Source organism: Chryseobacterium sp. POE27 (assembly GCF_039727685.1).
Lineage (GTDB): Bacteria > Bacteroidota > Bacteroidia > Flavobacteriales > Weeksellaceae > Chryseobacterium.
In genome coordinates this window covers 2291373-2349043 of record NZ_CP152475.1, presented here as the reverse complement: position 1 = coordinate 2349043, position 57671 = coordinate 2291373, and the positions used below count along the sequence as shown (strand labels likewise).

The following is a 57671-nucleotide window of genomic DNA, read 5'->3' as shown; positions in this document are numbered from 1 at the left end:
TACGCCCATGAAATTGACGATTCAGAATTTTGAAAGAAAATTTGATCCGGAAGATCCGAATATAAGGGAAAAAGTAAAACAGATGAGCAAAACGGTGGTCGATCAGATTGATCTTATTGCCACTGTCGCTTCGGCTTTTTCCGAGTTTGCCAAACTACCTGAGAAGAATAATGAAATCATCAATCTGAATAACGAAGTCGAGGATATTCTCCGTGTATTCAATGATGAAAGTGTTTTCATGCATTCCAACAAAAGCAATATTATGATTAATATGGACAAAATTTATCTGTCCAGAATTATCACAAATCTTGTTACCAATGCAAAACAGGCGGAAAGTGAGGAAAGAAAACTGATTGTCAATGTAGATGTAGAGCAGCATCAGAGAAGGGTAATGATTTCCGTTCAGGATAACGGGGTAGGTATTCCTGAAAACATTTACGAGAGAATTTTTGAGCCTAATTTTACTTCTAAAAACAGCGGGATGGGACTTGGCTTATCAATGGTAAGAAAAATGGTAGAAGATTATAAAGGAGAAATCAACGTAAAATCTGAAGTCGGAAAAGGATCAACATTTACGATTACGTTACCGACAAATTTATAGTGAAGCCTTTTACATTTAAACAGTTTAACATTCAGCAGTCGAAAGATGTTTTTCGGGTGGGAACTGATGGGGTCCTTTTGGGCGCTTTGGCCAATGTTGATCATGCTCTTAATGTTCTGGAAATAGGAACGGGAACGGGTTTGATATCCTTGATGCTGGCTCAGAGAAATGATAATGCCTGTTTTTTGGGAATTGATATCAATGAAGAAGCTGTAAGGCTTACAAGAATTAATTTTGATCACTCTTCATTCAGGTCAAGATTAGAAAACACACAATCCGATTTTAAAGATTTTGTAACAGAAAAAAGGTTTGATCTCATTGTATCTAATCCTCCTTATTTCGAGGTGTCAGATTCTGAAAAAGATAAGATCGCAAGACAGAATGTAGAGCTGAATTTCCAGCAGTTGATTTCAAAATCCTCACAACTTCTTTCTGAAAAAGGACTTTTCTCTGTCATAATTCCTGCTGAAGCCGGCAATGATTTTGTTAAAATTGCCGATGAAAATAATCTGTCTCTTATCCGGAAAATTAACATTAAAGGCATTGAAAATTCAAAAGTAAGAAGGCTTATCCTGGAATTTTCTTTAACTGAAAGCTTTCTGGAAGAATCTGAATTTATCATAGAAAAAAGTCCGAGACAATACTCGGACCAATATCTTGAACTCACCAAAGAGTTTCATGTTTTTCGTAAAGAAAACATTTATTTGAAAAATTAAGAATGTAGAAATATTGAGTTAAATCAGCCTAATTAAAATCCTGTTTATCTTAAAGTAGCTCTTAACTTCTTAAATGTTCTTAATGGTTAAAATTTACTCAAATAATTCAGCAGTATCCAAAACGGAAACTTTTCCGTCTTCACATCTGATCGCTTCTCCCGGAAAGTTCTGAATCATATGATAATCATGAGTTGCCATTACTACGGCTGCTCCGTTTTCTAAAGCAACCTGTTTTAATAAAGTCATAATTTCATTGGATGTTTCAGGATCGAGATTTCCTGTAGGCTCATCTGCTAAAATTAAGTCAGGATGATTAAGCAAAGCTCTTGCAATAGCAATACGCTGTTGCTCTCCACCGGAAAGTTCATGAGGCATTTTATGTTTCTTGCTTTTCATGTTTACACTTCCCAAAACTTCATTGATGCGGTCTTCCATTTTTGCCTTGTCATTCCATCCTGTTGCTTCAAGTACGAATTTCAGATTTTTTTCAACTGTTCTGTCGGAAAGCAGCTGGAAATCCTGGAAAACAATTCCTAATTTTCTTCTCAGGTTCGGAACGTCGGAAGCTCTCAATTTGTCAAGTTCAAAGCCGACAACAGCTCCATGCCCTGATGCTAAAGGAATATGCCCGTACAAGGTTTTCAGTAATGAACTTTTTCCGGAACCTGTTTTTCCGATAAGATAGCAGAATCTTCCTTTCTTGATATTTAGATTTACATCAGAAAGTACAGTGAAGTTTTTCTGTGCAATCTTGGCATGCTGCAGGCTGATGATGTTGTCTCCGGCAATATTTGTATGTGGCATAATTCGGTTTTAAAGTACTTTTTCTAAAAAATATTTCAGATTTTAAAAATAGGAAAAAGAAGAGTAAAGAACCTAAATTTTAGGAAATTTTAACAACAAAAAATGCCTGAAAAACTTCTTTTCAAGCATGATTCGTATATGATAATAAAAAGATTATCTCTTAGCGCGTGATGCACTTACAGTTAAACTCTTTCTGCCTTTAGCTCTTCTCGCAGCCAAAACTCTTCTTCCATTTGGCGTAGACATTCTTTCTCTGAAACCGTGTTTGTTTCTTCTTTTTCTTTCTGATGGCTGGAATGTTCTTTTACTCATTACTATATGTTTAAATCGTAATTATCTATTAATTTTCAGGTTGCAAAGATATGCAATTTTTTAAAAGCTACAAACTTTAGTGCTTTTTTTTTGATTTTTTTACGTGCTTTTTTGATGGATAATAGTAAAGCCTGATCGCATCAGAGTTTATCCGGATACAAAAATAATACTTAATGATTTATTTAAAAGCTCTATCTTTGGAAACTTAATTTTAAAGAAAAAAATAAACATCTCATGTTTACATCAGCGGAACTTTTAGAAATCAATACATTACTGTCTCCAGAAAACAAAATCGTAATACTTACCCATTACAATCCCGATGGAGATGCTATTGGTTCCAGCTTAGGTTTAAAACATTATTTAAAAGCCAGAGGTATTTTCGCTGAAGTCATCGTGCCGAACGATTTTCCCAAGTTCCTTAAGTGGATGCCGGAAGCGAAAAAAGTTTTGATTGCTGAATATAAAAGAAAAGTTGCTTTTGATCTGATCAACGAAGCAGATGTTATTTTCTGTCTTGATTTCAATGCGCCTTCAAGAATAGGTTTATTAGGCGACTGGCTTACGAAAGCTACTGCTAAAAAAATTCTTATTGATCATCACCAACAACCGGAGGACTTTGATTTCGTATATTCAGAAACGGTTATTCCTGCAACATGCCAGATGGTTTATCATTTCATTGAAGCACTTGGAGATGAAAAGCTTGTTGATAAAGACGTTGCAGAATGTCTTTACACGGGAATTATGACGGATACAGGAGGTTTCCGTTTCCGGTCTACGAGTGCAACAACGCATAGAATCATTGCTAATCTTATCGAGCAGGGAGCGGATCCTGCTATGATCACTTCGAATACCTGGGACACCAATACGGTTTCACGTCTTCACTTGTTAGCTTTGATTCTGGGAAGGATAGAAGTGGTGAAGGACGGTAAAGTTGCTGTGCTTTATCTGACAAGGGAAGAGCTGAAGGAATATGGCTTCCAGAAAGGTGATACGGAAGGTTTTGTAAACTACGGACTAAGTATTCTGGGAGTGAAGATGGCAGCTTTCTTTATGGAAGATTTATATGAAAATTTCATTAAAATTTCTTTCAGAAGCAAAGATGATATGGATGTAAATCAATTTTCAAGAAAATATTTCAATGGAGGAGGTCACATCAATGCAGCAGGAGGAAAATCCGATGAATCCCTTCACGAAACGATTGAAACTTTTAAAAATAGAATAGAAGCGGAAGAAAGTTTGTAATTAAATAAAATACTCTCAAATTCGCGAATATCCCTTTTCCTCAAGCTCTTTGCAGGTGTATTCATAAACTTCCTGAAACATGATGTCTAGAAATTTTTTGTTGAATAAACTAAACTTTGTCATTTTGGGCGGATCTAAGAAAATATCACAGGATTTTGCTTTAGAATAGACTGATTTTGCAATAGCAAGGTGAAGGATTCGGTCAAATTCTTTCATTAAGCTCATTTTCTCAAGACTGTCATAGCTGATGGAATTGACGTGAGAAGCAATTAAAAAATCACATTTGTCAATAATTGGCTCAATCGGAAGATTGTCTAAAACGCCGCCATCCACATATATTTTTTCGCCGATTTTCACAGGGGGCAAAACAAAAGGAACGCTCGATGAAGCGAGCAACGGACCAAAAAGTTCTCCTTCCGAAAAGAAATCTACAATGCCGTGCGTCATTTCGGTTGCGGCAACATACACCGGAATTTTTAAGACTTTAAAATCATCTTCCGGAAAGTGATCCATGAATAATTTCAAGATAAATTTTGAACTGAAAATTCCGTTTTTGGAGAGTTTCAGGTATGATCTTGAAAAAAAAGTGGTCTGTCTTACGATTTCCATCATTTCTTCCGGCGATTTTCCTAGAGAATAAAAAGCGCCTACGATAGATCCGGCGCTCGTTCCTGAAATGATATCGGGTTTAAGGTTATATTCTTCCAAAGCTTTCAGAACTGCTATATGTGCAATTCCGCGCATTCCTCCACCAGAAAGTGTCAAGCCGATGACCGGTTTCTTTTTTTTAACAAGAAATCCAGCATATCAGAAAACTAAATGTTTCGGTAAATTATGAAGAAGCTCCATATTGATGATCTCTGCGCAGATAGACGGCTTTTCCCAATGTCCGTTGTGTCCGCAGTCGAGAATATACGATTTGATGTTTGTGCAATCCGGAAGATGCTTAATCATTGTTTCAGTTTTTACAGCATTGTCGTGCTTACCGGCCAAAACTAAAATTTTGACATCAAGATTTTCAAGAACGTGTTTTTTATCAGTTCTTTCTACCATACCTTTTACCGAGGCAAGTGCACCCATATTGTTGGTAGATAATGCTACTTCAAGGGCAGTTTCTATCTTGCCTTCCAGGATATCTCTTTCGTTCGGATTAAAAAGATTCGGAATTCCGGCTCTGACATAATGCGGAAAAGCATCTTTAATGATTCTGTAGCTTTTAATGCGCTGTTCTTTTTTTTCTGTATCATCTGCAAGGTAAGATGAGAAAAATAATGTTAAACTTTTCAGGTATTCCGGATATTTTTCGGCAAAACCTAGAGAAATATAGCCGCCCATAGAATGTCCTAGGAGATGAACTTTTTGAAGGTTTTGATGGTCGAGTACCTTTTTTACTTCTTCTGCCATTAATTCCATCGTCTGAACTTCAGCAATAATATCTGATTGTCCGTGTCCCGGAAGATCGATTTTTAATAATGAAAAATTTTCAGAAAGATGGGGTTCCATGTCGCTCCAGATGGAAAGGTTTTCCATAAAGCCGTGCAGCAGAACCAGCGTTTCTTTTCCGTTTCCTTTGATTTGGTAATTCAACATAATTTCAATGATTAAAAATGGATGTCAATATAATCAACAAATCCCGAACCATTTACCATATCCTGAAGCCTGTATGTTTTTCCGCCGTCTTTAGACATGAAGGTTTTCGGTTTATTCCGTACATAAGGTTTGCCATTATCATTTTCAGAAATACTTTGCGTTAAGGTTCCCGAAAAATTCACGTGCTTATCCGAAACAACATTTGCGGTACCGTCAATAGTAACATAGTCTTTTCCGGATCTTATTTCTCCCGAAACTTTATAACGGTCTCTTTCTCCTTCAACTTTTGTGAAATTGATAGAGCCTTTATTGTTAATTAAATTATGAGTAAATATATGTTTTCCGCTAAAATCTCTGAAACGGTTTTGAGACTTTATGCTGTCATTAATTTTTGTTCTTGCGGCATTAATGGAATCTACAATTTTTGTGCTGTCTGTTTTGGTGGAAGTAGGAGCTGCCTCTTTTTTTAGAACATGAAATAAATAATGCTGTAATAGCTATTGCGGCTAGAAAGTTTTTCATTGAATAAAATTATACTCAAAAGTAAATAAAAAAAGAGCATTCTGAAAATGCCCTTTAATGTTTATTTGGTTAATTCATCATAAACTTTCTTTTCCCACGGTTTGATGTCGGTCACTCCGTATCGTTCTTTTTTGGAAATTGCAATGTTGTCTAATATATCTACAAAATTCTTGTAGTTGGCATCATCTGTAGGCTCAATGATGATGGTGAAATTTTCTTTTTTGGGAGCCTTATTATAAGCTTCGGAAATGATTTTGGTGATATTAATTCCACTGAAATCAGTTTCTTCTAAATTACTTTTATTTAAATCTTCCTTGCTCTTTTGATGGTAAAATACCCGGTTGTCTTTACCTAAAATAAATGTTACCTGATTATTAACATCAATTGGAGGCGTAGGTTTTGGAATTGGGTTCGGATCTTTCGCCGGCAATCCCAAATCCATTACATTAGGTTTTGTGAAATTTGTGGTAAACATAAAGAATGTGATCAATAGAAATCCTAAATCCACCATTGGAGTCATGTCAACGCGGATCATTTTTTTTCTTTGTTTGCTTCCTCCTTGCTTCTCTTGTGCAATTACTTCAGCCATAATTAATAGTTTTTAAATGTTAAACAATTTTTAAATAAGAGTATTAATTTTGTAATTATTATTAAAATTCAATACAAATTATATACCTATTGATGAATTTGTATGATGAATTTGTATTATTTGAATAATATTTGAGATATTTCTCTGTGGGTCAGTAGAATAAAAAAAACCTTTCCAGATTTCTGAAAAGGTTTTTAGTTATATGGGATATGTGTTTATTTATTCTTTTTTGTAATAATTCACTCCACATTCGAGGAATTTTTTGAAATCTTCTTTAGGCATATATCCTGAAACCGGCGTGTTAATGACTTTTCCGTCGGGAGTTATTAATACATAATGTGGCTGAGAATTATTATTAAAATTCACCTGCTGGAATAAGCTCCACCTGTCGCCGATGGTTTTTACTTTTTTTACCTGTCCGTCGCCCAGATCGATTTTTGTTTTCTGATCTTCAGGGAGTTCTTCTTTGTCGTCTACATAAAGAGAGGCTAAAACAACATCATTCTGAAGAATAGGCAGGATATCGTTTTCGCTCCATACAAATTCTTCCATTTTTTCGACAATTTTCACAGCCGTACCCTGTGAAGTCAATTAAGATCGGTTTGTCTTCTTTTTTAGCGAGTTCCACTGCTTTAAAGAAATCATGTTCGGGATGCATTCCTAGAATTCCGTCTTTTTCATCGTGGAAATAACTAACGTTCAGCGGAGGTAAAATCCCGCTTAGCAACTGCAGTTTCGGACGCTCTGAAGGAATTAAACCCTGAACAAGATAAATTACAAATCCAAATCCTAAAGCTCCAAGAATTTTTCGGGTAATAGAAATTTTAGGCTTTTTATCATCGTGCGGGAATCTGATTAATCCAAATAGATATAATGCTAAACCGAGTGCAACAAGGATCCAGATGACAATGAAAAGTTCTCTTTTCAATAAGAATGTTTTGGAAACCAAGTCTGCCTTTGATAAGAATTTTAATGCTAAAGCCAATTCTACGAAACCTAAAACAACTTTTACGGTATTCATCCAGCCTCCTGATTTAGGAAGACTTTGTAATGCCTGCGGGAATAAAGCCAACAATCCGAAGATGATCGCCCAGGCCAGTCCGAAACCTGCCAAAGCAAATGTCAGCAGCATAGGAACATTCGCAGAACCAGTTACGGCGCTTCCTAATAAACTTCCTAAAATAGGACCTGTACAGGAAAATGAAACAATTACCAACGTCAAAGCCATGAAGAAAATTCCTATAATTCCGCCGGCTTCTTCTGCTTTTGAAGATTTGTTCGCAATTGAACTTGGTAAAGTGATATCATAGTATCCGAAGAAACTTCCTGCAAAGAAAATAAATATGATAAAGAAGGCGATATTCAACCATACACTCGTAGATATTTCGTTGAAAATATTACCCGCAATTCCGTCAATAATATGGAAAGGAACACTTAGCAAAACAAAAATCAGCAGGATAAAAAATCCGTAGATAAAAGCATCTCTTTTTCCTTTCGCTTTATTCATGCTGCCTTTTGTAAAGAACGAAACCGTAAGCGGAATCATCGGAAATACACAAGGCGTAAGCAAAGCAATAAGCCCTCCGATAAATCCTAGGAATAAATACGTCCAGTAATTTTCAGCTACTTTTGTGGTAGCGGTTCCGCAATCCGTCAGTGGCTTTTGAAAGTCAATAGATTCTATTTTTAGCTGTTTGGGATCCAGCTTGGATATTTCTGTAACCGTAACTGTACCTTTTACCGGATTTTCTACTACCGTTTCAACCTTTGCAGAGTCTTTTGCCGGTTCATTCGTTGCAGTTGCAATTTCTTCCGGTGCGCCTTTTGGCGTTATCTGCTTGTTGAATTCCAACGTGTTGGGTGCCAAGCAAACTCTGTCATCACAAGTCTGGTAAGTAATTTCTGCAACCACATCTCCAGGTTTTGTAGCATCTTTTAATTTGAATTTTTGCTTAAAGCCTGCCGAATTAGAATAAAAAATAATTTTTCCTCCAAAAGCTTCAGAAAATTCTTCATGCTTTTTACCAACTTCAGTGAATTTGCCGATCAGTTCAATGTTCTTCCCCGAAACTTTATAATCAGTCGGAATTCCTGTGTCTTCCGGAATGTCTTTGGAATAAATGTGCCAGCCGCTTTCCATGGTCGCATTCAGTACGGCTTCGTATTGATTATCTCCTAACTCGTTGATTGTAAATTTAAATTTTACAGGATTTTTGATTTGTGCATTAATTCCTGTTGCTAAAAACAGCAGAACTAATAAAAACCAGTTTCTAAATTTCATTTTTACTTCTTATTAAAAATTTTGAGAACGTATCCGGACTTCTCATTTCCTGCATTTCTCCGGTCTTGTCTGTAAGGAATCACTCCGAGTACGGAATTTTTACTGTCGGTAAGAAGCCAGATTTTTTGCCTTGCTAAAATAGATATTTTTTCGTCCCTAAAAAACTTAGAAACTTTCTTTTTTCCTGAAAATCCTATGGGATAAAACTCGTCTCCTTCTTTTTGCCTTCTCAGTCGTAGTGGAAATCTTAGTTTTTCGGCGTCAAACTCCCATTCGAATTCATTATTGATTCCCTCAATTCCTCTTATATTTTCGAGATTAAGTGTGATTTGTTTTTTGGAAAAGTCAAATTTTTCAATTAAAAGAATCTCTTCGGGATCGTTTGTTTCAGATTTTCCAGCTTCCGTCTTTATTTCCGTAAAAACCAATTCGTCATAATTTACCATCAACTGATATTCTTTGGAAAAAAATGAACTGCCGTTTTCAGCTTTAAAAATTTTCGGAATTTCCTCTTCCTGATTAAAGCCGTATTTTTTCAATATTTCAAATTTCACGAAATCACTTTCCAAACCAAGCTGCTCTTTTGATAAAATTTTGTGGTAGGGGTTAAATATGGTAAGGCGGTTTTCAATTTCCTGAATCTGTTGCTGTACAAAATCTTTTGTCTGGTTTAAATACAATGAGCTTTTTTTTGAAGTTTTCAAGGAAATGGTCATTCGTCTCTAATAATTTAGGAACGATCTCATGGCGTATTTTATTCCTTAAATAATCATTTTTTTGATTGGAAAGATCTTCGCGGTATTCAATATGATTTTCCTTCGCAAAAGTATAAATCTCCTCTTTTGTATAAGGTAATAGCGGGCGTAGAATATTGTTTTCGTTAGCTGGAATTCCGCTTAAACCGTTTATTCCGGCTGCTTTTGAAAGATTGATGATAAAAGTTTCCAGCTGATCGTTCAGATGATGAGCGGTAACTAAAAAATCCAGATTTTCCTTTTCCTGAATTTGGCTAAAAAAATGATACCTCAATTCCCTTGCCCACAGCTGGATGGAATTTTCAGGTTTTTTGTCCTTACCGGAAACTTCATATAAATGAAATTTAATATTGTTTTTTTTACAAAAATCCTGTACAACTTTCTGATCCAGATCAGAGTCTTTTCCACGCAGTTTATAATTAATGTGGGCTACCTGAAATTGTAATCTCAAATCATTAAAACAATGCGCTAAAACCATAGAATCTACACCACCACTTACCGCCAGAAGGTAAGTCTTCATCGCAGAATACCGAACGAGGTTCTCTAATTGATTTTTAAAGTCGGAGGCTTTCAACATGTATGCTGAGAATTTCTTTGTGCAAAGATAATCGATATAATTAAAATGAATTTTGCTACCTTTGGTCGTCTAAAAATGATTATTTATGAAAATTTTTAAAATCTTAGCAGTATCTGCAATGGTGTTGGGAATGACATCTTGTATCAGCAAAAAACAGTATGATGCACTGAGTTCAAATTACAAGCAATGTATTGAAAACGTGGGTGAAAGACAGAGGGAAATTCAGGATCTGAAATCTCAGAACTCTGCTTTGGCAAGCGAAAATGGCTTATTAAAAAGCCAGCATGATGCTTTGAAATCTTCATTGGATGCATGTCTTTCCAATACAGGAAAAAGCTCTGCCAATATTGATAAGCTGGTTGGCGAGATCAATTCTTCAAACTCTTACATCAAGCAATTGATTTCAAATAATGCTAAAAATGACAGCTTGAATTTAGCTTTATCGAACAAGCTTAAAAGATCTTTGGATAACGTAGCAGACAGCGATGTTCAGGTGAAAGTTTTGAAGGGCGTGGTAATGATATCGCTTTCCGACAAAATGTTATACAAAACCGGTGACTATAATGTATTGCCTGCGGCACAGGAAGTACTAGGAAAGGTTGCTAAAGTAATCAATGACTACGATAAATATTCTGTATTGATCGAAGGGAATACGGATAATGCGCCTTTAAATTCTCCAAACCTTCCTAAAGACAACTGGGATCTTTCTGCCTTGAGAGGTACTGCTGTTGCTAAGGTTTTACAGAGTCAATTCGGGGTTGATCCTGCAAGAATCACCGCCGGAGGACGTTCTGAATACAATCCTAAAGCAACCAATATGAGTGTTTCCGGAAGAGCTGAAAACAGAAGAACGGAAATCATCATCATGCCTAAACTTGATGAATTCATGAAGCTAATGGACATCGCGCCTAAGAAATAATTACAACAACATTCAATCAATAAAAATCCCGAAGCAACTTCGGGATTTTTTTTTCAATCAAATTAATTCTTCTTTTTTCAATAATGAAATAATTCGCTGCAAAAATGAATTGGATGTTTCCGGTTTAGTTTTTTTTACAGAATCGGTCTTACTCTTTGGCAATTCTTTTCTGATGCTCTCTTGGTTAATTTGTTTTGCTCCTGCATCCATTTTAGTTAGTGTTTTTACCCTGATCCAAATGTACAGCTAATTCAAAAGGTACAACATCCGTGTTTTCACGGTAATTTTCCGGGGATATTTACGATGCCGAATGTTTAAAGATTCTTTATACTTTTTGTTTATATTTAAGTAAATTTGAATCAACAAAATTTGTAGAATGAGCTTTTTTGAAGAAAAGAATCCCGAAATGGACCGATACCTGGAAACGCACGCTTCCTCGGAGCCTGAAATCCTGAAAAAATTAAGAAGGGAAACTTACCAGAAAACAACGCAGCCTCATATGATTTCCGGCTACCAGCAAGGAAGATTATTAACGATCATCTCAAAAATGTTACAGCCAAAAAACATCCTTGAAATCGGAACTTTTACAGGATATGCAACGCTTTGTCTGGCTTCCGGTCTGGGTGAAAACGGTAAAATTACTACTCTTGATGTCAATGAAGATCTCGCATATCTTCCAAGAAAATATTTTTCGGAAAGCGGATTTTCTTCTCAGATAAATTTCAAACTGCAGGACGCTAAAGAATTTTTAAAAGAAACCGACGAATTCTTTGATCTTATCTTTATTGATGCTGACAAAGAGAATTACGCAGAATATTTCAGACTGATTAAGCCACGGACGAAATCCGGATCTGTCGTTATGTTTGATAATGTACTCTGGTATGGTAAAGTATTGGAAGAAAACCCGAAGCAGAAGTCTACACAGGTGATCAAGGAATTAAATGATTTAATTGCAAAGGACGATGATTTTGAAAATCTTATTTTACCTTTGCGGGACGGAGTTAATTTTCTGAGAAGAAAATAAAATTAAAAGATTTAAAAATTAAATTCTTAAAGGATTAAGCAGTCTCTAATTTTTTAATCTTTAAATCATTCAATCTTTTAATGAAAACAAATGAATAAAGGAATTTGTATTGTTACGGTAGCACCCGTTCGTGCAGAAAGTTTTGACAAAGCGGAAATTGTCACGGAAATACTTTTTGGTGAAAGCGCTGATATTCTTGAAGTGAATAAAAACTGGACCAGAATAAAAATGCACTACGACGGCTATGAAGGATGGATGGATACAAAACAGCTGAAACCTGTGACAGATGAAGAACTGGCTAATCGTAAAGTAACGGTGGTGACTGAAGATTTTTCTTCCGTTCTGATGCATGACGGAAAAACTTTACTTTCCATGGGCTCCGAAGTTGAGTTTCCTGTGGTGGCGTCGAGAAGAAGTCATGATGTGCGGGAAAGTATCGCTTTAACAGCCAAAGAATTTCTGAATGTTCCCTATTTATGGGGTGGCAAAAGCTTTTTTTGCGGTAGACTGTTCCGGATTTACCCAGCTTGTGTACAAAGTTCACAATATAAAATTACCACGGGATACTTCGCAGCAGGTTGAGGTAGGAGAATCATTAACATTTGTCGAAGAAAGTCAACCCGGTGATCTTGCATTTTTCGAAAATCCTGAAGGGAAAATCATTCATGTCGGGATTATGCTGGACAACCAGAAAATCATTCACGCTTCCGGGAAAGTACGAATCGATACGCTGGATTCTACCGGAATTTTTAACAAAGAAATCAATAAGCATACTCATAAACTGAGAGTTATAAAAAGTATTATTTAAATTAAAATGATATGAAATGGAAAATATCTTTCTACTGATTTTTGATTTTTTTTAATTTTGGATTGCTGTTGTTTTTATGGTGGTTTACTGTAAAACATTATAAGACTTTACCCGACACAATTCCTGTTCATTTTGATTTTGAGGGCAAAGCAGATAGCTTCGGAAGTAAGAAATATGCATTTTTAATGCCTGTCGTTTTATCGGCTTTATATTTTTTATTTGCATTTATTATCAGAAGTCCTGAATCTGCCAATTTTCCGGTACAAATTACCGAAGAAAATGAACACGCTCAATTTCTAATTATGGAAACTTTTTTAAGATGGCTGTTTCTTTTAATCTCATTGATTTTTTTGAATAGTCAGGATTATATGTTCAGATATTCCTTCGATGAAAGTGCAAAGCCGAAAGTTGCACTGTCGACATCTCTTTTTTCTGTCATTGGAAGTTTAGTTGTTTTATTCATTTTTGTGGGTATTTTTAAATGATATAATTAATTATTACATCTTCAGTTAAATGGCTTTTTTTCTACAATATATTTATCAATCTGCTGATCTTCGGGATGAAGGTTTTTTCTTTATTTAATGATAAAGCAAAAATGGGAATTCAGGGGAGAAAAGAATCTTTACAAAAAATAAAATCCGGATTTTCAAAATCTGATAAAGTGATCTGGATGCACGCAGCAAGTCTTGGTGAATATGAACAGGGATTACCGGTTCTGGAACAGTTAAAGGGAAGATTATCAGACCATAAAATCCTTATAACCTTCTTTTCGCCATCAGGATATGAAAACGTGATCAGAAAAAAAATATTGCGGATGTCATCTGCTATCTTCCTTTCGACAAAAAATCTCATGTAAAAGAATTTGTGTCTGAAATTAATGTTGATCTATTTTTTACGGTAAAATATGATTACTGGTATAATCTTTTGGAAGTTCTGAAACAAAAAGGAACAAAAACATATGTGATTTCTGCGCTTTTTTATGAAGCACAGTCATTCTTTACCTCATACGGCAAATGGTTTGTAGCGGAATTGCAGAAAAATATCGATTGGTTTTTTCATCAGACGGATATGTCGTATGCGCTGGCAAAAAGCGTAGGTCTTACAAAATCTTCCGTGACCGGAGATACAAGGTTTGACCGTGTAAAACAGCTTCAGAATCAGGATAATCATATTGAATTTATCACAGATTTTATTGGTCGTGATAAAGCGGTAGTTTTTGGAAGTTCCTGGCAGGCAGAAGAAAAAATTGCTGAAGAAATTTTTCAGGTAAGTCCTTACGCAAAACTCATTCTGGCTCCGCATGATCTAAAAAGAGTTCAGCATTTAAAGCAGATTTTTCCTGATGCCATTTTATACAGTAAAATTAAAGAGTCGATGCCGGATTTCCGGTCAAGGGTTTTAATTATAGACAGTATCGGCTTGCTTTCGAAATTATATTCTTATGCAGATATTGCTGTTGTAGGGGGCGGATTTCACGATGCCGGGCTACATAATATTCTGGAGGCAGCTACTTTTGGTGTTCCCGTAATTTTTGGAAATCATTACCGTAAAAATCCCGAAGCCGATGAGCTGATCTCCGCCGATGGAGGGAAGTCTTTTGAAAACACCGGTTTGGCCGCAGATTTTGTAATGTTTCTTATTAATAACGAAGAAACGCTTCGCGTGATGTCAGCAAATGCAAAGAAATTTGTCGCTGAAAAACCCAACTCAACAGCTTTGATTATCAACAAAATCTTATCTTAAAAATCCCTGACTTTTTATTTCTTTAATAATAAGATCAAAGTTCTCCGGAATTTTATCACTCGTAAGCCAGTTGAAATCTATTCCGTTATTGATGAAAAGTTTTGATAGATAATTGTTTTGGAGAATTTTTCCATGCAATTCGTCGAGATGTTCATCAATTTCCATCCAGTAATCTGCGTCCAGTTTTTTAGTCAGGAGCAAAGATTTTACAGTTTTATTGATGATATAAAGATAAAGTTTGTAAACATTATCAAATCTTAACCGGCTGAGGTCTTCATTATAGTCAAGAATTTTGTTAATAAGCAGAAGATTCAGCGAAACCTCTCCGAATTTATCGGTCGTGATTTTCACGTGTTCCGTGATTTCAGCGCTAATTTTTCTTATGATGCTCAGGAAATACTTTTGATTGCTGATGTACTTTGAGGCAAGTAAAACTTTTTCGGCGACGATTTCTTCCATCGCATCGCGTTTATTGTCAGTAGTCTCAGGATCAATGAGTTCGAAGTATAATTTTTTGGATAAAAGCTTATCTTTTTTTAATAATCTGAAAATCAGACGATCTTTTTCTACGGAAGAAAAATTACTGATAGCAGCCTTAAAATCTTTTGAATATTCCATTTTTTAAAATTAATTAAAAAATTTCGAATATTTTAAAAATCCGTTGACTGCCCAGTTTGCTGTATAATACAAAGATTTGATTGTAGAAAATCCCATGAAATCTTTATAGACTAAATATTGATCTTTAATGATATTCTTTTTCTTCCTCGAAACACTGTTTTCACGCATTCTGTATTTGGCGAGAGTTTGTTGCAGAGGATATCCTTTCGGGATTTCTTTTAAAAGATTCAGCCACATGACGTGGTCTTCACGTTTGCTTTTTACCGGGAAGAAAAATTTGCCGGTTCTTTTCGTATCATACATCGTGGAAACCGGAGCTAGTCTGCATGTTTTCAGTAAATTTGAAAAAGTAACGATGGTATCTGCTTCAAAATCTTTAAGAACGGGTTCCATGGTGTATTCGCTGCATCTTGAATAATTGCAATAAACAAGTTCTGCATTATTCTCCTTCATATAATTAATCATGGTTTCAAGATATTCAGGATGCCACAGATCATCGGAATCAAGAAAGGCAATGTATCGTCCTTTGGCTCTTTCGAGACTTTTATTTCGTGCGTTTCCGGCACCACCGTTCTGTTCCAGAACCTGAAGTTTTATTCTCGGATCCGTATATTTCTGTAGGATCTCAACGGTATTATCCTTGGAAAGATCATCTGTAATCAGCCATTCCCAGTTTTCGTAAGTCTGGCTAAAGACAGAATGTATGGTTTCCTCAATGAATTCTGCGGAATTGTATGAGGGGGTAATAATGGAAACAAGTTCTTTCATTTGTACTGATGTTATAAAAATTTTTTCTCATAAAAATGCCATGAACATATCCCTACCGATACGACAATAATCATACATATAAAGGCCATTAAGTAAGGATTATAATCCCGGAAAAGGCCCAATGTGGTAAAAACCCGGATGATAGGAAAATGAAAAATATAAATCCCATAAGTGAAATCTCCGTATTTTCCGAAATTATTTAAAAACTTAAAAGAATAAGCGATATACAGAACGATAATGCCGATCATAACAGGCGAGAATAATGTGATGTTACATATCATATCTATCCAGACAGTCGTCACGGCAATGATAAAAAGTGTGTTTTTGTTCTTAATAAATTGATCAAAATTAAAGTAAATCAGCATTCCCGGAATAAAATAAGATAAAGTCCCGGGAAGCTGTTTGGCTGCTGAAATCTTATCTGCTGATTCAAAATAATTAAGATAAGTAAGAGAAAGAAAATAAAGTATGACAAGACTGATGTTCCGGTATTTATTATTTTTCCCGAACAATAAAAAAAGCAATGGAAGACAGAAATAATAAGATATTTCTATTTTCAGGGTCCATAACGCGCCATTCACTGCCTGATTTCCAAAAACTCCAGGAAGCCAGGGTGCTTTAAAATTCAAAAATAAAGAATTCCAGAAAAGATATTTATAAACCTGCGAATTGCTGAAATATTCTGTGAAAGAATAAGTGCTTACAAGACTCAATAAGATTGCACAAAGAAATATAACCAACAAATAGGCGGGAACAATTCTTCTGATTCTTTTGCTTAAATAACTTTTCAGGCTGGACGATCTTTCATAGCTTCTTGCGATGAGAAAACCGCTTATCACAAAGAAGCCAAAAACTGCGATTTCTATGGGACTATATTTTAAGATTTTAAGCTCATCGGAGGCGCTTAAAGTTCCCAGATGACCTAAAAATACAATAAAGGCAAGGAGAACACGGAGGAAATCAAAATTATTTTTCGTTATGTCACACATTTGTATTTGTTTTGTACAAAAATAGTTTTTTTCGAAGAATATATATGAATCTCAACCTTAATATTTTGCTAAAAACTATTATTATACTGCTCAAACAGCTTGATATTATTGAAAATATGCAAGTTTATAATAATTTCTTGCAAAAAATTATTAAATAATTCAAAAAAATTATAATTTTAGCCCTTGAAAAATTTGATACATGAAGAAATTAGCATTACTCTTTGCAGGTCTATCATTATTCGTAGCGACAGGATGTAATAACGACGACGATAATACAATAGAATATCCTATTGTAGGAACATGGCAACCCATAAAAAAAGTTGTTACCACTGTTGCGATAGGAGAAGATCCTGTTTCGGACGGAATTTCTTTTGATACCGACTGTCAGAAAACATCAAGATGGGTGTTTGTAGCAGGAGGTTCAGGAAAAAGAACGGATAACGGCGATGGGACGTCACCAGGAACATGCCAGCCGACTTTCGACAGAAACTTTACCTTTACGTATGACAAAGATAGTAAGGCTATTCAGATAAAATATCAGGGAATCGTTGAAGCAGACAAGGGAAGTGTTGTTACTCTTAATGACACAACTTTAAACATTAAAATTGAAGATACTTCAGACCCTACTGAATACCAATCTACAACTTATACTCTAAGAAGAATCCCTCAATAATAGAGAGCTTTTCCTCATTAAAAATTTAAGATCTCATCTCCGGATGGGATTTTTGTTTTGATATATTTAATTTTAAATTAAATTCTATTTCTATTAAAATCATTATTTTTGTGAATCTTGATTTTTTAGAGTTAAAAGAAATTTAATCTAAATATATCGAAGTCTAACATCTAATATCTAAATATAAAAAGTGTTTTACGATCATCAGCAGATAGAAAAAAAGTGGCAGAAATACTGGGAAGACAATCAAACCTATAAAACTTCCGACAGCACAGACAAACCTAAATTTTATGTTCTCGACATGTTTCCGTATCCATCGGGAGCCGGGCTTCACGTAGGGCATCCTCTGGGATATATTGCATCAGATATTTATGCAAGATACAAAAGACATCAGGGCTTCAATGTGCTTCATCCGGTAGGCTACGACAGCTTCGGGCTTCCTGCTGAGCAATATGCGATCCAGACAGGTCAGCATCCTGCCGTTACCACAGAGCAGAATATTACAAGATATGAAGAGCAGCTTAGAAAAATAGGTTTCTCTTTCGACTGGAGTCGTGAAGTAAGAACTTCTGATCCTTCTTATTATAAATGGACCCAATGGATTTTCATTGAATTGTTCCATTCGTGGTATAATAAAGATACAGACAAAGCGGAATCTATTTCCACTTTGATCAGGCATTTTGAAACGAAAGGCACAAAAGATTTAAATGCCAATCAAAATGACGAATTACATTTCACAGCAGAAGAATGGAAAGAAGCTTCTGAAATTGATAAAGAAGATATTCTTCTAAACTATCGATTGGCCTACAGAGCGGAAACTACCGTAAACTGGTGTCCTGCTTTGGGAACCGTATTGGCAAACGATGAGGTTAAGGACGGCAAATCCGAAAGAGGAGGTTTTCCTGTTTTTCAAAAGAAAATGATGCAGTGGAGCATGAGGATTTCCGCGTATTCAGAAAGATTACTTCAGGGATTAAAAACTCTTGACTGGCCGCAGCCATTGAAAGATTCCCAGGAATACTGGATCGGGAAATCTCAGGGCGCTCAGGTGAGTTTTGAAATCCTCACCCCAACCCTCTCCAAAGGAGAGGGAGCTGACAGCTTGGAAAATAAAAAACCGGGTTATTTGACAGGAGGTCAAAATTCTAAAGTCTTGTTACAGCATGCCAAAAATATGCGCCATGAAGCAACGGAGGGAGAAGATACGCTTTGGCAAATGCTTAGGAATAGAAAGCTCGAAAGTAAATTTAGAAGGCAACATTTAATAAAAGACTACATTGTTGATTTTGTTAGTCTTGAAAATAAATTGGTAATTGAAGTAGACGGAGGTTATCATTCTGAAAAAGAACAGGTTGAATACGATAATTTAAGAACGCAATATCTTAACTCCTTTGGCTATGACGTTTTGCGATTCTCTAATGAAGAAGTTCTTAATAATATAGAGGGTGTTTTAGAAGAAATAAAGCGAAAATTAGAAGAAAATAAACAACAATTTTCAGAATCTGAAAAGTCCCTCTCCTCGGGAGAGGGATTTAGGGAGAGGATTGAAGTTTTCACCACAAGACCTGATACGATTTTCGGAGCAACGTTCATGGTATTGGCACCGGAAAATCCTTTAGTGGAAACAATTACCACTCCGGAACAGAAAGCTGAGGTAGACAGTTACATCGAAGAAACCTCCAAAAAAACGGAGAGAGACCGTATGGCGGATGTGAAAAATGTTTCGGGAGCTTTTACGGGAAGTTATGCGATTAATCCGTTCAGCAATGAAAAAATGCCAGTCTATATTTCAGATTATGTGTTGATGGGATATGGAACAGGCGCTGTTATGGCCGTTCCTGCTCATGATGAACGTGACCACAGATTTGCAAAGAAATTTAATTTAGAAATAAAAAAGGTTGTAGAAACCGACGAAGATATCCAGGAAAAATCTTTTGATTCTAAAGATTCCGTTTGTGTAAACTCAGATTTTTTAAACGGTTTGAAATATGATGAAGCAAAAGCGCTGATTATTTCTGCGATCGAAAAAAGAGGAATTGGTCATGGAACGACCAATTACAGACAACGTGATGCGATTTTCTCCAGACAGAGATACTGGGGCGAGCCGGTTCCTATATATTATAAGGATGGAATGCCTTACACCTTGCCAACTTCGGCATTACCTCTGGAACTTCCTGAAGTTGAAAAATATTTACCTACAGAAGACGGAGATCCACCATTAGGAAATGCCAAGACTTTTGCCTGGGATGAAGTAAATCAAAAAGTAGTTGATACCAATTTGATTGATGAAAAAACAATTTTCCCTTTAGAATTATCCACGATGCCGGGCTGGGCGGGAAGTTCATGGTATTTCTTACGATACATGGATCCGCATGACGAGAATGTTTTTGTTAAAAAAGATCTGGCAGATTATTGGGGACAAGTTGACCTTTATATCGGAGGAAGCGAGCACGCGACAGGTCACTTATTGTATTCCCGTTTCTGGAATATGTTTTTAAAGGATAGAGGATATATCAGTCATAATGAACCTTTCCAGAAGTTGATCAACCAGGGGATGATTTTGGGGATGAGTGCTTTTGTTCATTTTGTCTTTTTCTCATTGATCGAAAAAGAAACTAAGGATGTAATTATTGATAGAAAAATAATTTTGATTCCTAAAAATACTTACCTGAAAGCAATTTCTGGGGATGAGAGTGAATTAATAAATATTTCCAAAAGTTACTTATCTATAGAACAAAATAGGGATTTAAATGAGGAGAAATTATTATTAATAACTCCTGTTCAAAAAGTTCCGGTAGATATATCTTTGTTAAAAGGAACTTCCGATGAATTAGATACAGAAGCTTTCAAATCATGGAGGCCGGACTATGCAGATGCAGAATTTATTTTGGAAGACGGAAAATACATCACCGATCGTGAAGTAGAAAAAATGTCCAAATCAAAATACAATGTCGTAAACCCAGACGATATCTGTAATGAATACGGAGCAGACGGATTGAGATTGTATGAAATGTTCCTCGGGCCACTGGAACAATCCAAGCCTTGGAATACACAAGGACTGAGCGGAGTTTATGGTTTCCTTAAAAAATTCTGGAATTTATATTTCAATGGCGAAGTTTTTGAAGTGTCAGATGAAGAGCCGACAAAAGCAGAATATAAAGTATTACATACCTTAATAAAGAAGGTCGTTTATGATATTGAAAATTTCTCTTTCAATACGTCTGTATCATCATTTATGATCGCGGTAAACGAATTGCAAAAAATAAAATGCAACAAACGCAATATTTTGGAACCATTGGCCGTTATCATTTCTCCTTATGCGCCACACATCTGTGAAGAGCTTTGGAGTCTGCTTGGTCATACAGCTTCTATTGAGTTTGAAAAGTTCCCGGTTCTGAACGAAGATTATCTGGTAGAGGACGAGATTGAATATCCTATCAGCATCAACGGAAAAACAAAACATAAGTTGGCATTATCGGCACAGCTTTCAGCAAAAGAAGTAGAAGATATGGTACTTCAGGACGAAAAAGTGCAGCATTTTCTGGAAGGTAAAACACCGAAAAAAATCATTGTGGTGCCTCACAGAATAGTGAACATAGTAATTTAAATAAAAATTAACATTGGCAAATTAAAAAAAATGGAGGCTTATATTTTTTAACTTTTTAACGTAAACGTTAAAATTAGGGATTATTGCCAAAAAAAGAGAAAATAATTATAATATCGAAATCGTATTAAAATTTCGTTGTCAAAAAAAACAGAAATGTTTATTTGAGACTCTTGCATTTTAATTAATTTTGCCTTTAATTTACAAACTGTAAAATTTTTAAAACAATATAATTTAGTTAAATATGGAAATGAATGTTTCAAAAAATGATGAGCAAGTAGTTGCTAGAAAGGCAGGAGGTCTTAACCCGGCTTTAATTATTCCTATTCTTTTCGTAATAGGAGTTTGTATTTATTTATTCGTTCTTGGTAACCCAGGAAACTTCAAAGACGCAGAAAAACTAGGAGGTGGGTCTGTTGCTTTCTCAAGTGTTGAAGGAAAAGACATTCACCCAGAATCGTTTTTGGGAATTATCTACAAAGGAGGGGTAATCGTACCTATCTTGATCACTTTCATGATCACGGTAATCGTTTTCTCTTTCGAAAGATATTTCGTTCTTAGCAAAGCTGCAGGAAAGGGAAACTTAGACAACTTCGTTGTACAGGTGAGAAGTTTGCTAAACCAAAACAAAATTGATGAGGCTTTAGAAGAGTGCGACAGACAACAAGGTTCTGTTGGTAACGTAGTAAAAGAAGGTCTTACTACTTACAAAGCTTTATCTCATGATACTACGCTTAACAAAGAGCAGAAAATGGTAGCGCTTAACAAAGCAATCGAAGAAGCGACTACTCTTGAAATGCCAATGCTTGAGAAAAACATGATGATCCTTTCTACTTTAGGTACTGTTGCAACGTTAGTAGCACTTTTAGGTACGGTAATCGGGATGATCAAGGCGTTCTTCGCATTAGGTTCAGGAGGTGGTACTCCGGATGCAGCTGCACTATCTACAGGTATTTCTGAAGCATTGATTAATACGGCTTTAGGTATCGGTACTTCAGCTATCGCTATCATCCTTTATAACTTCTTTACTTCTAAAATTGACGGATTAACTTATAAGATCGACGAGATCGCAATGAGTATCCAACAGTCTTTCGCTGAATTCAACTAAGAATTTTTTAGCAAAGAATTTGCAGTAAGTAAAAAGAAGTCTAATTAAAAATCATTAATAATAATGGCGAGAGTCAAACCAAAAAGACATGGAGTAGTGACGGATATGACGGCAATGTGTGACGTTGCATTCCTACTACTTACATTCTTTATCTTGACCACTCAGTTTAAAAAACCTGACGTGGAGCAGATCAAACCGCCATCTTCAATATCAGAGAAGTTACTTCCTGATGCAAGTTTGATGACTATCAACGCTACTCCGGACGGAAAGTTTTATTTCCAACCTGTAGAAAATGCATCAGAAAGATTACAGCTTTTAGACAATATGGGTAAAAAGTACGGTGTTACTTTTGACAATAATGAAAAAGCTGCATTCCAAAAAAGTACAGGCTATCGGCGTTCCTATGAACCAGCTGAAAAGCTATCTTGATTTGCCAGATGACGAGCAGAAGAATTTCAAGAGTCCTACAGGGATTCCTATGGATAGTACAAATAAGCAATTAGTAGACTGGGTAAAAGAAAGTCTTAACGTAAATCCTGAATACAAATTAGCGATTAAAGGAGACGTTACCACTGAATATCCGAAAGTTAAAAGCTTATTTGAAGGTTTAAGAGATATCGATTTTCTTAAATTTTGGTTGATTACATCACAAGAAGGTAAACCTAACGAATAATATCGATTAGAAATGGCAGAAGTACAAGTACAGGAAAAAGGCGCCAAAGGCGGCAAGGTACGTTCCAAGAAACAGAGTACCAGAGTCGATATGACTCCGATGGTGGACTTGGGTTTTCTATTGATTACCTTCTTTATGTTCACAACCACATTCTCTAAACCGAATGTAATGGATTTGGGTCTTCCGGCAAAACCGAAAGATGATACACAAAAACCACCTCCAACAGAAATTAAACTTTCTAACTCTATTTCTTTGTTATTAGGAAAAGACAATAAGATTTTCTGGCATCAACAGGATAATACATCCTTAACAGATCAGAATCTTAATGAAACTACTTTCGACAGAGAAGGAATCAGAAAAGTAATTGAGCAGGCAAAAGCAAATGCGGCTGATAAATCTAAGTTTACTGTAATTATCAAACCGACTGACGATGCTGTATATAAAAACTTTGTAGATATTCTTGATGAAATGGCCATCACTAAAAGCGAGCAGTACGGGGTTACTGATCTTAAGCCTTGGGAAAAAGCTATTTATGACAGAAAGGTTGGAAACTCTGGGGCTGCAGCAGCACCGGCTACAAAGTAAGTTAACCATAAAATTGTATATCTATGGCAAATGAAAATGTGTACGATCCGAATCTTACTTTAGATGAGATTGTATTTGAAAATAGAAACAAGGAATATGGTGCATACGATTTAAGACATCAGTACCCAAAACTTCTGACAAAATCTTTCATCGTTGGAACAGCATTATTCCTTATTGCGGCCCTGTCTCCTTTTATTTATCTTACTATTAAGAGATTAACAGAACCTCCTAAACAAGAAGTGAAGGCAGATTTGGTTGAAATTCTTCAGGAAGATAAAATTATTGAGCAACCGAAAGAAGAAGAACCACCGCCACCTCCACCTCCAAAAGAGGAAGAGAAAATTGAAATTATTCAGAACGTGGTTCCTGAGCCTGTAAAAGCTCCGAAAATTGAAACTCCACCACCGCCGATTTCTAAGCAGTTGGAAACAACTACAGGTCTTAATAATCAGGAAGGGGTGAAAGCTCCGGCTTATACGCCACCGCCACCGCCACCATCAACTGGTACAAGAACTTCTACAGCTGAAGTTAAGCCTCAGGTTAATGAAAACCAAGTGTACACTGAAGTAGAGCAGACAGCGGAATTCCCTGGAGGTATTAACGCTTTCAGAAATAAAGTATCAAGTAATTTTGACGGTTCTGCAATGAACGGAGATGAAGGTACGGTAAAAGCTGAAGTGACTTTCGTGGTTGAAAGAGATGGAAGTATAACTGATGTTAAAGCAAGTGGAGGAAATTCAGACTTCAATGCTGAAGCAATCAGAACAGTTAAGTCTATTAAAAATAAATGGACTCCTGCTAAAATCAACGGGCAATCTGTACGTTACAGATTCAGATTACCTCTGACGATGAATTTTGAGTGATAATTTATCTTTAAATAATAATTAAAAAAGAGAAGCATATGCTTCTCTTTTTATTTTTTTTGTATTTTTGTTATATGATGTTCAATTGGTTATCCCTTGTGACGGGATTGTTCTATATCGTTTTGGGAATTGTCGTGATTCTTTACAAATTCTTTTTCACAATTCTGGAACCGGGAGTTGCTTATGCATTAGGAGCTTTGCTTATCCTATACGGTATTTTCAGAATTTACAGAGCAATTTCAAAAATTAAAAATTCAGACAATGAAAAGTAGTATTAAAATCATAATGCTATTTTTTATTAGTATTATAGCTGTTAACTGTAAAAAGGAAGAGAAATCTCCATCTTATCACAAAGGAGAAATGACCATTCTTACCGATGAATCTTTTAAAAGTGTTACGGAAGCTTTAGCAGAAGGGTATATGATTAATTATCCCGATACCAAAATAAATGTTGTCACCAAAAAAGAAGACCTTGGCTTTCTTGATCTTTTGCATGATAAGGCAAGAATTATTGTAATGTCCAGAGATTTATCACCTGAAGAAGTTAAAACTTATGAAGAACAGGTAGATCTTAAGTTCTTGCCGGCAAGATTTGCTGCCGATGCGGTAGTTTTTGTTGTTCCGAAAGATTCTCCAAAAGAAAGCATTTCAATGGAAGAAATAACTCAGGGAATGCAGTCGGACGATAAAAAATTTATTTTTGACGGAGCCAACTCAAGTAATCTGAATTTTGTTGCTCAAAAACTTAAAAAACAGCCTAAAGATTTAAAATATTCTATTATTCCCGGTGACAAAAATATTATTGAGGAATTAAAAAAATATCCTGACAAAATTGGCGTTATAGGTCTTAATACTTTCAGTCGTCCTTACGATAAAGAATCTGAAAACTTAAGAAATATGGTGAAAATACTTCCCGTGGAAAACAAAGGAGTACAATATAATACAGATTTTGAAAATCTGCGCAAAATGAATTATCCGTTCACCAGAGTTTTGTATTTTTTAACAAATGAAGGGAACTTTAATATTGCCAACGGCTTTATCAGATATTCCTGTACCCAGCTGGGACAGATGATTGTTCAGAAAGAAGGTTTGCAGCCCTATAATCTGTACAGAAGAGAAGTGCAGATGCGTTAAAATATATTAAATTAACACTTTACCACAAAATAAATCATTATTTTGGTCTGAAAATTGTCTACAATATAAATCGAATTTAGATTAGAAAATAAAAAATGAGAGATATAATGAATATGAATGTAAAGAAGATTGCTTTTGGAGCAGCAGTGGTATTTTTTACCAATTTTGCGTTTGCGCAAACTGTACAGGATGGTATCAACAGTATGGACAGCGACAAATTTGCTCAGGCAAAAACTAATTTTACCAATATGATTGCATCGGCACCCACTGCCGAGAATTATTTCTACCTTGGAAATACATATTTAAAACAAGGTGAACCTGATTTTGCAGCGGCAACAGAAAATTTTAACAAAGGTCTTGCTGCAGATAAAAAAAGTTATTTAAACAAACTAGGCTTGGCTACAGTGAAGCTTGGAAAAGGAGATAAAAGTGCTGTTGCTGAAATTCAAAGCATTGTATCTGATTCAAGAGAGAAAGATGCTGAAGTATTATTCAGGGCTGCGGAAGCTTTAACATTATTTGAAAAAAACAATTCTCCTGATCTTGCGATCCAATTCCTGAATAAAGCAATTGAAAGAGCCTCAAGAAAAGAAGTTCCTGCACACTATTATTATACTTTAGGTGATGCGTACAGACTGAAAAGAATGCCGGGAGATGCTATGAGTGCTTATGACAAAGCTCTTCCATTAGCTAAAAATAAAGCATCTGTTTATACTAGAATCGGAACATTATGGATGGCGGCACAACAGTGGCAGCAGGCTAAAACAAGTATAGATAAAGCTATCACTACCGATCCTACTTATGCTCCTGCCTATAAAGCGTTGGCGGCTTATGATATCAGATATCAACAGAATGCTAAAGCAACACAAGATCTGATTAACTATACAAAATACGCAGATGAAGATCCATATACTCAGCTTGAAATTGCTAAACTTTATTTTACTAATGAAGATTATGCTAATTCTAAGCAGGTTTTAGATAAAATTTTTGATAAAATTAACGATCCGATCAAGTTTAAGCTAAGAGCTTATCAATTGTACGCTGATGGGAAATATCCGGAAGCAAAACAAAATATGGATAATTTTGTTTCACAGGCAGATAAATCGAGAGTACAACCTGCCGATCAGGGCTTACAAGGTCTTATTGCTGCCGGTTTAGCTAAAACAGAGACAGATCCTGCTAAGAAAACGGCATTGACTACAGAAGCACAGCAAAAGATTGCTATTGCCAAAGCTGCTAAAGATGAAACGTTGAAATGGGATATGGAATTGGCAAAAATCGCAGGAGGAGGAGCTTCTCAGGCAAGTGTTGATGCTGGTCCTACAAATCCTGTAATTGAAGGTTTAAAACAAAAAGTAGCAGCTAACGCTCAGGATACGGATTCTTTATTTAAATTGGCAACAGCTTATCAGGAAGCAAAAAACTGGAATGGAGCAATACAGACATGGCAGAAAATGAATACACTTCTTCCGGACTGGGCACCTGGTTACTATAGTTTAGGATATTCTTACCAGCAGGCAGGGAACAATGAAGCCGCTAAAATTGCTTACGAAAAATTCATTACAACCGTGAAACCTGCAGAACAGGAGGCAAACAAGCAAACTCTTGCTTATGCATATTTCGCAGTAGCATATATGAGCAAAGATTCTGATATGGCTAAGGCTAAAGATTATGTAGCTAAATCTGTACAGTTGGATCCTAATTATCAGGATGCAGTAAAACTGAATGCTGAAATCAATAAATAATTTAAACTTTAAATTATAGATATATAGCTTCCCATTCGTAATGTTTGGGAAGTTTTTCTTTTAATAGTATCTTTGAAGGTATGAAAACAGATATATTAGCTTTTGGGGCTCATCCCGACGATGTAGAGCTTGGTTGCGGAGGAACGATCATTAAAATGGTTGCTGAAGGAAAAATATGTGCTATTGTAGATCTTACAAAAGGAGAGCTTGGTACGAGAGGGACTGAAGAGACCAGAAAGGCAGAAGCTACAGATTCAGCAAAAATATTAGGTGTTATTGCCAGAGAAAATCTTGGAATGAAAGATGGTTTTCTGGAGAATACTGAAGAGTATCAGATGAGAATTGTAAAAATGATTCGTAAATACCGTCCGGAAATCGTTTTGGCCAATGCGATTGATGACCGGCATCCGGATCATGCAAAAGGAGCGAAATTAGTATCAGATGCGTGTTTTTTGGCAGGATTGAGAAAGATCGAAACTGTTTTGAACGGAGAGAATCAGGAAATATGGAGACCAAAGCATATTTTTCATTATATCCAGTGGAAAAACATCGAGCCTGAATTTGTAATTGATATTTCTGAGCATCTGGATAAAAAAATTGAAGCGTGTATGGCTTTTAAAACCCAGTTTTATGATCCCACTTCCAAAGAACCCGAAACACCAATTACCTCTAAAGACTTTTATCAGAGTTTAACCTACCGCGCTCAGGATTTAGGAAGGTTATCGGGAGTCACTTATGCTGAGGGATTTACGTCTGAGAAGCTGATTGCGATGAAAAATTTTGACGGAATTGTTTGGTAGTTAAAAAATCTTTCCTATATTTGCACTCACAAAACGGTGATTGTAGCTCAGTTGGTTAGAGCGTCGGATTGTGGTTCCGAAGGTCGTGGGTTCGAGACCCATCATTCACCCAAAATACTTATCCCGCTTATTTATTAAGCGGGATTTTTTATTCCTTATTTACTTCTGTAAATAATTAAGAGTTATAACTATTTTCAATTCGTATAATCTTAATTTGTTCTGAAATTTAGTACTTTAGCAATATCTTTTGTATATAATTTCTTTATTTTTGTAGTTTCAAATGGTTTTATAATGCCATTACCGGAAGGATCAGAGACATATTTATTGAAAATTAAAGTGTATTTTTTTTCTGTCCACGGTTTGTCAGGTACAAAATACCATTCCGTGTCATCCGATCCGGAGATAAATTTTCCTTGAATATTAATATCCGTATTGTAGATGTTGATAGAAATTCCGCCTAGAATAGTATAGAGATCCATAGGTTTATCAAAGGCTATTTTTAATTTTTCTTTACTGTTTCTCCGTGGAATACTCAGTTTGTTTTGTAACACTTTTGGACAGCTTGCTGTCGGCTCAACAATTTCAAATTCTTTTATAAAAGGTTTTACTTTTGAATTTTTATGTAATGGTTTTAATTTGTCGGTAATCTCCAAATGATATTTTTTCCCAACATAAAAAACGTCGCCTAAATTGTCATAATATTTAATCCCGCTTTTTACTCTTCCGGGATGGATCATAAGCATTAATATCCTATCGCTGATCCACCTGCTTTTGTTAAGCCAGACATGAGGTACGACTTCTTTATTTTCATTATATAAATTCACATATCTGAAAGCGGATTCATCCTCCAGCATCGGTTCTGAAAATTCAACGTAAAAAGTCAGTATATTCTTTGGAATTTTATTATTTCGGGGATATATTTCCCTTACTGCAATTTCTTTATTGATATTAAAATCAATGGGTTGAGTTTTGTATAAAACTTTTACCGTATCATTTTTATAATAAAAGTGAGCATTAAATGAAAGTCCATCTCCCAATTCAAACTGAGGCTCAAAGAAGATTGTATCTTCCGCTTTGGAATAAGTACCCAAGAGCGGTGTCTGAGATTCCTTTCCTTCCTGGATCATGAAAACCTTCAATAAGTCTGAGGGTTGTTTATCATTTTCGTGAGCAGGGAAAGCTTTAAATAAAGGCTTATTGGATCTTTTTACATCAACTTGTATTTCCTGTGAATAACTGAAATTATACGAAAAGATAAAAAAAAGCATAAACAGATGCTTTAGATTAACTGTTGTTTTTCCTTTCATAATTAAAATTTTATAGTAAAGAATAATGTGCGAACTTTTGATCCGCACATTTATTTAGAAGATTCTTTATTAGTTATTTTTTAATGAAAGATTTAGAATCCAGATCTATCCCTTTATTGCTGATTTTTAACAGATAATTTCCTGTCTGTAAATCTGAAATTGAGATTTTTTTGTTGTTTGAATCAATTGTCTGCTTTTTGATTAGCTTTCCATCGTAGCTGTAAACTGAGGCTTCTATATTTTTATAAAGCCTATCATCGTAGAAAATATGCAAAACATCGGATGCCGGATTTGGAGAGATCTCAAATTTTATATGTTTAGCATTTTGTTCTTCAACATTCAATGCTGCTGTACAAACAGTTAGCTTTCCTAATGTTTGATAATCTGATGATAATGTAAGAAGTTCACAAGGCGAGTAGTAGGCCATTGAAGAGAAACTGCCGGGGAAACTTGTCATTTCTTCTGTAGTAAGACCTGGATTGACGTTGCCACTATAATCTCTCAGCTCAACAGCATTGCTATTATAAGTATTATTGGTAAAAGGGGTTCCGTCAAGAAACTTTTTCCCTATTCTGTAAATTGTATTATAGCTCCAGTTATTATGCAAGTCTAATAGATATGCTTCGGTCCCGTTATTGATGGGTATTGTTTTCACGGAATAATCAAAAACAACATCAAATGATTCTCGTACCGTAAACAGACCTGTGTTATCGACTAATGAAGATACGGTTTCCGAAAAGCCCGGTGCACAGGTTGTTGTGCCACATAAGTACTCGGTATTATTAATTTTTATATAATTCAATTTTTCTAACGGAGCACTTGTATAATATGTATTCCCCAAATTTGATTTAAACATTGTGGTGGCTCTTTTCGTAATTGTCGCATTATGAGTAAATGGAGCTGATATATAGCCCAGCTCTCCTTTTAAAGTGCTGTGATTACTTGATACATAAAGTTTATTACCGCCCCATGCAATATCCTGAAAAGCGCAGTTCGCATTCGTGAAGTTTAACGTACAATAGGGCATTGTGTTAAAGTTCAGCGCTGTAATTGTATTCCCTGAATTTGTAAGCTTAACAAAATATGGCGTTGTATTTACCATAGCCATGATATAAACAGAATTTGTGATAGGATTTACTTCAATATTTTTAATAGAAGTAATAGTTTGTCCGATTGCGGCTTCTATTCTTGTTTTTACATTGTTAGAAGTGGTTGCGATAGTATTTGCTGCCTTGTCTGCGGGATTATTGTCATTGACGTCAACGGTGAATACTTTACCGGTAGCATTATTGGTAGCAACCAACGCAACACTGTTCCCGTCACTAATAAGTTTAAAATTTGTAATTGTTCCCGAAGTAATCATCGTTCCTGTTTGAGGAGATACCATTAGGGAATTTTGGGCAAAGCAGAATGCAGATGCCAGAATAAAAAGGAATAAATTTTTTTTCATGTATTTATATTTAAAAGGTTAAAATTATTTCATAGATAATCGTTTTTGGTTTATTTTGTTAATGGATTTCATATTATAAAGTTTGTGTTTTACTGTTTTTTGCTTACTTTAATAAGAATTATTTAATGATTAAATTATAATATTAAATAATTAATAACAATTTTACTTATTATTTTTCAATATTGTATAAGTGTAATAACTAAAAAATATGCATAGCATTGTATTTTTACGATTTAATAGCAAGTGAAAATGTTAAATTTCAGAAATAAAAAAAAGCATCTTTTTCCAGATGCTTGTGTTTTTAAATGTTTAGATATTTTAAACTTCTTCGTCAGAATCAATTGTGTATGATCTGCTTTTGAAGTCTTTATCATGCTTTTCTGATATTACATCCTCACCTTTTTCGTTAATGATGAAATCTGTGGATTCATTAAACATCTCCTGAAAACTTTTGAAATCTTCTTTATAAAGATAGATTTTGTGCTTCTCAAATGTTGCTTCTCCGTTCTCTCCGAAATTTTTTTTACTTTCCGTAATTGTAAGATAATAATCTCCTGCTTTCGTCTCGCGCACATCAAAGAAATAAGTTCTTCTCCCTGCTTTTAACACCTTAGTGAAAATTTCATTTTCATGGCGTTCCTTGTATTCACTCATTGTTAGATATTTTTTAATCTTGTTAGGAACAAATATAAAAGTTTTCTTTTAATCACAAAATTTTTTTTATGATTTATTTAACATTTGTGAACGAATGTGCTATGCGGTTACGGAATTGCTAATTTCTGTGAGGTTAATAATTTTATCTGCTCTTTGAGCGCTAGACTCTCTGTGTGTGATGATTATAGAAGTAGCGTTATGTGTTTTTTTCTCTATATTTTCCAGTATATTTTGTTCTGTTTCGGTATCTAATGCTGATAGCGAATCATCGAAAATAATAATATTAGGATCTTTAATTAATGCTCTTGCAATGCATATTCTTTGCTTCTGACCCCCCCGAAAGCATGACGCCACGTTCGCCCACCATTGTTTTATACTGCTCTTTAAAATCTACGATGTTTTTATCCACATCAGCGATTTTAGCATATTCAACAACTTTCTCATGGGTAGGATGATCAATGGCAAAACCAATATTATTTTCAATGGAATCTGAAAACAGATAGCTCTCCTGAGGAATATATCCGATGGAATTTCTGTAATTATCTAAATTGTGTTCCTTTAAATTTTTTCCGTCAATTAAAATTTCTCCTTCGGTAGGGTCAATCAATCTGCAGAGTAATAATGCGATGGTCGATTTTCCGCTTCCTGTTTTTCCCATGATCGCCAGAGATTCTCCTGCATTTACTTTAAAGCTAAGGTTTTCCAGTGCTTTAATGCCTGTATTTGGGTAAGTATAAGATACATTCTTGAACTCAATATCTCCTTTAATAGGATAATTTTCAAAATTTTTGTTAATGATTTCGGACTTCTTATCCATAAATTCATTAATTCTCTGCATCGATGCTTCCGCACGCTGATTCACTGAAGTTACCCATCCCACCATCGAAAAAGGAAATATGAGGGTATTGATATACATAAAGAAATCCGCAATTTTACCGATGCTTAATTCTCCCGCAATATATTTCTGACCGCCGACCCAGATGATAGCTACATTCAGAAGTCCGATGACAAAGAGAATGATGGTGAAAAAATAGGCTTCCGTCTTGGCCAGATCAAGAGCTTTATCCTGATAATCGGTAACTTTTACCCCATAATTTTTTTCAATGTACTTTTCACGGGCGAAAAATTTAACCACACGGATTCCGGAAAAACTATCCTGTACAAAAGTGGAAATCGCAGACTGGCTTTTCTGCATAATTTTCGACTTTTTATTAATAATAGAACTTACTTTATAGATAGCGTAAGATAAAATAGGTAAAGGAAGCAACGTCCATAAAGTCATGGAAGCGTCAGTCTTTATCATATAAATAGCCGTAATGATAACGAGTACCAGCAAATTGGCAACGTACATTACACCCGGTCCCAGATACATTCTTACCGCAACAACATCTTCACTCAGTCTGTTCATAAGATCACCAATCGTTGTCTGTTTGTAATCTGTTAAAGATAAATCCTGATAGTGTCTGTAGATTTTATTTTTCAATTCATATTCAATTCTTCTTGAAGCAACAATAATAGTCTGTCGCATCATAAAGGTGAAAAATCCGGTCAGCAATGAACATCCTACAATAATGGCAACATAGATCAGGACCTGTTTATTGAAGCCGAGATTACCGTTTTTCGTAAGTTCATCCACCGATTTTCCTACGAATTGTACCTTATATATATTGAAAAAATTACTGGCGATGATGAATAATACCCCCCAAAATAATAATATTTTGTGTTTCCAGAAGTAAGGGTTTAACGTTTTTAAAGCTTTCATAAAGTTTACAAATTTACAAAAATGTCATCACACTGCGAATTTCATAAAGTTTAAATTTCGTATCTTTGCACCCATAAAAAGCTCTTTGAATGTTAGGAAGACGACAAATCCGTGAAAAAGTAGTACAGACTGTGTATTCATATTACCAGAATCCTGTAAAGTTTGATGTGTTAGAGAAAAATATGTTTACCGGAATAGAGAAAATCTATCATCTCTACATCTATGAGTTAAACTTTTTGGTAGCTCTGAAAGAATTAGCCGAAAATCAGATTGAGATCGGTAAGAATAAGTTCATTAAAACTGATGCCAACATTAATCCTAACCAAAAATTCATCAATAATCAGATTTTAATAAAACTGGAGGAAAATCCTGAAAGACTTTTCTTTACAGGTCAGCACAAACAATTGAAATGGGATATGCATGATGATCTTTTGGTAAAAACTTTCCAGAGAATCACAGCCGGAAAACGATATCAGGACTTCATGAAAGAAGAAGGATATTCTTTTGCAGAAGATCAGAAATTCATCGGAAAATTGTTTTTAAGATATATCGCTGAAAATGAGGATTTTCAAGATTATCTGGGAGATAAAGAACTTTCATGGTATGATGATATTCACATTGCCAACTCCATGGTTCAGAAAACAATCGGTTTCCTGAAAGAAGATGAAGAAAGCAGAACTTTAATTAAAATGATTAAAGATGATGAAGACAAAACTTTCGCCATGAAACTCTTGAGAAATACATTAGACAGCTGGGAAAACAATGAAAAGAAGCTGGGGGAAAGACTGGAAAACTGGGATCTGGAGAGAGTTTCACTAATGGATAAAGTGATTTTATCAACGGCTATTTCAGAACTTGATAATTTTCCTTTTACACCTTCAAGAGTAATTATTAATGAATATATCGAGATTGCAAAAGTATTTGCTACAGACCGATCCAATATTTTCATTAATGGGATTTTAGATAAATACTGCAAAGATTTAAATAGAATATAAATATTTCAATATGAAAAAGACATTATCAATTATCGCTTTATCAGTGATTGGTTTTGGTTTGGTTTCTTGTAAAAAAGAAAATAAAGCAGAGGCGGTACCAGGTACAGAAACTTCTGTTAGTACAGATTCTACTGCAGCTCCTGCAACAGTTACCGGTGATTCTGCAATTGCACCGGTTTCAACAGAAACGGCTACTCCTGCTTCCAATCAGCCATTGACGACTATCGCTCTTTCCGAAAATAACTTCGATTTTGGAAAAATCAAAAAGGGTGATAAAGTAGAGCATGTATATGAAGTTACAAACACAGGTAAAAACCCTTTAGTAATTTCAGAAGTAAAACCAGGATGCGGATGTACAGCTCCGGATTTTACAAAAGAACCGATCATGCCGGGTAAAAAAGGAAAAATCACCTTACATTTCGACTCAACAAACTTTGACGGTAACGTAAGTAAATTTGCAGATGTTTTTGCAAACGTAGAAAAAACTCCTGTTAAATTAACATTCACTGCGAATATTCAACCATAATATCATGAATTTATTATCAATCTTTTTACAGGCACCTGCTCAGGGAGGAAACTCTTCCATGATGTTGATCATGATGGGGGCGATGTTTGTAGGGTTTTATTTCTTAATGATAAGACCACAAATGAGAAAGCAGAAGCAGGAAAAAAACTTCCAGGAAACCCTTAAAGTAGGAACAAGAGTAGTGCTTACTTCGGGTCTTCACGGAAGAATTGCCCAGGTTCAGGACGATGGTTTTATCATCGAAACTTTATCAGGGAAATTAAAATTTGAAAAAGCGGCTGTTTCGAGAGAATTTACAGAAGCGCGTTTTGGTGATAAAGCTAAAGCTGCAGAAAAAACGACAGAGAAAAAAGAAATCGAAACTGAGAAAAAATAATTTTCAGATTTAAAATATTCCGTTTCGGCGGGGTGAGCAAAGCTCACCCCGCCGAAACTTTTTTAGAAGGTATTTACGTATTAATGTCCAGAGACTTTGTCTTCCGTAAGAAGCTATTTATGCTTATTGGTGAGAAACATTCGTGAAATTAGTGTTTAAACAAATATCTTTGTCCCATGAATCAAAACACAAACAAAACCGTTCTCATTCTCGGTGCCAATTCAGACGTGGCTAAGCAATGTATTCTGCAATATGTACAAAAAGATTTCTCCGTTATTGCGGCTTCAAGAAATATACTTTCCTTAGATAATTTCGTTCAGGAAAATCATCTTGATGAAAAAGTTTCAGTTTTGAATTTTGATTCCGTTGAATTTGATTCTCATCAGAAATTCTATGATGAACTTCCCGTAAAACCTCATATTGTGGTGTATGCCGCAGGATTTTTAGTTGAAAATGAAAAAGCATTAACAGATTTCAAAGAAACGCAACAGATGATGATGGTCAATTATATGGGAGCAGTTTCTATTCTCAATATTATTTCATCAGATACAAGCAATAAAAATTTGGAAAGAATCATCGGATTATCATCACTTTCAGGCGTTCGGGGAAGGAAAAGTAATTTTGTGTATGGAAGTACAAAAGCCGCTTTTACCACGTACTTAGCGGGCTTACGGCAGGAGTTGGCTTCAAGAAATATCAAAGTCAATGCTTTAGTAATCGGTTATATAAGAACAAAAATCAATGAAGGTTTACAATTAAATGAATCCTTAATAATGGAACCGGATTACGTTGCAAACTTCATCGTAAATGCCGGAAACTCCTTTACCATTGTTCCGAACTTTAAATGGAAAATGATTTATTGGATTTTAAAAGTACTGCCGGAAAGTTTGGTTGCAAAGTTGCCGTAATTATTCACTTTTCACAACCACACTTGGAAAACCTAATTTTTTCATCAAATCTTTATAGTTTTCCATTAAAATGTTGCTACTGCCGTAATGAGAAATTTTTAACTGATTTTCACTGTCTTCAACAGAAAAAGAATTTCCACTATTACCAAACTCATTATCCATGAAAGTATAATGCAATAAATTATTAATGTAATTCATCAAACCAACTTTCTGAGAAGCTGATAAAACAATATTCTTTTTTATTTCTTCATTTTGTACAATTGATCCTTTATTATCCCTAACACCACAATCGACATTGTATTTAGTGTAAATCAATTTAGTTTGTTTGTTTTCAGAATAAATTTCAATGATCTCATCATGACCACCCCATTCTCCACAATCAGCAAATTTGGATTTTATAAATAAGGTATCTTTATAACTTAAGATGTTGTCAAAAGAATAATTTACATTTGAGTTTTTAGAGCAACTTGAAATAAGAATTAAAAATAAAAATGCAAAATAGTTTTTCACGGTATAATTTTTATCTAAAATAACCAATTACTCCAAGTCCTGCAACCTCTCCAAAGCCTTCATCATATCAATTCCTTTTCCTAGAATCGGCTTAAATAAATCCCCTTTCTCTTTTATCCTTTGCAATGCATTGTGAATATTAAAATCGGTAGGCTTCAGTCCCTTTTTCAATTCATTCCATTCCAGAGGCATGGAAACGGAAGCACCTTGTTTTGGACGCAAGCTGTAGGCACTCGCTAATGTCTGTCCTGTTCTGTTCTGAAGATAATCAAGGTAAATTTTATTGTCATCTCTCTTTTGAAGACTTCTTTCCAACGTAGTAATTTCCGGAAGTTTATCGTGAACCTGCTTCATCAGAATATGCGCAAAATCTTTCACCTGGTCAAAATCATACTTTCCACCCATCGGGATGTAAATATGAATTCCCGTACTGCCGGAAGTTTTACAATAGCCTTCTGTTTTAATGGATTCTAAAACCTCATGCACCTGAAGCGCGGTTTGGATCACATCATCAAAAGTATTTTTCTTCGACGGATCCAGGTCCAGCACCATAAAATTGGGGTGATCAAGATCGGGTAGGGAAGAGTTCCATGGATTCATGTCTATGCAGCCTAAATTATTAAGATAAGCAAGCGTAGCTTTGTCATTACAATATATGTAGTCGATGTATTTATCGTTCGATTCAGAGTAGACCTGGGTTGTTTTTACCCAGTCCGGGATATTGTCGCTGGCATCTTTTTGGTAAAAGTTCTGTTCTTCAATACCATTTGGAAAACGGTTCAGAGAAAGCGGACGATTTTTCAAATGAGGTAAAATATAGTCAGCCACCGACTGATAATAATCAATCACATCACCTTTGGTTACATCATCCTTGGGAAAATATACTTTATCCTGATTGGTCAGTTTCACTTTATGTCTGTTCAGTGTTACTTCTTTATCGGTTTCAGAAAGTTTTGTTTTTTTAGGAGTTGTAGATGCTTTCATATCTTTTGTATTTTCGTTTACTTCATCTATTTCACCGGCAGAATTCTTTACTTCCTCCGGCTCTTTATCTTCACGGATGGCCACAAAAACCGGATGCCTAAAGATACCGTCTTTTGTGATTTCAGAATACTTAATCTCGCATACCAGTTCAGGTTTTGTCCATGTTACGGGCATGTTGGTTTTAGGTTTGTTCTCAAAAGGAGAGCTTTTTACAATTATTTTCTTTAATCTTTCATGAAGTTCTTTAATCGATTCACGATTAAAACCTGTTCCCGTATGTCCGGAGTAGGTAAGCTTTCCATCGATGTATTTTCCCAAAATCAGCGCGCCGAAACCTTCCCTTGATCCGCGTGGTTCTGTAAATCCGCAGATGATCGCTTCTTCAGTATTTGTGAATTTTATTTTAAGCCAATCGGAAGTTCTGTGATTTTCGATATACAGACTATCTGCTTTTTTGGCGATCATTCCTTCCAGCTGCATCTTTTTCATCTGCTTAAAGAACGCAATTCCTTTTTCCTGGATGTGATCACAATATTTGATAACATCGGTTTCTATTAAAGCTTCTTTGAGAAGTTCTTTTCTCTGAATCAACGGCAGCTCTTTCGTAGAATGTCCGTTTAGCCAAAGAATATCAAAAACCTGATAGACGAGGGCGAGGTCAGGATTATCACCGATTTGCTGCAGCAGCTGAAAATTGGGTCTGCCATTTTCATCGTAGGCAACGATCTCGCCATCCAGGATCATTTTGTGTTTCTGATGACTGAAATCCTGTGATACTTTTTTTAAATTTGGATAAAAAGGAAATCCCGTTCCGGGAATAGAATAACGGTTCTTCCCTGAGATCAGCAACAGCACGGTAGCCGTCCCATTTGATTTCAAAAACCCAGTCTTCATCGTCAAAAGCTTCACCATGGGGTTTTGCTAGCATAGGCTTGATGAAATGTTCTAATTTTTTCTCATCAACTAAATCATTAAATCTTTGAAACCGTGGTTTTGTATTATCGTTTACTTCTTTTTTTCCGGCGACTTTTGGGCTTTTTTTTCCTCTAAAAATTTTGTGACCAAAGAATTCTTAGCTGTGTTCTCTTCAGCGTCGTAATCACTTTCTGCGAAATCATCTTTATGTTTAATCAGCAACCATGAATTTTCTTCCGTATTTTTCATTTTAACCAAAGCAAATTCGCCTTTCAGTTTTTTTCCGTGGAGGATAAACTTTAAAGAGCCTGCATGAAGTTCTTTCAGCAGTTCTTTCTCATCAGAAAGCTTTGAATTTTGATCCAAAGGCTCATACGTTCCGCTGTCCCAGATTTCTACCTGTCCGGCACCGTAATTTCCTTCCGGAATATTTCCCTCAAAGTCTTTATAGTCGTAAGGATGATCTTCCACCATCATCGCGAGGCGTTTATCTTTCGGATCCAAAGATGGTCCCTTTGGTACGGCCCAGCTTTTCAGTACGCCATCCATCTCCAGCCTGAAATCATAATGCAGTCGCGATGCAGCATGGCGCTGAATCACAAAAATCAGCTTGTCTTTGCTCTTTTTGCTTTTTCCTTCAGGCTCGGTCGTTTCGTCAAACTTTCTCTTTGCATTGTAATCTTTTAAAGCCATTATGATGCGTTTTTAGATTTGGGACTTTGTAAACTGGCTTTCAGCTGCGCCATCAGGTCAATCACTTTACCTTCCTTAGCCGGTTCAGCTTTTTTAGCTTTAATATTTTTTCCTTTGGCTTTCTGTTTAATAATCTTCATTAAAGATTCAGAATAGGTATCTTTATACATTTCCGGATCAAATTCCTGGGAAAGCTGCTCAATCAGGTTGATAGCCATTTTAAGCTCGGCAGGCTTGGGTGGTTTTTTAGCAGGAATCTTCAGGTCGCTGTAATCTCTTATTTCCTGGGCAAATCTCAGGCGGTTCAGCACAAGAACCTCATCGTTGTAGGGACGGATCATCCCGATTGCCTCGCTTTCACGAAGTACAAATGTTCCTACGCCTACCATTTCTGTTTTGGCTAAAGCTTTCAGGAGAAGCCGGTACGCATTTTCCCCGTTCTTCTGCGGTTCGAGATAATAAGGATTTTCAAAGTAAACGGAATCAACTTCAGACTCCTTCACAAACTGGTCAATTGAAAGTATTTTTGATTTTTCCGGGCTTGCTGCCTCATAATCTTCTTCATCAAGAATGATGTACTTATCGTCCATGAGATAACCTTTTACAATGTTTTCCCATTTTACTTCTTTCCCTGTATTTTCATTTACCCTTTTAAACCGGATGTTTGAAAAATCAGATTTATCCAGCATATCCAGATCCAGCTTGGTGGTTTCTGTTGCCGAATAAATTTTTACGGGGATATTCACTAAGCCAAAGCCTATGGCGCCATTCCAGATTGCTTTCATTGTAATTTGATTTAACAAAAATCTACAATGATTGTGCCGTGCAGAATACTTGTGAAGGATTGTGGTATATGTTAATGATTTCGTAGGCAGTATTTTGTCTTAGACACATTTGCCATCATCCATTAATTCACCTTAGTCTTACCGCTTTATTCATTTATATTGCATAATTCTTTTTTTAATCCCATGCAAAGTCGCATTTACTTTGGAAAATTGATTTTAACCCACTGCAAAGAGTCATTTTCCTAATGTAAATTCATTTTAACCATATGTAAAACAATATTTATCTTTAAGAATCAGCTTTTACCTACTGCAAAGAGCCATTTTCCTGATGTAAATTCATTTTAATCATATGCAAAGCGATATTTATCTTCTATAATCAGCTTTTACCTATTGCAAAACATTATTTATCTTGTGTAAATCCATTTTAACCATATGTAAAGCATTATTTACCTTTAATAATTGATTTTAACCTACTGCAAACACTATTTACTACATCTGTAGTCATTTTACAAATCTAAAGGAGTGTTTTTTCGTAGTAAAGCGGAGAAAACATGTATCGAGAATAGATTTATTTTCGAAATTAACAAACTTCTCGATACGATTTTTTTCAAATCTAATCGAAGGGATGAAATAACTCGAATAAACTAAAGGTGCTTCTTACTGAGAAATATTTTATCTTTTTGAATTAAAGATGAATCTAAAATATTTTCTATATTTGTTCTACTAAAACAAATGCAAATGTATGTAAAACAAGAAGAGTGCCTTCCATTGGCGAAGGACTTATACCAAAGTTTCCAAAGAGATTTCAACGATTTCATGGCCGAAGATCACAACTATACTCAGGCTTACAAAGATCTTTTCAGCGCAAAAATAGACGAAGTTGAACAGCAGGAGTTTAATAATTCTGTGTTGACTCGGCAAAAGCAGGCTACCCGGGAATTGTATCTCTTGGGAGATCAAATCAGGCTTCCGCTTAAAAAGCTCAATGTAAGAATAAAAAGAGCAAAGTTACCCACCGATCTGGCAACAGATATCTCATTAGACATCCGCAACCGGAATTTTGAGGGTGTGGCCGATAAACTCCAAAGGCTCATCCAAATTTTATCAGACAATGCAGAGAAAATGCAGACTGCGGGAATGAAAGATGATACGATTGTTTTGCTTAAACAAGCACGGGTAGAGATTGCGCAGAAGGCAGACGAGCAAACACAAATGATGAAGGAAGTATCAGGGAAATCCGACGAAACCCGTCATTTGTACAAAGAACTTGAAGCTTTTATAAGACACATCTGTGAAGACGGAAAATTAATATATGAACGTACCCGGAAGGCAGATGAATACACCATCAAAAAAATGATCGGCCGTCTGCATAAAAAAGGAGGGAAAGGTAACGATGAAAATGTGGAATCACAAAAATAGGTAATGATGATTGCGAAAATTGAAGAAATCAGTGATCTGGAAGAATTCGGAATAGACCTTATAAGATTCCAGATTTATGTAAGAAAACCAGATGGAGCAGATGTTAGTGTACCTATGACCGTTTATATGTGGGAAATCAGAAAGTTTATAAACATCCATGACCATGAAGCTGCAGCCTATGTGAATAAAATAAGTGAAGGCCTTCGTTGCCAAGGTGCAAAAGACGGGAAAATTCTGAAAGTGCTTCATGAAGATTGTTTTCCTATCTATTCTTATGTGGAGAAGTATGTGAAAAGTCTTCCCCGGGAAAAAATCAACAAGCATATTACCTGGGCCGAAAACAGAGAAACCGTTTCTGCCGAAAATTATGCAAAAAAAGTTTGACCAACTCCGTGAGTTTAACATACCAGCCTCTAATCAGAAATTTGCCTATTTGCCAAAGCTTTGGATGAGGTTGTGCGGGAAGAAGTGAAAGGGTTTTAGCCTGATAAAAAAACAGGAATAAATAATAAAGGCGGAGAAAATTTCTCCGCCTTTGTTTATGCTTTTAAATTTAGTTTAAGTTCAAGCTCATCCAGCTGTTCATCTGCAATGGCAGCCGGCGCATCAATCATTACATCTCGTCCGGAATTATTTTTCGGGAATGCGATATAATCTCTGATCACTTCATTTCCGTCGAGAATTGCAACCAGACGGTCAAACCCGAACGCTAAACCTCCGTGTGGCGGAGCACCGTATTTAAAGGCGTTCATTAAGAAACCAAACTGCGCTTCAGCTTCTTCTTTGGTGAAGCCTAACAGATCAAACATTTTAGACTGAAGATCTCTATCAAAAATTCTGATGGAACCTCCACCGATTTCGTTTCCGTTCAGTACCATATCGTAGGCGTTGGCTCTTGCTTTCCCCGGATCTGTTTCCAGTAAATGAATATCTTCAGGTTTCGGAGAGGTGAAAGGGTGGTGCATCGCGTGGTAACGGCCGCTTTCTTCATCAAATTCCAGTAATGGGAAATCAACTACCCAAAGTGGGGCGAATTCATTTCCTTTTCTTAACCCCAAACGGTTACCAAGCTCCATTCTCAAAGCGGAAAGCTGAGTTCTCACCTTATTTTCGTTTCCTGGAAGGATCAACATTAAGTCTCCTTCTTTAGCCCCGAACTTTTCGATGATTTTGGCTAAATCTTCTTCATTATAAAACTTGTTCACCGAAGAAGTCTTCACACTATCATTCTGGAATTTCACCCACACCATTCCTGAAGCGCCGATCTGTGGCCTTTTTACCCACTCAACAAGCTCATCGATTTGCTTTCTTGTATAATCTGCACAGCCTTCTACATTAATTCCGACAACAAGCTCTGCATCATCAAATATTTTGAAATCTTTTCCTTTAACCAATTCGTTCAGTTCCACGAATTCCATTCCGAAACGGATATCCGGTTTGTCATTTCCGTATTTCTGCATCGCATCGGCGAAAGTCATTCTCGGGAAATCTCCGAATTCCTGGCCGGTAATGTCTTTCAGTAAAGTTTTGGTCATTCCTTCAAAAACGTTCATTACATCTTCCTGCTCTACAAAAGCCATTTCACAATCGATCTGTGTAAATTCCGGCTGTCTGTCGGCTCTTAAATCTTCATCACGGAAACATTTTACGATTTGGAAATATTTGTCCATTCCACCCACCATCAACAATTGTTTGAACGTCTGTGGAGATTGTGGCAACGCATAAAACTGTCCCGGGTTCATTCTGCTTGGCACCACAAAATCCCTGGCGCCTTCCGGAGTAGATTTAATCAAAACCGGCGTTTCCACTTCGATGAATCCGTTGTCCGAAAGATAGTTTCTTACTTTCTGCGCCATGTTGTGACGGAAGATCAGCTTATCTTTTACCGGGTTTCTTCTGATATCAAGATAACGGTATTTCATTCTTAATTCTTCACCGCCATCCGTTTCATCTTCAATCGTGAAAGGCGGAAGCTGGGATTCATTCAGAACTGTTAGCTTCTCAACAAGAATTTCAATTTCTCCGGTTGGAATATTAGGATTTTTGCTTACTCTTTCAATGACTTTTCCGGTCACCTGAATCACAAATTCACGACCCAGTTTTTTTGCATTTTCCATCAGTTCTGCGCTAGAACGCTCCTGATCGAAAACCAATTGTGTAATTCCGTAACGATCCCGAAGATCTATCCAAATCATAAATCCTTTATCACGGATGGTCTGTACCCATCCTGAAAGGGTTACTTCTTCATTAAGATTTTTGAGAGACAATTCTCCGTTGGTGTGCGATCGAAACATTGTTTTTAGATGTTAGATATTAGACTTTAGAAATTAGACTTTTATACGTCTGATTTTTCGTTGGCAAAGATAAGGTTTTTAGAGGTTTTTAAAACAAAAAAAAACTTCCCGAAGGAAGTTTAAACTATTTATTTCTAAAAAAATTAAAGAACTGATACCATTGCAGACTGTTTGCTTTTAGCAGCATAGTCTTTTGCCGTCTTACCTTTGTTGTCCTTTATATCCTTTTTTGCTCCGAATTTCATTAAGATTTTTGCTGCATCCATGTTTCCGGATGTTGCTGCGTACATCAAAGGCGTTACATCGCTGCAGGATTTATTTACGTCAACCTTATTTACCAGATAATTGAATGTGTTCTTTTTTATTTTCTTTTACACTTAAAGAAAGCAGATTTGTTTTTGTGCCGTTTACGGTATAACATTTTGAAAAATCTTCCTGATTGAAAACTTTCTGAAAACTTTCCGGATTATCTGTCGTAAAAGCTTTCAATTGTTCTGCGGATAATTCCTGTGCAAATAACCCGTTTGCAAAAATAGAAAGCCCGAATAGTAATGTTGCTGTAATTATTTTTTTCATAAAACTTGATTTATTTAAATAATATACAAAGCTAAATAATTTTTTTGATCAATGTTGCTAATTATTAATCCAATTCATTGCTTTTTCCAAACTTCTTTCCTGCTATATTTAATTGGGCTAGTAGTGTTTTATAATAATTTTAACAGCTGAACTTTTGATTTTAAGAGAGTATTTTCTAATTTCGTACGACAACTAAATTATATTACTATGGGAAAAGGAGACAAAAAATCCAGAAGAGGCAAGATCAACAATGGAAGTTATGGTAAAAGAAGGCCAAGAAAATCTTCAAAATCAGTTGCTGCTTCAGAAGAGAAATCAAAAAGTTAAAATAAAACAGGCTGTCCAAACTTTTCGGACAGCCTGTTTTTTTGTTTGTTAAAGCTTTTTAATTTGTTCTTCAGTATATCCTTTACTTTTTAATAGTTCTATGTATTCTAAGGCGCTGTAGGTCATCCAGTTTACCGGCTCAGGTGCTTTTTTCTTTTCAATAGTAAATTCCAGAATTCCGGAATTGTTGTTCATCCATGGAAGCATATAGTAATTTAACCCGCCTTTATAGCTTTTAAAATCATGAAACTGTTTTCCTTTGTCTGTATTATAAGCGATCTTAAAGGCTGAAAAGTAAAATGCGGGAATCAGTAAACACACCCAGGACATATTTTTTAAATAAGGCTTTTTAATAGCGGATATTCCATAACCAATGGATAAAGCGAAAATAATATTAAACGGAATAAAAAATACATAATTATCCGAAACAGCATAGAACGTTGCGAAGCCATATACAAATAATGAAGCTGCAAAGAATACAAAAAACATTTTTCGTTCAGATTTGTATAAAGCAATGATACCAACGATGCCAAATACAATAAACAGGTTAAAATTATAAAGCAAGTACACCACCGATTTTACCAAATCCTGAGCATATTGTGTGGCAGACTTTTTAAATGAATCCTGAACCCAGGTTCCCTGATCGGAACTGTATGGGGAATTGAGAGGTAATCCCTGAGATACGTTTAAAATAAATAAGGAAAGGAATAATATTGTAAAAATTAACAGAGAAGAATAAGCATATTTTTTTTCCGACCTGAAATAGAAAATAAAAAGTAGGAAAGCAGGAACAAGCATGATATTTTGAATATGTATCCATAAACTGATTCCTAAAAAAACACTTCCCCAGGCAATGTATTGTTTCTTACCATCTATGAATGATTTAATGATACAATAGAAAAATAGGCTTATCCATAGAGAATTATAGGTGTAGACTTCCACTATTTCAGCATTTCTCCAAAATGAAAAACTAAAACCAAATACAAAGGCTGAGGTTATTGAGATCCATTCTGTCTTCGTTATGGTTTTCACTGTTGCATAAATCACGGAAACCGTTGCAGCAGCAGATATAATGACTAAAAGCCGGCTGGCTTCTATTGCGCTAACACCAAATATATTTTTGATCAGTATGGCAGTGTTTATATAAAGAAAATGACTGGTCGCTGTAGCAACCGACATAAATTCGCCCTTTTCTACTAAAAAAACAAATCCTACACAATCTGCAAAAGGAATTTTCGTAAAACTTCCGGCATAATAAATTAAGAAAAACAGTAAGAATAAAATAAAAGGATAGTAAATTTTTCTTGACATTCATTAATTCTTTAAAATAGGAACATTGGAGCAGGCTTCCCCAAACATGAGAGACTTTACAACAGGTTTCAGCTGCTCTACCAATTCTATGTATGCATTTTCCGGAATTTCTTTATCGGAACAGCCTTTTACCAGAACTCTTTTTCCGCGCATTCCGTCAAAATCATGACTTTTGATAGCATTGTGCATCAGAATTACTTCAAGATCTTCGCGGTCACCGTAGACTATTTTTTTGGTAACATCAGTTAGCTTAGCTGTAATTAAAAAATAAGCCCAAAGCGGAACAATTGCATCTGCAGAATTGTAGATGTAGACATAAGCATCACGATATTCTTCTACGTTAATATTCTCAACTTTTTCACGGAAATCTTTTTCCTTTAGAATCATTTCCATGAAGAGAAAATCTTTCAGGTCAATACCTTTTCGTAGCCCTTTAGGAACGAGGTCGGTGAGATCAAAATTGATGAGGCCGCTTTCCGCAACTTTATTTCGGATTTCAAATTCTTCTGACATTTTTTATCATTATCTTTGAACAAATTTACAAATTAAGACGGTAAAACATCTTATTTTGTTCTCTATTCGTGTCATAGAAACCTCCCATAACTTCGCTTTTCAACCAAGAGAATTTAAAAAGAGGTACTAATGGCCATTAAAAAAATAAAAGATTTCAGCAAAAATGAAGTATTATATTATAGCTGGAGAGGCATCCGGAGATTTACACGGAAGTAATTTAATGAAAGCTTTAAAACAGAAAGATCCTGCTGCCGATTTCAGGTTTTGGGGAGGCGATCTGATGGCTAAGCAAGGCGGAAAAATAGTAAAGCATTACCGGGATCTTGCGTTCATGGGTTTTCTGGAAGTGGCTATGAACCTGCGTACAATTCTGAATAATATTAAATTCTGTAAAGACGATATTAAAAATAACAGGCCGGATGTTCTTATTTTAGTTGATTATCCGGGATTTAATTTAAGAATTGCAAAATTTGCAAAAGAACTGGGTATTAAAGTGGTGTATTACATTTCTCCACAACTTTGGGCCTGGAAAGAAGGAAGAGTGGAGATTATCAAAAAATATGTGGATGAAATGATGGTGATTCTTCCTTTTGAAGAAGATTTTTATAAAAAGCACGGTGTTCACTCGCATTTCGTAGGTCATCCGTTGTTGGATGCCATTTCAACATTGGAAGATATTAATGTCGAAACATTCAAAACAGAAAACGGATTAAATGAAAAGGAAATCATTGCACTGTTGCCGGGATCAAGAAAGCAGGAAGTGGAAAAAATGCTTCAGATGATGCTTTCCGTAAGACCTTACTTTGAAGATTATCAGTTTGTTATTGCCGGCGCGCCAAGTTTAACAAAAGACTTCTATGAAACCTATGTTGATGATAATGTGCATTTTGTATCCAATAAAACGTATGATCTGTTGAGGTGCTCAAAAGCAGCTTTGGTAACCTCCGGAACGGCAACTTTAGAAACAGCTTTATTGAATGTGCCGGAGGTTGTTTGTTACCGTGGAAGTAAAATTTCGTACGCCATCGCCAAAAGGCTGGTTAAAAACATCAAATACATTTCCCTGGTTAATCTGATTATGAATCGTGAGGTTGTAAAAGAACTGATTCAGAATGATTTAAATACAAATAACCTTGTAGCAGAACTGAAAAAAATATTGGAAACCGAAAAAAGATTTGAAGTTTTCAGAGATTATGAACTGCTGAGAGAAAAGCTTGGAGGCAAAGGCGCCAGTGAAAATGCAGCCGAAGTTATTATAAAGCTTTAAAATTTAAATGGAATTATAGCAATCGTAGAAAATTTTTCTGCGATTTTTCTTTTATATAACGAATGGAGGTGGTTTTGTAAATTTTTGAAATATTTGTGTGGAATTTTCATATCAAATAAATATTTTTGGAAAAACACAAATTTTTGAACAGGCAGCCACTTCTTATTCTCGTTATCTGTTTTATCCTCGGGATTTTCTTCCAGGATCAGTTTTCTCTGGATGAAAATTATATTTATTTGATTGTAGTTTTTTGCTTAATTATTTTAATTTCAACATTTTTCAGGAACTATTTCTTATATAGAATCACGCCTTATTTGCTGGGAATTATGTTCTTCGGGATGGGAGTTGTTCTTCATTTCTTTAATTCTTCCCAACACTACATTCAGGTTTCAGGAAATAAAACAATTGTTTTTAAAATTTCCAAAAAGCTGAATTCCAATGAAAAGAACAGGAAATATGAAGCTTTAGCGCAAACGGATAATGAAAAATTTAATGCAGTTTTGTATATTCCAAAAAAGTGAGAATGAATTGGATTTTAATCATTACTATAAAACGCAGGCTTATATCTTTAAGCCAAAAGCTCCACAATATGATTTTCAATTTGATTATGCAAAATACCTGAAGCGTAAAGATATTGAATATCAATCTTATGTCAATGATAAAATTTCTCATGCTGAAAGAAAAGATGTAAGCTTAAACGAAAAATTTTCCCAGAAAAGGTTAGAAATTCTTCAGAATATCGATAAAACTAATATGTCTTCAAGATCAAAAGAGTTTTTAAAAGGAATTATTCTTGCAGACCGAACGGAAATTGATGCACAAACAGTTCAGGATTTCAACAGGTCCGGACTGGTGCACTTTCTGGCAATTTCAGGGACTCATATTGTTGTGATTTTCGGGTTGTTTTACTTTTTGCTAATTAAAATTTTACCCCTGAAACATAGGAAATATGCTATTATTTCCAGCTTGATTTTAATCTGGCTCTTTACGGTTTTTATAGGCTTTGGAAGTTCAGTAGTACGTTCCAGCCTTATGCTGAGTATTTATTTTATATTTATTCTGCTTCAAAGAAAACCTGATCTTCTGCATGCCCTGGCTTTGTCTGCTTTCATTATTTTAGTTTTCGATACACAGCAGCTTTTTGATGTAGGATTTCAGTTAAGCTTTCTCGCTGTTTTAGGAATTTTTTGGTTGAACCAACCGATCCTGAGCCACTTTCCGAAACAGGACAATCGGGTGAAAAAAATAATTTTCAATACGGTTTCCATTTCCATTTCTGCGCAATTAGCCACATTGCCATTGGTTTTATATTATTTTCATCAGTTTTCATTTATTTCCATTATTGCAAATTTTTTCATCGTTCCGTTTTCGGAAATTATTATTGTATTTTCATTTGTAATGACCGCATTAATCGCTTTTCATCTGGATATTGGATTTATCAATATAGCGTACGATTTTATCATTCAGTTATTGTTAGATATCATTCATTGGTTTGCAGATTTTGATACGCTCTTCTTTGAAAATATTCCCATGAATTTCATGGAGGCCATTATGCTTTATGTAATTTTTTATCTGTTGAGGTTTGTTGTTTTAAAATTTAATATTAAAAATATCTCAGGGGTAATCATTGCTGTTTCAACATTTTTAATTCTGAGGACAGGTTTTGATTATTATGAAAGCTGCAGGTCAGAAGTTTTGATTCATATTTTTTCTAAAAATAAATTGTTCTCCGTTAAGAAGAATACATCAGTTTGTTTCTGGATCGATAAACATTCAGATAAACAGAAGGTTATAAATTTTATTATTAATCCTTACTGTGCTTCAAGAAGATTAAAAAGTTTTGAAATCAGAGTTCTGCCGGATTCGGTTCAAAAAGTGGTTTACCGGGATAAGATTTTTAAGATGAATTAATTGTTACATTTTTATGTTTTTCCTTTATTTATAATATTTTAAAGCTTATTTAGAAAGATTACAAACTGGCTATATGTGAGATTTCTCACTTTTTTGTTGTAGTTAACATTTCTTAATTTTGTGGAAAATCAAATTTAAACTTATATGGCAGGTTTAACGAGTTCTACGATAGGTAGAAAATATGCTATGGCATTGTCGGCTATCTTTTTGCTGATATTTCTGGTGATGCACCTTACTGTAAACCTTTTGTCGGTTTTTGGTGAGGATGCGTACAACAATGCTTCGCAGTTTATGGGGTATAATCCTCTTATTCAATTTGTAATGCAGCCGGTTCTGATATTCGCTGTAGTTTTCCATTTTGTGATGGGATTTGTTTTAGAAATTAAAAATCAAAAAGCACGTCCTGTTAAATACGAGTCAAATAATCCTTCTCACAATTCAACCTGGATGTCAAGAAATATGATTATTTCAGGAGCTGTGATTTTAGCTTTTATTTTTCTTCACATGTATGATTTCTGGTTTCATGAAATGAACTACAAGTATGTAGACGGCTTGCCGATTGAGGAATCGCGTTTCTGGGGAGATCTGCACGCGAAATTTGCAGATGCCTGGAGAGTAATCATATACATTATTTCTTTTATTTTACTGGGATTGCATTTGGGACACGGTTTTCAGTCTTCATTCCAATCGATCGGGGCAAGGCATCCTAAATATACTCCTGTAATTATGGCGTTAGGAAAATGGTATTCTATCCTGATTCCTGCAGGGTTTATTTTTATCGCAATTTATCACTTTGTAACTCAATAATATCAATATACTAGTATGAGTAAATTAGATTCAAAAATTCCGGCCGGTCCTTTAAAGGATAAGTGGAAAAATCATAAAGACCATATGAACCTTGTTGCACCAAACAACAGAGACAAGATTGATATTATTGTTGTTGGGACAGGTTTGGCAGGTGGTTCTGCTGCTGCTACTTTAGCAGAGCAGGGATATAATGTAAAGGCATTCTGTTATCAGGATTCTCCGAGAAGAGCACACTCTATTGCTGCTCAGGGAGGTATCAACGCTGCTAAAAATTATCAGGGAGACGGGGATTCTACTTACAGATTGTTCTATGATACCATTAAAGGTGGTGACTATAGGGCGAGAGAAGCAAATGTTTACCGATTAGCTGAAGTTTCTGCTAATATCATCGACCAGTGTGTTGCTCAGGGTGTTCCTTTCGGACGTGAATATGGAGGTCAGCTTGATAACCGTTCATTTGGTGGGGTGCAGGTAAAAAGAACTTTCTACGCTAAAGGACAAACTGGTCAGCAGTTATTATTAGGTGCATATTCTGCAATGAGCCGTCAGATCGGTAAAGGTAGAATCAAAATGTATAACCGTCATGAAATGATGGATCTTGTCATCGTTGATGGAAAGGCAAGAGGAATTATTGCAAGAAACCTTGTAACAGGTGAAATCGAAAGACATTCTGCTCACGCTGTAGTGATTGCATCCGGAGGTTACGGAAACGTATATTTCCTTTCTACGAATGCAATGGGTTCAAACGTTTCCGCAGCTTGGAAAATCCATAAAAAAGGAGCCTATTTTGCAAATCCTTGTTATGTACAGATTCACCCGACATGTATTCCTGTTCACGGAACACAGCAGTCTAAACTGACGCTAATGTCCGAATCATTGAGAAACTCAGGAAGAATCTGGGTTCCTAAGAAAGTTGAAGATTCGGTAGCTATTAGAGAAGGAAAATTAAGACCTGAAAACATTAAAGAAGAAGACAGGGATTATTATCTGGAAAGAAGATATCCTGCGTTCGGTAACCTTGTACCTAGAGACGTTGCTTCAAGAGCCGCTAAAGAAAGATGCGATGCTGGTTTCGGAATTGAAAATAATGATACTAAGGAAGGGGTGTACCTTGATTTCTCAACAGAGATCATGAAAAAAGGTAGAGAGGCCGCTATCGAAAAACATATTCATAATCCTACAGATCAGCAATTATACGATTTAGGTAAGAGCTGGGTAGAGGAGAAATATGGTAACTTATTCGTGATGTACGAAAAAATTACTGCTGATGATCCTTACAAAACTCCAATGAAGATTTACCCTGCAGTTCATTACACAATGGGCGGTGTTTGGGTTGATTATAACCTTCAGTCTACTATTCCGGGATGTTTTGTAATCGGTGAGGCTAACTTCTCTGATCACGGAGCCAACAGATTGGGGGCTTCTGCATTGATGCAAGGTTTGGCAGACGGATATTTCGTACTTCCTTACACTATTGCAGATTACCTTTCTTCGGATATCAGAACAGGAGCGATTCCTACAGGCTCTACAGCATTTGACGAAGCTGAAAAAGAAATCAAAGAAAAAATCGATTTCTTCCTTAATAATAAAGGAACTCATTCTGTAGATTATTTCCATAAAAGATTAGGAAATATTATGTGGAATAAAGTAGGAATGGGAAGAACCCCTGAAGGCTTGAGAGAAGCTATAAAAGAAATCGAAGAAGTGAGAAACGATTTCTGGAAAAACGTAAAAGTTCCCGGAGATAATGATGGTATGAATACCGAACTTGAGAAGGCATTCAGAGTAGCAGATTTCCTAGAGCTTGGACAATTGATGGCTATCGACGCGCTACACCGAAATGAATCTTGTGGAGGACACTTCCGTGAAGACCATTCAACTCCGGACGGGGAAGCGGAAAGAGATGACGTGAATTTCAAATACGTCGGAGCTTGGGAGTATCAGGGAAGCAATATCAATGCAGAAGTATTGCATAAAGAAGAACTGATCTACGATAACATCGAAGTTAAGACAAGAAGTTACAAATAATCTCCAACTATAAATACAATATTATGAGTGCAAAAAAAGGCTTACATCTTACGCTGAAAATTTGGAGACAAAAAAATAATAAATCTAAAGGTCAGTTTGAGACTTATAAAATATCGGATGTTTCTACAGATTCCTCATTTCTGGAAATGTTAGACATCCTTAATGAAAATCTTATTAACGAAGGAAAAGAGCCTATTGCTTTCGACCATGACTGTCGTGAAGGAATTTGCGGAATGTGTTCTCTTTACATCAACGGTAGAGCGCACGGTCCTGATACAGGAATTACTACCTGTCAGCTTCACATGAGAATGTTCAAAGACGGTGAAACGATCGTTATTGAGCCATGGAGAAGTGCTGCTTTCCCGGTTATTAAAGATTTAATGGTAGACAGAAGCGCATTCGACAGAGTAATGGCTGCAGGTGGTTTTATTTCGGTGAACACTTCAGGAAATACTTTGGATGCCAATGCAATTCCGGTTCCTAAAGAAGATGCAGACAAAGCAATGGATGCTGCTGCTTGTATCGGATGCGGAGCTTGCGTAGCCACTTGTAAAAACGGATCCGCAATGCTTTTCGTGGGAGCTAAAGTTTCTCAATACGCGCTTTTGCCGCAAGGTAGAATAGAAGCGAAGAGAAGAGTTCTGAATATGGTGAAAGCTATGGACGAAGAAGGATTCGGAAACTGTTCCAATACCGGTGCATGTGAAGTGGAATGTCCGAAAGGAATTTCCCTTGAAAACATTGCCAGAATGAATAGAGAATATATGGCAGCTTTTGCTGACAGAGGATAAGATTTACTTATTATATCACAAAAAATCGTCTCCTGTATGGATGACGATTTTTTTTAGTTAAATCTTTCATAAAAGTAGCATTTACTTGCTTTTAATTTATCTAAAAACCTATTTTTGCGTAATTATAAAATTTAAAATGAAAAAATATCTTTTATTGTTTATCATCGCTGTATTTGCGATGTCTTGCTCTAAAAAAAGTTGAAGTAAAAGGGAAAATTAGCGGCGGTTCTCCATTAGAAAGAATCGAATTTATCGAAGCATCGGGAGTAGCTACTTTACCATTAATTAATATCGGTATCAATAAAGACGGAACTTTCGCCGGAAGCTTTGAAGCTCCTAAAAGCGGAATGTATGTAATGTCTTATGGAGGAAAACAAAACCTGATCTATTTGAAGGGAGGTCAAAAGCTTGAGATTACAGGTAATGGAATGACTTTCCCATCAGAATATGTTATTACGGGTGATGCCAAAAACAATAATGATTTCTTTACAGCCACACAAAAATATCTTTCAACGTATGCTCAGAAAGTAAATATGAATGAGCTTATGGCAAAAGATGAGAAAACTTTCTTAAAGGGAATTGAAAAAGTTCAGGCTGATATTAATAAAAATATCGAAGAGAACGTTAAGAAATTCAATCCTGATAATGAGATTGTACAGTGGAAAAAGAATGATTTATCAAGTACTTTGCTTACTATTCTGAATCAATACGAAATGAGTCACAAACAAATGGGTAACCCATCTTTCAAAGTGACAAAAGCTTTCACAGATTACGAAAACAAGCTTCAGGAAAATAAAGATATCATGGTAAAAGAGAATCCTTACTACAGACAATATCTTTTAGGAAAAATGAGTCCTGACTTCCAGAAATATGCGCAGGCAAACAGTGCCGGAAAAACGGATATTACGACTTCAGAATTGTTTACTGAATATTTAAAGAAAAATCAGAAAGACCTTTCACAGACGGCAAAAGATTATTTATTAGCTTTTGTAATGGCTCAGTCTGATATTCATCCGGGATCACCTGAAAAAACAGTTGAAAAGATCAAGAAAATCATTGATACTGATATTAAAGATGCTACTATTAAGGAAGATTTAAAGAAAATCCAGTTTGCAATCAATGGTTTCAAAATTGGCGAGCTGGCTCCGGAGGCATCATTGATTAAAGCTGACGGAAAATCATACAGTCTTTCTTCAAACAAAGGAAAACCATACATGATGATGTTCTACGCATCCTGGAATCCTTATATTGGTGAGGCATCAATTCCGGTATTAAAAGAAGTTGTAAATTTCTACAAATCAAAAATGAATTTTGTTTTTGTAAATGTTGATGATACTAAAGACCAGTTTGTGAAAACAAGTAATTCATTATTGAAAGGAATTGCAGGAACGAATGCTTATGGCGAAGGAGGATTAAATTCTGATATTGCCAAGAAATACGGAGTTTACGGTTTCAAATTACCTTGCTTCGTTGTTGTTGATAAAGACGGGAAAATTGCAAGCAAGCCATTCTTCAATCTTGGAGATCCTGAATTGGTAACTGTTCTGGATAAACAAACCGGTCTTTCTGCTCCTAAAGTAAATCCTAATGTTCAACTGCAACCGGGATCGGGTATGGATCCGGCTGCTGCGGGTCAACAGGCTCCTCAGCAACAGGCAAATCCTCAGCCGGCTCAGACAAAATAATTTAAATTCAATACAGATAGAAACCTTGTCTTCGGATAAGGTTTTTTTTATTGTATTTTTGCAGACTGAAACGTCAGCGTTTTCGATTATACTTTGTCAAGGATTAAATATTTGAGAAAGTTTAAAAAATTAAAACAGAAAAAATTCTTAATGAAAAAGAGAAATAAGAAAAATATTATTCTTGAAAATATTAAACTCTTAAATGCAGGAGCAAAAGGTGTTGCCATCGGTAGAACGGAGGAGGGGAAGACTGTGATGGTGACAGGAGCAATTCCGGGAGATGTTGTGAATGTAAAAGTTAAAAAAAGCAAAATCCAAATACTACGAAGGTGAAGCCGTAGATTTGCTTGAAAAATCACCTTACAGAGTAGATCCTAAATGTATTCATTTTGGGGTTTGCGGGGGATGCAAATGGCAGAATATGAGCTATGAAAAACAGCTGGATTTTAAGCAGGAAGAAGTTTATAATAATATAAAAAGAATCGGGGGAATTGATAACTTTGAAACAATGCCGATTTTGGGTTCAGAAGAACAGTATTATTATAGAAATAAAATGGAATTTTCTTTTTCCAATGCACGCTGGCTGACTCAATACGAAATAAGCTCGGAAGAAAATTTCGGGAACAGAGACGCATTAGGATTCCATATTCCCGGAATGTGGAGCAAAATCCTTGATCTTAAAGAGTGCTTTCTTCAGGAAGAACCTTCCAATACAATAAGGCTTGCAGTAAAAGAATATGCTGTAAAAAACGGTCTTGACTTTTTTTGATGTCAGAAATCATGAAGGTTTCCTGAGAACTTTAATGATGAGACAAAACTCAAAAGGAGAATGGATGGTTCTTTTCCAACTTTACAGGGAAGAAAAAGAGAGCAGAGAAAAACTTTTCGAGTTTCTATTGGAAACTTTTCCACAGATAAAAACGCTGGTTTATGCGATCAATCCAAAACCTAATGATTCAATCTACGATCTGGACATCAATGTGTATTCAGGGGAAGGATTCTTAATGGAAGAAATGGATGGACTGAAATTCAAAATCGGGCCAAAATCGTTCTTTCAGACTAACTATAAACAGGCTCTTGAACTGTATAGAAAAACGCTTGAATTCGCAGATTTAAAAGGCGATGAAGTAGTATATGATCTTTATACGGGAACGGGTACTATTGCCCAATATGTTGCGAAAAAGGCTAAGCAGGTAATCGGTATAGAGTCTGTTCAGGAAGCCATAGACGCAGCTGTGGAACACGCAGAATTGAATGGTTTAACGAATACAACGTTTTATTGCGGTGATATGAAGGATATTTTTAATGATGAATTCCTTGCCAGTCATCCGAAAGCTGATGTTTTAATTACTGATCCGCCAAGAGACGGAATGCATCAGAAAGTGGTAGAGCAGATATTAAAACTTTCACCTGAAAAAGTGGTCTACGTGAGCTGTAACTCCGCAACGCAGGCTCGTGATCTTGCTTTAATGAAAGAACATTATGATGTGGTGAAAATTTTACCCGTGGATATGTTCCCGCAGACTCACCATGTTGAAAATATTGCATTGCTGATTAAGAAATAATTTATTTAAATTTGAAATGATCAAATATTAATATGAAATATTTTAAATTCCTGTTAGCTTTATGTTTTATCAGTATGCTGCTTTCCTGCGGGTCTGATGATGACATTTGTGAAAGTGGTGAGGGAACGCCTAGAATGAAAGTCTCATTCCTCACTTTTGCCGATAAAAAAGTAAAAACGGTTGACTCTCTTTATGTTGCGGTAGATTACGGTTCGGGGAAAGTTCAGCTTGGAGGGCAGGCAAAAATCACCTCCAGAGTAATTCCTTTAAGAGTAGATGATTCTCCGTACACTGATATTTATTTCCGAACAGAAAATAACGGAACCGAATCTAAAATAAGGGTAAATTATTCTACAAAATCTATCTATGTTTCGCCGGGATGCGGAATTAAAAAAACGTATGAAAATTTAAATTCGGTATTAACTCCATCAACAACAGCCCCGATAAAAGGTATAGAAGAAGGACAAAATTTTATAGAAAATGAAGACAAAACAAATCTTTACCTTCTTTTTTAGTGTAATGACTATTTTGAGTTATGCTCAGAATACGAAAAAAACAGAAAAAGAAAAATGGAAATACGAACCGAATTTTATGGTTGGAGGAGATGTTCTTAATACCGGAGTTGCTTTTTTTTCAGACAGAAAGCTGTATCAGGGTTTTATTTCTTCAAAAATAAAGGGTAATATTCATGGTATTATTGAAGCTGGATTTGAATCTAATATCTATCAGAAAAACAGCTATGATGCAAAGGCTAATGGTCCTTTTTTGAAAATAGGTGCATTTTATATGTTGGCGAAAGATCCTGAAAATGAGTTTAATGGTTTCTATGCAGGTGGAAAAGCAGGAGGTTCTTTTTATACTCAGGAATATATGGCAGTACCTGTGCGTGGCTTTGGAGGAAGTAGTTCTTCTGTCAGTTTTCCATCATCTACTCAATCATCTTACTGGCTTGAGGGAACTATTGGAGGCAGAGTACAACTTTTTGAATCCAATTTTTACATTGATGTAAATCTACAGCCAAGATATCTTATTTTCACCACAAAACAAGATGACATACAGCCTATGATCGTTCCGGGATTTGGCAAAAGCTCTTCTAAATTCAATATGGGCTTTGCCTGGAATGTGGCGTATAAGTTTTAGATGTTTTTGCAACGGAAGAACATCACTGTTCCAAAACTGTGTTGATTCATCGCTGGTTATTAATAGAAAAGGAACAATCAATAACAGTCAGTAAATGTTCTGACTTTGTAAAAAGTAATTATGTTCTTG

The 57671-nt window shown here is 35.6% G+C and carries 53 protein-coding genes, 1 tRNA gene and 6 pseudogenes (1 of these 60 only partly in view); 35 read left to right on the top strand and 25 right to left on the bottom strand.

Features of this window, described 5'->3' with window-relative positions; genetic code table 11:
* Together AAHI02_RS11115 and AAHI02_RS11110 are read left to right on the top strand one after the other, a co-directional pair.
* Window positions 1–601, top strand: the end of a protein-coding gene (locus AAHI02_RS11115) for a HAMP domain-containing sensor histidine kinase (RefSeq protein WP_346983305.1). Its footprint begins 854 nt before the window's first position; 601 of the gene's 1455 nt are visible here — the last part of the coding sequence; its start codon lies beyond the left edge, outside the window; the stop codon is at window positions 599–601.
* A complete protein-coding gene (locus AAHI02_RS11110) occupies window positions 601–1317 on the top strand; it encodes a methyltransferase (RefSeq protein WP_346983304.1) in 717 nt (238 codons plus the stop codon). Before AAHI02_RS11115 ends, AAHI02_RS11110 begins: the two co-directional genes overlap by 1 nt.
* 93 nt (window positions 1318–1410) lie before the next feature.
* Here the strand turns inward: AAHI02_RS11110 and AAHI02_RS11105 are convergent, their stop codons facing one another.
* Complete coding sequence (locus AAHI02_RS11105) at window positions 1411–2121, bottom strand: ATP-binding cassette domain-containing protein (RefSeq protein WP_346983303.1); 711 nt, start codon at window positions 2119–2121, stop codon at window positions 1411–1413.
* A gap of 153 nt (window positions 2122–2274) precedes the next feature.
* Entirely contained in the window at window positions 2275–2433 is a 159-nt protein-coding gene (gene rpmH, locus AAHI02_RS11100; protein ID WP_007843334.1) for a 50S ribosomal protein L34, read from the bottom strand.
* Window positions 2434–2667: 234 nt separating this feature from the next.
* Between rpmH and AAHI02_RS11095 the strand changes: the two genes are divergently transcribed.
* The gene (locus AAHI02_RS11095) at window positions 2668–3675 is read left to right on the top strand and encodes a bifunctional oligoribonuclease/PAP phosphatase NrnA (protein WP_346983302.1); all 1008 of its coding nucleotides are present in this window, start codon (window positions 2668–2670) and stop codon (window positions 3673–3675) included.
* Window positions 3676–3690: 15 nt separating this feature from the next.
* Here AAHI02_RS11095 and AAHI02_RS11090 read toward each other — a convergent pair whose 3' ends face one another.
* The 7 genes and pseudogenes from AAHI02_RS11090 to tilS (AAHI02_RS11060) all read right to left on the bottom strand — a co-directional run bounded on the left by AAHI02_RS11090 (window position 3691) and on the right by tilS (AAHI02_RS11060) (window position 9989).
* The gene (locus AAHI02_RS11090; RefSeq protein ID WP_346983301.1) at window positions 3691–4440 is read right to left on the bottom strand and encodes a patatin-like phospholipase family protein; all 750 of its coding nucleotides are present in this window, start codon (window positions 4438–4440) and stop codon (window positions 3691–3693) included.
* Between the two features lie 42 nt (window positions 4441–4482).
* Window positions 4483–5265: an alpha/beta hydrolase gene (locus tag AAHI02_RS11085; protein ID WP_346983300.1), complete on the bottom strand. Its 783-nt coding sequence runs from the start codon at window positions 5263–5265 to the stop codon at window positions 4483–4485.
* A gap of 11 nt (window positions 5266–5276) precedes the next feature.
* A complete protein-coding gene (locus AAHI02_RS11080; protein ID WP_346983299.1) occupies window positions 5277–5447 on the bottom strand; it encodes a hypothetical protein in 171 nt (56 codons plus the stop codon).
* Window positions 5448–5848: 401 nt separating this feature from the next.
* Complete coding sequence (locus AAHI02_RS11075; protein ID WP_346983298.1) at window positions 5849–6376, bottom strand: biopolymer transporter ExbD; 528 nt, start codon at window positions 6374–6376, stop codon at window positions 5849–5851.
* A 219-nt stretch (window positions 6377–6595) separates the two neighbouring features.
* Window positions 6596–8657, bottom strand: a pseudogene (locus AAHI02_RS11070) (cytochrome c biogenesis protein CcdA).
* A 2-nt stretch (window positions 8658–8659) separates the two neighbouring features.
* Window positions 8660–9373: a tRNA lysidine(34) synthetase TilS gene (gene tilS, locus AAHI02_RS11065; RefSeq protein WP_346983297.1), complete on the bottom strand. Its 714-nt coding sequence runs from the start codon at window positions 9371–9373 to the stop codon at window positions 8660–8662.
* Window positions 9285–9989 carry a tRNA lysidine(34) synthetase TilS gene (gene tilS / locus AAHI02_RS11060; protein ID WP_346983296.1) on the bottom strand — a complete coding sequence of 235 codons (705 nt, stop codon included), beginning with the start codon at window positions 9987–9989 and terminating at the stop codon, window positions 9285–9287. Before tilS (AAHI02_RS11060) ends, tilS (AAHI02_RS11065) begins: the two co-directional genes overlap by 89 nt.
* Window positions 9990–10074: 85 nt before the next feature.
* Here tilS (AAHI02_RS11060) and AAHI02_RS11055 point away from each other — a divergent pair, with 85 nt between their 5' ends.
* The 4 genes and pseudogenes from AAHI02_RS11055 to AAHI02_RS11040 all read left to right on the top strand — a co-directional run bounded on the left by AAHI02_RS11055 (window position 10075) and on the right by AAHI02_RS11040 (window position 14483).
* Window positions 10075–10908, top strand: coding sequence for an OmpA family protein (locus tag AAHI02_RS11055; protein ID WP_346983295.1), 834 nt, complete (start codon window positions 10075–10077; stop codon window positions 10906–10908).
* Window positions 10909–11284: 376 nt separating this feature from the next.
* On the top strand, window positions 11285–11932 hold the full coding sequence (locus AAHI02_RS11050) for an O-methyltransferase (protein ID WP_346983294.1): 648 nt from the start codon (window positions 11285–11287) through the stop codon (window positions 11930–11932).
* 90 nt (window positions 11933–12022) lie between these two features.
* Window positions 12023–12740: pseudogene (locus tag AAHI02_RS11045) on the top strand (C40 family peptidase).
* A gap of 559 nt (window positions 12741–13299) precedes the next feature.
* Window positions 13300–14483: pseudogene (locus AAHI02_RS11040) on the top strand (glycosyltransferase N-terminal domain-containing protein).
* Here AAHI02_RS11040 and AAHI02_RS11035 read toward each other — a convergent pair.
* The 3 genes from AAHI02_RS11035 to AAHI02_RS11025 are packed head-to-tail and all read right to left on the bottom strand — an operon-like array spanning window position 14475 to window position 16858.
* A complete protein-coding gene (locus AAHI02_RS11035; RefSeq protein ID WP_346983293.1) occupies window positions 14475–15101 on the bottom strand; it encodes a deoxyuridine 5'-triphosphate nucleotidohydrolase in 627 nt (208 codons plus the stop codon). The pseudogene AAHI02_RS11040 and the gene AAHI02_RS11035 sit on opposite strands and share 9 nt — an antisense overlap.
* 9 nt (window positions 15102–15110) lie before the next feature.
* Complete coding sequence (locus AAHI02_RS11030) at window positions 15111–15869, bottom strand: glycosyltransferase family 2 protein (protein WP_346983292.1); 759 nt, start codon at window positions 15867–15869, stop codon at window positions 15111–15113.
* Between the two features lie 11 nt (window positions 15870–15880).
* On the bottom strand, window positions 15881–16858 hold the full coding sequence (locus AAHI02_RS11025) for an acyltransferase (RefSeq protein ID WP_346983291.1): 978 nt from the start codon (window positions 16856–16858) through the stop codon (window positions 15881–15883).
* A 199-nt stretch (window positions 16859–17057) separates the two neighbouring features.
* On the opposite strand from AAHI02_RS11025, the gene AAHI02_RS11020 reads away from it, so the two are divergent.
* The 11 genes and pseudogenes from AAHI02_RS11020 to AAHI02_RS10970 all read left to right on the top strand — a co-directional run bounded on the left by AAHI02_RS11020 (window position 17058) and on the right by AAHI02_RS10970 (window position 28154).
* Window positions 17058–17531, top strand: a complete 474-nt coding sequence (locus tag AAHI02_RS11020) for a lipocalin family protein (protein WP_346983290.1) — start codon at window positions 17058–17060, stop codon at window positions 17529–17531.
* A 190-nt stretch (window positions 17532–17721) separates the two neighbouring features.
* On the top strand, window positions 17722–21138 hold the full coding sequence (locus AAHI02_RS11015; protein WP_346983289.1) for a DUF559 domain-containing protein: 3417 nt from the start codon (window positions 17722–17724) through the stop codon (window positions 21136–21138).
* A gap of 241 nt (window positions 21139–21379) precedes the next feature.
* Window positions 21380–22243, top strand: a complete 864-nt coding sequence (locus AAHI02_RS11010) for a MotA/TolQ/ExbB proton channel family protein (protein WP_346983288.1) — start codon at window positions 21380–21382, stop codon at window positions 22241–22243.
* 63 nt (window positions 22244–22306) lie between these two features.
* A pseudogene (locus tag AAHI02_RS11005) lies at window positions 22307–22916 on the top strand (biopolymer transporter ExbD).
* A 12-nt stretch (window positions 22917–22928) separates the two neighbouring features.
* Window positions 22929–23501: a biopolymer transporter ExbD gene (locus tag AAHI02_RS11000; RefSeq protein ID WP_042721644.1), complete on the top strand. Its 573-nt coding sequence runs from the start codon at window positions 22929–22931 to the stop codon at window positions 23499–23501.
* A gap of 23 nt (window positions 23502–23524) precedes the next feature.
* Window positions 23525–24364, top strand: a complete 840-nt coding sequence (locus AAHI02_RS10995) for an energy transducer TonB (RefSeq protein ID WP_346983287.1) — start codon at window positions 23525–23527, stop codon at window positions 24362–24364.
* 74 nt (window positions 24365–24438) lie between these two features.
* Window positions 24439–24636, top strand: a complete 198-nt coding sequence (locus tag AAHI02_RS10990) for a C4-dicarboxylate ABC transporter (protein ID WP_346983286.1) — start codon at window positions 24439–24441, stop codon at window positions 24634–24636.
* Window positions 24626–25498, top strand: coding sequence for a substrate-binding domain-containing protein (locus AAHI02_RS10985; RefSeq protein ID WP_346983285.1), 873 nt, complete (start codon window positions 24626–24628; stop codon window positions 25496–25498). Before AAHI02_RS10990 ends, AAHI02_RS10985 begins: the two co-directional genes overlap by 11 nt.
* Window positions 25499–25593: 95 nt before the next feature.
* Window positions 25594–27243, top strand: a complete 1650-nt coding sequence (locus tag AAHI02_RS10980; RefSeq protein ID WP_346983284.1) for a tetratricopeptide repeat protein — start codon at window positions 25594–25596, stop codon at window positions 27241–27243.
* A gap of 80 nt (window positions 27244–27323) precedes the next feature.
* Complete coding sequence (gene bshB1 / locus AAHI02_RS10975; protein ID WP_346983283.1) at window positions 27324–28043, top strand: bacillithiol biosynthesis deacetylase BshB1; 720 nt, start codon at window positions 27324–27326, stop codon at window positions 28041–28043.
* A gap of 35 nt (window positions 28044–28078) precedes the next feature.
* Window positions 28079–28154, top strand: a tRNA-His gene (locus AAHI02_RS10970).
* Between the two features lie 98 nt (window positions 28155–28252).
* On the opposite strand, the gene AAHI02_RS10965 is transcribed toward AAHI02_RS10970, so the two are convergent.
* The 4 genes and pseudogenes from AAHI02_RS10965 to AAHI02_RS10950 all read right to left on the bottom strand — a co-directional run bounded on the left by AAHI02_RS10965 (window position 28253) and on the right by AAHI02_RS10950 (window position 33216).
* Window positions 28253–29350 carry a hypothetical protein gene (locus tag AAHI02_RS10965; RefSeq protein ID WP_346983282.1) on the bottom strand — a complete coding sequence of 366 codons (1098 nt, stop codon included), beginning with the start codon at window positions 29348–29350 and terminating at the stop codon, window positions 28253–28255.
* 73 nt (window positions 29351–29423) lie between these two features.
* Window positions 29424–30800, bottom strand: coding sequence for a T9SS type A sorting domain-containing protein (locus AAHI02_RS10960; protein WP_346983281.1), 1377 nt, complete (start codon window positions 30798–30800; stop codon window positions 29424–29426).
* A 318-nt stretch (window positions 30801–31118) separates the two neighbouring features.
* Window positions 31119–31454: a DUF3276 family protein gene (locus AAHI02_RS10955; protein WP_106914481.1), complete on the bottom strand. Its 336-nt coding sequence runs from the start codon at window positions 31452–31454 to the stop codon at window positions 31119–31121.
* A 99-nt stretch (window positions 31455–31553) separates the two neighbouring features.
* Window positions 31554–33216, bottom strand: a pseudogene (locus tag AAHI02_RS10950) (ABC transporter ATP-binding protein).
* An 89-nt stretch (window positions 33217–33305) separates the two neighbouring features.
* Here AAHI02_RS10950 and AAHI02_RS10945 point away from each other — a divergent pair.
* The 4 genes from AAHI02_RS10945 to AAHI02_RS10930 all read left to right on the top strand — a co-directional run bounded on the left by AAHI02_RS10945 (window position 33306) and on the right by AAHI02_RS10930 (window position 36021).
* The gene (locus AAHI02_RS10945; protein WP_346983280.1) at window positions 33306–34211 is read left to right on the top strand and encodes a transcription antitermination factor NusB; all 906 of its coding nucleotides are present in this window, start codon (window positions 33306–33308) and stop codon (window positions 34209–34211) included.
* Between the two features lie 10 nt (window positions 34212–34221).
* Entirely contained in the window at window positions 34222–34737 is a 516-nt protein-coding gene (locus tag AAHI02_RS10940; RefSeq protein ID WP_346983279.1) for a DUF1573 domain-containing protein, read from the top strand.
* Window positions 34738–34741: 4 nt separating this feature from the next.
* Window positions 34742–35113, top strand: coding sequence for a preprotein translocase subunit YajC (gene yajC / locus AAHI02_RS10935; RefSeq protein ID WP_346983278.1), 372 nt, complete (start codon window positions 34742–34744; stop codon window positions 35111–35113).
* A 176-nt stretch (window positions 35114–35289) separates the two neighbouring features.
* A complete protein-coding gene (locus AAHI02_RS10930) occupies window positions 35290–36021 on the top strand; it encodes an SDR family NAD(P)-dependent oxidoreductase (RefSeq protein WP_346983277.1) in 732 nt (243 codons plus the stop codon).
* Here AAHI02_RS10930 and AAHI02_RS10925 read toward each other — a convergent pair whose 3' ends face one another.
* From AAHI02_RS10925 to AAHI02_RS10910, 4 genes are all read right to left on the bottom strand, one after another.
* Window positions 36022–36531, bottom strand: a complete 510-nt coding sequence (locus AAHI02_RS10925) for a hypothetical protein (RefSeq protein ID WP_346983276.1) — start codon at window positions 36529–36531, stop codon at window positions 36022–36024.
* A gap of 27 nt (window positions 36532–36558) precedes the next feature.
* Entirely contained in the window at window positions 36559–38427 is a 1869-nt protein-coding gene (gene ligD, locus AAHI02_RS10920) for a DNA ligase D (protein WP_346983275.1), read from the bottom strand.
* A 93-nt stretch (window positions 38428–38520) separates the two neighbouring features.
* On the bottom strand, window positions 38521–39123 hold the full coding sequence (locus AAHI02_RS10915; RefSeq protein ID WP_346983274.1) for a DNA polymerase ligase N-terminal domain-containing protein: 603 nt from the start codon (window positions 39121–39123) through the stop codon (window positions 38521–38523).
* Window positions 39123–39908, bottom strand: coding sequence for a Ku protein (locus AAHI02_RS10910; RefSeq protein ID WP_346983273.1), 786 nt, complete (start codon window positions 39906–39908; stop codon window positions 39123–39125). The genes AAHI02_RS10915 and AAHI02_RS10910 overlap by 1 nt, the downstream gene beginning before the upstream one ends.
* A 738-nt stretch (window positions 39909–40646) precedes the next feature.
* Here AAHI02_RS10910 and AAHI02_RS10905 point away from each other — a divergent pair.
* Both AAHI02_RS10905 and AAHI02_RS10900 read left to right on the top strand, forming a co-directional pair.
* Complete coding sequence (locus AAHI02_RS10905) at window positions 40647–41327, top strand: hypothetical protein (protein ID WP_346983272.1); 681 nt, start codon at window positions 40647–40649, stop codon at window positions 41325–41327.
* Window positions 41328–41330: 3 nt separating this feature from the next.
* Window positions 41331–41711, top strand: a complete 381-nt coding sequence (locus AAHI02_RS10900) for a hypothetical protein (RefSeq protein WP_346983271.1) — start codon at window positions 41331–41333, stop codon at window positions 41709–41711.
* A gap of 155 nt (window positions 41712–41866) precedes the next feature.
* On the opposite strand, the gene aspS is transcribed toward AAHI02_RS10900, so the two are convergent.
* From aspS to AAHI02_RS10885, 3 genes are all read right to left on the bottom strand, one after another.
* Window positions 41867–43621: an aspartate--tRNA ligase gene (gene aspS / locus AAHI02_RS10895; protein WP_346983270.1), complete on the bottom strand. Its 1755-nt coding sequence runs from the start codon at window positions 43619–43621 to the stop codon at window positions 41867–41869.
* 143 nt (window positions 43622–43764) lie between these two features.
* The gene (locus AAHI02_RS10890; protein WP_346986610.1) at window positions 43765–43962 is read right to left on the bottom strand and encodes an ankyrin repeat domain-containing protein; all 198 of its coding nucleotides are present in this window, start codon (window positions 43960–43962) and stop codon (window positions 43765–43767) included.
* The gene (locus tag AAHI02_RS10885) at window positions 43952–44197 is read right to left on the bottom strand and encodes a hypothetical protein (protein WP_346983269.1); all 246 of its coding nucleotides are present in this window, start codon (window positions 44195–44197) and stop codon (window positions 43952–43954) included. Before AAHI02_RS10885 ends, AAHI02_RS10890 begins: the two co-directional genes overlap by 11 nt.
* A gap of 207 nt (window positions 44198–44404) precedes the next feature.
* Here AAHI02_RS10885 and AAHI02_RS10880 point away from each other — a divergent pair, with 207 nt between their 5' ends.
* Window positions 44405–44524, top strand: coding sequence for a 30S ribosomal protein THX (locus AAHI02_RS10880; protein WP_083862198.1), 120 nt, complete (start codon window positions 44405–44407; stop codon window positions 44522–44524).
* Between the two features lie 48 nt (window positions 44525–44572).
* Here the strand turns inward: AAHI02_RS10880 and AAHI02_RS10875 are convergent, their stop codons facing one another.
* Together AAHI02_RS10875 and AAHI02_RS10870 are read right to left on the bottom strand one after the other, a co-directional pair.
* Window positions 44573–45835 (bottom strand): DUF2723 domain-containing protein, encoded by a 1263-nt coding sequence (locus AAHI02_RS10875; protein ID WP_346983268.1) that lies wholly within the window; start codon window positions 45833–45835, stop codon window positions 44573–44575.
* A 3-nt stretch (window positions 45836–45838) separates the two neighbouring features.
* A complete protein-coding gene (locus tag AAHI02_RS10870; protein WP_346983267.1) occupies window positions 45839–46348 on the bottom strand; it encodes a DUF2480 family protein in 510 nt (169 codons plus the stop codon).
* A 163-nt stretch (window positions 46349–46511) separates the two neighbouring features.
* Between AAHI02_RS10870 and lpxB the strand changes: the two genes are divergently transcribed.
* From lpxB to AAHI02_RS10820, 10 genes and pseudogenes are all read left to right on the top strand, one after another.
* Window positions 46512–47615 (top strand): lipid-A-disaccharide synthase, encoded by a 1104-nt coding sequence (lpxB, locus tag AAHI02_RS10865; protein WP_346983266.1) that lies wholly within the window; start codon window positions 46512–46514, stop codon window positions 47613–47615.
* Window positions 47616–47740: 125 nt separating this feature from the next.
* Window positions 47741–48136 carry a hypothetical protein gene (locus AAHI02_RS10860; RefSeq protein WP_346983265.1) on the top strand — a complete coding sequence of 132 codons (396 nt, stop codon included), beginning with the start codon at window positions 47741–47743 and terminating at the stop codon, window positions 48134–48136.
* Window positions 48137–48143: 7 nt separating this feature from the next.
* Complete coding sequence (locus AAHI02_RS10855) at window positions 48144–49526, top strand: ComEC/Rec2 family competence protein (RefSeq protein ID WP_346983264.1); 1383 nt, start codon at window positions 48144–48146, stop codon at window positions 49524–49526.
* A 144-nt stretch (window positions 49527–49670) separates the two neighbouring features.
* Entirely contained in the window at window positions 49671–50333 is a 663-nt protein-coding gene (locus AAHI02_RS10850; protein WP_346983263.1) for a succinate dehydrogenase cytochrome b subunit, read from the top strand.
* 15 nt (window positions 50334–50348) lie between these two features.
* Window positions 50349–52361, top strand: coding sequence for a fumarate reductase/succinate dehydrogenase flavoprotein subunit (locus AAHI02_RS10845; RefSeq protein ID WP_346983262.1), 2013 nt, complete (start codon window positions 50349–50351; stop codon window positions 52359–52361).
* Window positions 52362–52384: 23 nt separating this feature from the next.
* Complete coding sequence (locus tag AAHI02_RS10840) at window positions 52385–53152, top strand: succinate dehydrogenase/fumarate reductase iron-sulfur subunit (protein WP_346983261.1); 768 nt, start codon at window positions 52385–52387, stop codon at window positions 53150–53152.
* Window positions 53153–53325: 173 nt separating this feature from the next.
* Window positions 53326–54837: a TlpA disulfide reductase family protein gene (locus tag AAHI02_RS10835; protein WP_346983260.1), complete on the top strand. Its 1512-nt coding sequence runs from the start codon at window positions 53326–53328 to the stop codon at window positions 54835–54837.
* Window positions 54838–54987: 150 nt separating this feature from the next.
* Window positions 54988–56402 (top strand): annotated as a pseudogene (gene rlmD / locus AAHI02_RS10830) (23S rRNA (uracil(1939)-C(5))-methyltransferase RlmD).
* A 32-nt stretch (window positions 56403–56434) separates the two neighbouring features.
* Window positions 56435–56917: a DUF6452 family protein gene (locus AAHI02_RS10825; protein WP_346983259.1), complete on the top strand. Its 483-nt coding sequence runs from the start codon at window positions 56435–56437 to the stop codon at window positions 56915–56917.
* Complete coding sequence (locus AAHI02_RS10820) at window positions 56883–57542, top strand: DUF6048 family protein (RefSeq protein WP_346983258.1); 660 nt, start codon at window positions 56883–56885, stop codon at window positions 57540–57542. Before AAHI02_RS10825 ends, AAHI02_RS10820 begins: the two co-directional genes overlap by 35 nt.
* The last annotated feature ends 129 nt before the right edge of the window (window positions 57543–57671 follow it).

Excerpts from the sequence above, each read along its gene's own strand:
- AAHI02_RS11105 (WP_346983303.1), bottom strand. The coding sequence starts at position 2,121 with ATGCCACATACAAATATTGCCGGAGACAACATCATCAGCCTGCAGCAT.
- rpmH (WP_007843334.1), bottom strand. The coding sequence starts at position 2,433 with ATGAGTAAAAGAACATTCCAGCCATCAGAAAGAAAAAGAAGAAACAAA.
- AAHI02_RS11095 (WP_346983302.1), top strand. The coding sequence starts at position 2,668 with ATGTTTACATCAGCGGAACTTTTAGAAATCAATACATTACTGTCTCCA.
- AAHI02_RS11085 (WP_346983300.1), bottom strand. The coding sequence starts at position 5,265 with ATGTTGAATTACCAAATCAAAGGAAACGGAAAAGAAACGCTGGTTCTG.
- AAHI02_RS11075 (WP_346983298.1), bottom strand. The coding sequence starts at position 6,376 with ATGGCTGAAGTAATTGCACAAGAGAAGCAAGGAGGAAGCAAACAAAGA.
- tilS (WP_346983297.1), bottom strand. The coding sequence starts at position 9,373 with ATGACCATTTCCTTGAAAACTTCAAAAAAAAGCTCATTGTATTTAAAC.
- tilS (WP_346983296.1), bottom strand. The coding sequence starts at position 9,989 with ATGTTGAAAGCCTCCGACTTTAAAAATCAATTAGAGAACCTCGTTCGG.
- AAHI02_RS11055 (WP_346983295.1), top strand. The coding sequence starts at position 10,075 with ATGAAAATTTTTAAAATCTTAGCAGTATCTGCAATGGTGTTGGGAATG.
- AAHI02_RS11050 (WP_346983294.1), top strand. The coding sequence starts at position 11,285 with ATGAGCTTTTTTGAAGAAAAGAATCCCGAAATGGACCGATACCTGGAA.
- AAHI02_RS11035 (WP_346983293.1), bottom strand. The coding sequence starts at position 15,101 with ATGGAATATTCAAAAGATTTTAAGGCTGCTATCAGTAATTTTTCTTCC.
- AAHI02_RS11030 (WP_346983292.1), bottom strand. The coding sequence starts at position 15,869 with ATGAAAGAACTTGTTTCCATTATTACCCCCTCATACAATTCCGCAGAA.
- AAHI02_RS11025 (WP_346983291.1), bottom strand. The coding sequence starts at position 16,858 with ATGTGTGACATAACGAAAAATAATTTTGATTTCCTCCGTGTTCTCCTT.
- AAHI02_RS11020 (WP_346983290.1), top strand. The coding sequence starts at position 17,058 with ATGAAGAAATTAGCATTACTCTTTGCAGGTCTATCATTATTCGTAGCG.
- AAHI02_RS11010 (WP_346983288.1), top strand. The coding sequence starts at position 21,380 with ATGGAAATGAATGTTTCAAAAAATGATGAGCAAGTAGTTGCTAGAAAG.
- AAHI02_RS11000 (WP_042721644.1), top strand. The coding sequence starts at position 22,929 with ATGGCAGAAGTACAAGTACAGGAAAAAGGCGCCAAAGGCGGCAAGGTA.
- AAHI02_RS10995 (WP_346983287.1), top strand. The coding sequence starts at position 23,525 with ATGGCAAATGAAAATGTGTACGATCCGAATCTTACTTTAGATGAGATT.
- AAHI02_RS10990 (WP_346983286.1), top strand. The coding sequence starts at position 24,439 with ATGATGTTCAATTGGTTATCCCTTGTGACGGGATTGTTCTATATCGTT.
- AAHI02_RS10985 (WP_346983285.1), top strand. The coding sequence starts at position 24,626 with ATGAAAAGTAGTATTAAAATCATAATGCTATTTTTTATTAGTATTATA.
- AAHI02_RS10980 (WP_346983284.1), top strand. The coding sequence starts at position 25,594 with ATGAGAGATATAATGAATATGAATGTAAAGAAGATTGCTTTTGGAGCA.
- bshB1 (WP_346983283.1), top strand. The coding sequence starts at position 27,324 with ATGAAAACAGATATATTAGCTTTTGGGGCTCATCCCGACGATGTAGAG.
- AAHI02_RS10965 (WP_346983282.1), bottom strand. The coding sequence starts at position 29,350 with ATGAAAGGAAAAACAACAGTTAATCTAAAGCATCTGTTTATGCTTTTT.
- AAHI02_RS10960 (WP_346983281.1), bottom strand. The coding sequence starts at position 30,800 with ATGAAAAAAAATTTATTCCTTTTTATTCTGGCATCTGCATTCTGCTTT.
- AAHI02_RS10955 (WP_106914481.1), bottom strand. The coding sequence starts at position 31,454 with ATGAGTGAATACAAGGAACGCCATGAAAATGAAATTTTCACTAAGGTG.
- AAHI02_RS10945 (WP_346983280.1), top strand. The coding sequence starts at position 33,306 with ATGTTAGGAAGACGACAAATCCGTGAAAAAGTAGTACAGACTGTGTAT.
- AAHI02_RS10940 (WP_346983279.1), top strand. The coding sequence starts at position 34,222 with ATGAAAAAGACATTATCAATTATCGCTTTATCAGTGATTGGTTTTGGT.
- yajC (WP_346983278.1), top strand. The coding sequence starts at position 34,742 with ATGAATTTATTATCAATCTTTTTACAGGCACCTGCTCAGGGAGGAAAC.
- AAHI02_RS10930 (WP_346983277.1), top strand. The coding sequence starts at position 35,290 with ATGAATCAAAACACAAACAAAACCGTTCTCATTCTCGGTGCCAATTCA.
- ligD (WP_346983275.1), bottom strand. The coding sequence starts at position 38,427 with ATGGTGAAGCTTTTGACGATGAAGACTGGGTTTTTGAAATCAAATGGG.
- AAHI02_RS10915 (WP_346983274.1), bottom strand. The coding sequence starts at position 39,123 with ATGGCTTTAAAAGATTACAATGCAAAGAGAAAGTTTGACGAAACGACC.
- AAHI02_RS10910 (WP_346983273.1), bottom strand. The coding sequence starts at position 39,908 with ATGAAAGCAATCTGGAATGGCGCCATAGGCTTTGGCTTAGTGAATATC.
- AAHI02_RS10905 (WP_346983272.1), top strand. The coding sequence starts at position 40,647 with ATGTATGTAAAACAAGAAGAGTGCCTTCCATTGGCGAAGGACTTATAC.
- AAHI02_RS10900 (WP_346983271.1), top strand. The coding sequence starts at position 41,331 with ATGATGATTGCGAAAATTGAAGAAATCAGTGATCTGGAAGAATTCGGA.
- aspS (WP_346983270.1), bottom strand. The coding sequence starts at position 43,621 with ATGTTTCGATCGCACACCAACGGAGAATTGTCTCTCAAAAATCTTAAT.
- AAHI02_RS10885 (WP_346983269.1), bottom strand. The coding sequence starts at position 44,197 with ATGAAAAAAATAATTACAGCAACATTACTATTCGGGCTTTCTATTTTT.
- AAHI02_RS10880 (WP_083862198.1), top strand. The coding sequence starts at position 44,405 with ATGGGAAAAGGAGACAAAAAATCCAGAAGAGGCAAGATCAACAATGGA.
- AAHI02_RS10875 (WP_346983268.1), bottom strand. The coding sequence starts at position 45,835 with ATGTCAAGAAAAATTTACTATCCTTTTATTTTATTCTTACTGTTTTTC.
- AAHI02_RS10870 (WP_346983267.1), bottom strand. The coding sequence starts at position 46,348 with ATGTCAGAAGAATTTGAAATCCGAAATAAAGTTGCGGAAAGCGGCCTC.
- lpxB (WP_346983266.1), top strand. The coding sequence starts at position 46,512 with ATGAAGTATTATATTATAGCTGGAGAGGCATCCGGAGATTTACACGGA.
- AAHI02_RS10850 (WP_346983263.1), top strand. The coding sequence starts at position 49,671 with ATGGCAGGTTTAACGAGTTCTACGATAGGTAGAAAATATGCTATGGCA.
- AAHI02_RS10845 (WP_346983262.1), top strand. The coding sequence starts at position 50,349 with ATGAGTAAATTAGATTCAAAAATTCCGGCCGGTCCTTTAAAGGATAAG.
- AAHI02_RS10840 (WP_346983261.1), top strand. The coding sequence starts at position 52,385 with ATGAGTGCAAAAAAAGGCTTACATCTTACGCTGAAAATTTGGAGACAA.
- AAHI02_RS10825 (WP_346983259.1), top strand. The coding sequence starts at position 56,435 with ATGAAATATTTTAAATTCCTGTTAGCTTTATGTTTTATCAGTATGCTG.
- AAHI02_RS10820 (WP_346983258.1), top strand. The coding sequence starts at position 56,883 with ATGAAGACAAAACAAATCTTTACCTTCTTTTTTAGTGTAATGACTATT.